Genomic DNA, 57,671 nt, shown 5'->3' on the forward strand with positions numbered 1-57,671 from the left:
AAAGGTAAAAGTAAAAAGTAAAAAGAAAAGAATTAAGAATTAAATTTCAAGACTTCATCAGTTCTCTTTTGCCTTTTGCCTTTTTACTTTTGACTTCATCTTGGGGAGGCAGGGGAGGCAGAGGAAGCAGAGGAAGCAGGGGAAGAATTCCTAACTCTTAACTATTTATTAGCTTTGGGAGGGAATAAATTCGCCTTCTGGCGGTTGCTGCAAACGATCAATTTTTGGTATCGACGCTTCTTGATACATTTCCCATTCCTGCCACAGTAAAGCAGATAAATGAACTATGGCAAGAATTAGCGTCGCCACCGAAATCAGATAACTATGGATTGTGTAAAGGTGTTCGACGGTAATTGTGTTAATGGCTCCACCACCAGTCAGGATGTCGCGCAGTTGCCCACCAATCAAAGGAATGGCTTCGATTGTTCCTAGCTCAATGCTAAAACGCCAGTATCCTTCCTGAGTCCAATCTAAAATCATCGCTGTCCAATCCAGCCCGATCGCACTTAGGGTCAACAAAATCCCACTAATCCAAGCAGCCAGCCAACTCTTGCGAAATTGCCGACCTAAAAACATCACCACAATTTGAATGAGAGCGATCGCAATTACCGCGTTACCAGCAATATCATGCGCTCTCCAAAACAACCAGCCGTATGGCAGTTGTGTATTAATCATCTTTAATGAGTTATAAGCTCCGCCTGCTGTCGGTTCATAGTAAAAAGACAGCAAGACCCCGGTAGAGACATAAATTAAGCACAAAGTCAGAATCACGACCGATAATATCGTCGCTACTCGTCGCAAAATCCTATCGAACTGGGTGCTTTGCATAGCTCACCCCTCCTGTTCTTAACTAGGTATTTATTCTTATTACAATTTTAGCTAAGAAATATTAATAAATATTGTATTTCTCAGAGAAAAATAAAGTTTTTTAAATCAAATATTCTACCCAAGCTTTTAAAGGTTCTGGTGAACCATACCAAATCCCAGGACTTCTCGGAGAATGCCTCACACCTTCAATCACCAGATTTTCTGCCCCTTCCAAATGAGCAGCTTCAATGGGTGTGATTCCATCTCCCCAAGTGTTACCCTTACCACAGGTTAATTGATAACTACTGTAAGCTAACCAACTACCAGGCCGCCTTTCCCCAAAGATAGTTTTGCCAGCCACACAAACGTAACGAACGTTTTTGTAAAAGGCTCCTGGGTAGTTATTGGTGACAAAATCCAAATTAGAGCGAGTCCAGCGTTCTTGACTAATATGGGGTGTACCCAAGGTGATGAGAGTAGCAATCAGGGGATGCGCTTCCCAGAGAGATGGTTTAACGTTACCTCTTGCCAAGTAAGGCTTTTCTCCCATATAGATGCGGGATATCCAACCTCCGGCTGAGTGACCAATCAAGTTAACTTGAGTAGCATTATGTTGCTGCAATGTATGCTTAATCGTAAGATCGAGTTGTTGCAGAATTGGCGTTATAGGTCTTCCTCCGATAGTGGGTAGCCAGTCACGCCGTCGCAGTGGTACTGTAACTGTGGGAAAATCTAACTGCTGTAGTGATTGTTCTAGTTGGCGGTAAGCGATCGCGCTTTCTAGATATCCAGGTACAATAACTATCGGTAACGGCATTTTAAATTTTGGATGCAATAATTGTTGAAGATTTGAACTTTTTTGACGAAGAAGTAGTCAGAAGTCAAAGTTAGAATTGCGATCGCATGACTGGCTCCTTTTATAAAAACCCAAATAGCTTTGGTGGGGTTTAGGGCTAGAATGTCAATAAAATTGTACAATTTGCAACAGTTTTAGGGACTGCTAATGTGGTAGTATTTTCACATAGGGACTAGTTTCGGACAAGCAAGTGTGCCATCTGTTACAGAAGCGTAGTTGACTGAAAAACAGTCGAAAAAACAAGGCAACTTCAGCAGATGTTGTGATGTACTCAAACTTGTGCGTTCACTGAAACTTTATAAATATCCCAGATATTAATTTTAATTGTGTGCGTCATAACAATAAGAAATCAAAAGTAGTAATTTTTCAAATATCTCTTTAGGAAGCTCAAATTGGAATACATGATACAGCGTCATTGATCAATTAAAAACTGAAATAAGCGGCAATTTTGGCGTTTTGATTGCCAGCAGAGGAAGTTATTATTTCCTTAGAGGGACGCATATATTGCAAGATATTGCAATATAGTCAAAAAGAGAAAATCGCTAGTCAACTGCAACTGAGCCGAGTGAACGATAACAGCTATGTCTTACGTCTCCCTGTTTAAAAATATACCAGAACTCTTAAGCCAGCCAATTGGGATAGCAGCTATAGCTTCTCTTGGTATCCACGGTGCGATCGCAATGATTGTGCCCTTGATGCCTATGGATTCTAGCAAACCCAAAGATACAGCATCATCCAAAACAGTCGGACTTTTGGAATTGAGCCAAGCCGATCAAAGCCGTTTGCCGCAAAGCACGCCCCAACTTGGTTTACAACAACTTCCTCCAGTAGCGCCACTTTCGGCTCCCAACTTTAGCGCCCAAACTGTATTGCCCCCATTGGCACCAGCGCCATCCAGTCAACTAGTACTGCCTCCGCTACCTCCATCATCAAATAACTATCGGGTCTCATCCTTGCCTACAAGGCAGTCTTTGCGGATGATTACCAGTGATAATTTGCGATTTGATGCCTCTAAATTTGACAGTTCTAAATTCAATACCAGGGCCAGATTCACTCCATCAGTCCCTCGTGTGAATGTCAATGACACCAAATACGAAGCACCTAAGCCGCTGGCTGTAAATAGATTGCCAGAATTGCAGTCGCAGCAAATACCTGATGATATTTTGCGGACTGCTCAACCGCCGAATCTATCTGACACTAGCCCCATTACAACAGCACAGGGAAATACGACACCACAGATGACGCCATCGGTTAATGATGCGTCTAGAATTGCTCAAAACCCGCTGATAAATTCTCTAAAACAACCTCCAAGAACTGGGGATAGCTTAACCCTAATTAGTGACACCACGCCCAAGACACCCGATTTATCTGCTAAAGGAACTGAATTAGCGATTGCCCAGCTCGACTCCTACGCAAACCTGAGAAAAGAAGTCCAGCAACAATACCCCAACGCTGAACAAAAACCAGTCATCCGTCAAACATTACCCACGGATAAGCCGAATCTTGAAGGCTCTGTTTTGGGTGTATTAGTCGTAGATCCTGATGGTAAGGTCTTAGATATCAAGTTTCAAGACAAGTTAGTTTCCCGTGAATTGCAATCAGAAGCAAGGGAATACTTTAACAAGCAATCCCCTAAGGGAGATAAACAGATTAGTTCCTATCCATTTAACCTACGTTTCCAAAACAACACTAGCAACACCACTGGAACTACTCAATTATCTACACCGGGAATCAATAACAATCAGCTTAACCCTTCACCAGCAGCTACTTCTAAACCATTTCCTGAACTGCGAATCAGAAATAACCAGCCTACGCCTTCATCGACAGGTACTCTAAAACCATTAGCTGCACCAGGAGTCAATGGCAATCAGCTTAAGTTCTCACCGACAGCTACTCCCAAACCATTATCTGAACAGCGAATCAGAAATAACCAACCTGCGTCCTTACCGACAGGTACTCTAAAACCATTATCTACACCGGGAGTCAATAGCAATCTACCTACGTCCTCACCAGCAGTTACTTCTAAACCATTGCCTGAACTGCGAATCAGAAATAACCAGCTTACACCTTCATCGGCAGCTACTACTTCTAAACCATTATTGCTGCAAAGAGTCAATAAGAGTCAGCCTACAGCCTCTGCGGAATCGGATGAAAAATTAGTAGAGCGTTTGCGCGAAGTAAAGGAAAACAGACAAAAGTCTAATCCAGAAAAATAATTACCCGCTGGTTATTTTGGATTAAGAATAGACTAAAAGCTATGAATGATAAAAACTCTGAATTTATCATTCATATTTAAAATATACTTTTTAGAAGTTGACGAGCTGGCGATCGCTAGTTCGTCATATTTATATATAACTAACTTTGAACTTCGTTAGAAGGTTATACCTAATAAATACACTTAGGTATTTCCAACAAATAAATTCTCCGATGTTGTGAAGTGGGCGTCTCACCCGCCTTTAATTACTGGCGAGATGCTTATTCCACAATAAGTACACGGTACAGCTACTTTACCAGCCTTGTTCTGCATTCTGAAAAACGTAAGCAGCTACCTCGAGAATCTCCTCAGGACTTAACTTGCCTTTAAAGGCAGGCATGGCATTTTTCCCATTTTGGACTTGGTGGATAATCGCCTCGATTGAGTCGCTATTATAATTTTCTAGATACTTTGACAATGCTTCCTTTTTCAAGGTTTTCTGGCTAATAAGGATGTTACCGCCACCTATATGGCAAGAAGCGCAGTTAGCCTCAAAAATTTTAGCCCCATTGGATATTTCGGCAGCTAGTGCTGGACTAATGAATGTCAATTTGAATAAAGCGATCGCCGACAGTAAGATTAATAAAAGTATTCTCAACAGAATTTCCTCGCAACAAGCCTCCAGCAAGAGTATAAACGCGATTAATCCCCGATTAAGTCAAATTTGATCAAAATTGGCGGTAACCAGTTCACTCCTCCATCGCCACAGATTGTTTAGCGTCTTAGGGAAGGATAGGACTCGTTACCGCCATTTGTGTATTTTGTGCGTTGCTCTAGGAGTGTAGCGTGTGGCGATGAGCTAATTTCACTGAGTAATCATCTCGTGTCAAACGCTGGTGTTTCTAGCTATTGGACAGTGATTGTACCAATCATGCCAGCACCACGATGAGGTTCACAGTAGAAGGTGTAGTCACCAGCAGGTGCGTCTGCTGCAAAGGTGGTTGTTTCCTTTTGACCAGGACTCATGAGCAACTTCTTATGAGACAGAGATTTTGCTAAATCAGCGCTCTTAGCGGGGTTTTTGGCAGGATCAAACACAACATTATGGGGAGGAACTTTATTGTTCACCCATTCAACCGTATCGCCTGGTTTGATGGTCAACTTTTTCGGTTCAAATGCCAGCATTCCTTTATCACTACCCAATTTCACCTGGTAGGTTTCAGCCGAAGCACTGGGAGTAAAAACAGCAAAGCTGCTAACAACTAAAAGGATAGTCAACACAGCTAAACCAAGGCGTCGCCAGCTTGCTGAAATCAATTTCATGGCTCTCTCCTAACAAATAATTTTTTTCCTTTTCTCATTTTAAATAAAATCAACACCAAATATGACAATCTGTCATAGATACAATTTTTTTTTTAAGAATGGCGAGTAATTTATTGCAAAAAGCTGTGTAATCAGTAATAAATACTATACTGCTATAGCCCAAAAAGCCTGTGAATAAAGGTAAACAGGAAAATAAGAGATTTTTATTTTTTCTTTAGAAATATTGTGGTTTTTCAAAAAGTTTTTGTGCTTAAACAGGAACATTTTGTGCTGCGGTAAGAACGGAAGCAGCTAAACTTTGCTGAAAATTAGGGATTGGGCACTAGAGACTAGGGACTGAATTTTTTTCAATCCCCAATCCCCAGTACCCATTATCCAGTACCCAATACTAATTCCGGGATTTAGTAATAGATTTTTCCGCCTCCCCACTTAGTGCCAACGATTTTGGGTTGTAAGAGAATATGACCGGCGATCGCCTCCAAGTCATCATCCGTCAGATTTCGCATTGCTGTGAAAATATCTGCGCTTTTGATACTGGGGTGTATTTCGGAAATTTCTTCTTCCCCATCGTAAGTAGTGGGATTTTTTAGGTAGTCCACCAAGCCTTCAACATTATTACGGTTGGGTGTTGCCAGTGCCAGGTCGTCTGGAGTGAGTCCCACGTTCTGGTTTGTCTTGGTAACTCCTCCAGCATGACATTGGGCGCAAGCGTAATTGAATAAGCGTTTGCCTTCTTTGACTTGTTTAAGGCTGAGTACGGTAGTCTCACCTTGAGCATTTAATGGCACTGTCCGGGTAGCTTTATCCAGTTCCACTGCTGTCGCGCTACCAACAATCAACTGAAACGAGAGAAAAACAGTAACCACAACAACGCCAATTAGTCTTCTAAACATGTTTCCCCTTAAAAATTTATGACGCTCAACACAGCTAAAAAAGCGATTCTCAATCTCCAAGCTGCTAATTGCTAATGACTCATTGTTTTTTATCATTAGCTATCAGTGATTAGCCAAAGCTCCGAGATAACCCTTCAGGTAACTTCGTGATCACCCACTAAGTCCCTAGTCCCTTTTGGGCGTATTTCAGACGATATTTGGGAAATAATTGCCTTTGCATCTTCTAACGCCAAACGGGTCTTTTGGTGTTTGTAGGCGATTCCCAGTTGGTTGCACAGAGAAAACACTTTTTCTACAGGAATGCTGTAGTCGGCTGCTATCTCTGCGATCGATAGGTCTGCAAAACCCATAATGCTTGTTTACTGATAGAGATTGAGTCGCTGTAATACCAATATCACGTTAGGAGTGCAATTTGTTGCCCAAAATATGGTTTGGGATCGGGAGGGGGAGCCGGGGAAGAATTTTTAACTCTTGACTAATGACTAATGACTATTAACCCTTTCCCCCGGTAAATGTAACGCTTTGAATAAAGTAACGGTTAAAAAAGGCGTAAATACCTAAAGCTGGTAGGGTAAAGACCATAGAAGCTGCCATAATGTAGTTCCAGTAGCTGATATATTGACCTTTGAAGGTGTTCAGCCCTAAGGGGAGGGTAAACATTTCTGGATCAAATAGGATAACTACAGGCAGTAAAAAATTATTCCAACTCCCCATGAATACAAAAACTGCCTGCGCTGCTAGTGCTGGTTTTGCTAAAGGTAAGACAATATGTCGAAAAATTCCAAAGGTATTTAAGCCATCGAGTTGTGCTGCTTCTTCTAGTTCTTTAGGAAAATTAACGAAAAACTGCCGCATCATGAAGATAAAAGTGGCATTGACCATGCTAGGAATAATCATGCCTTGGTAAGAATTCAGCCAGCCGATCGCTTTTAAAATCAAAAATGTGGGAATTAGGGTGATTTGCGTCGGTACTGCCAGCACAGCCAAAATTAGGAAGAACCAAAAGCGCTTGCCCACAAAGCGCAGTCTTGCCAAGGCATAACCAGCCATTGAATTTAACAATAAGTTTAAAAGCGTGACACTGACAGCGATCGCCACACTATTGAACAACCAGCGCCAAAACAGCGGTTCTTGGAGAAAGATTTGCCTGTAGTTATCGAGAGTAAAATTCTTGGGGAGAAAATTGGGTTCACCGCCGACAATCTCTGTTAGCGGCTTAAATGATGCTGAAAGTGCCCAGAGAAAGGGAATTAAGGTAATGATGGCATAGAGTGTCAGCAAGAGATATAACAAGACTTTGAGCCAGGATAAGCCAAAGATGTTAGTCAAATCCGTTCGCCTCCGAAAAGTCGCCGCTGAATCAAAGTGATGGCAATGATGACTGCTGCTAACAGAAATGCGATCGCAGCTGCATATCCCATTTGTAAATTCCGAAACACAGCTTGGTAAATTAGCAGCACCACAGTTAAGGTAGCGTTGTTTGGTCCGCCAGTACCGCCAGAGAAGATGTAAGACTGGTCAAAAAGTTGAAAAGTGCCAATTACCCCTACTGTCGCCACAAAGAAGGTTACAGGCTTAAGCAAGGGAAGAGTAATGCGGATAAATTGCTGCCACCCATTTGCACCATCGAGTTCCGCGGCCTCGTAAAGTGTTTGGGGTATATCTTGCAACGCCGCCAGATAAATCACCATAAAAAACGGCGCAGTTGACCAAATGTTCATGATCATAATGCCTTTGAGCGCAACTGCTGGATCGCCCAACCAGTTATAAGTAGGTAGCCCCACAAAAGCGAGAAAATCGTTTAGTAGCCCATCAGTGTTATAAATCCACATGAAGATGAGCGTTAGCACTGCTGAAGAAGTGACTGTGGGCAAAAAGTAGAGGATGCGCCACCAGTTTTTACCGCGAATTCCAGAGTTCAGAGTTACCGCCAAAATTAAAGCTAGGGTAGTTTGAGTTGGCACAACAATAGCTACATATTCTGCGGTGTTTTTCAAAGCAATCCAAACGCGTTCATCCTCAACCAATCGCGTGAAGTTCCGAAAACCGATGAATTCGTACTCAATACCGCCAAGAAGTTGAACTTTTTGCAAGGAAAGAAAAACGGCGTAGAGAATGGGTAAAACTACAAAAGTCCCCAAAACTAGAATGGTGGGCATGATAAACATATACCCAGCCAAGTCTTCGGTGATGTTCCACCTGGGATTACTCCGTCGCCTGTTGATTTCAAACACTACTGAACCTCCGCTTAATCCCGCACTAACCCGACTGTAGCGATGAGTTGTGCATGATTATTTATCGTACTCCTGTAAAAAAATATTTAACCTTATTAAATGAGTCTCTATCTTTGGAAAGCGTAGCTCAAAGCAGCGAGTTAAAAGATATCGCTTGTGTGAGTTAGCTGGATATGTAACTTAGGGAACTATATATTTAGTGTTTAGTTTCCTTGGGGATGCTAATTAACTCAACTCAAGCAATAGGAGACAAAATGTCATATACAGCCTACTTACGTTCGATTAAAAGTAAACTCCAGAGAACTGGTAAAACTCAAAAAAGCCTACGGGTTAAAACTATCATAGAACAGTTTGGCTACCAGCGTAGAAGTCAATCATTCATAGATAATTTTAATACTGCTCTTGATGAAATTGGCCTTTGTGCAAATCCTCGATTGGATTTGTATATTCCGTTAGATACAAAAATAGCTATTTCTATTAAAGGTGTAGAACCAATAAATCAAGTCGCTGAATCTCAATCAATTTCAGCCCAATTAAGAGAGGCAATTTCAGTCAAGCATGATTTTTTCTACTACTTGTTTGATTTTGGCTCTGAACAAGAATATGAACGATTCCAAGCATGTTTAGATTCTCATCAGCCAGTAGGGATTTTTTTGATTCCACAAGTAGAAGATTTCTTCTCTGATATTGTTGTCAAAATCTTTAATTATGAATTAATTAGAAAATATCAGTATGGAGGTTATAATAGTATACCTAAAGCTGCCACTAGGAAAATTCCTACAAGTATTGCCTCAGATCAAGATTGTGAAGATGAACAAGAAAATCCTATCTCTGATGCGAGTATTTTTCAGTTTTATCGCTCAACGATGGCCAGTATTATACTTGGCAACACTGGTTTAGAGTTGCTTGATTCTGAAAAATTCGATCAGCAATTTGAACAGATATCTCTATATGCCAATAAATATAATTCTGAACAGTTTTTTATTTTATTTCATTGTCCATCGGTATTAGAAATTCAAGCTCATCAGCAAGAAGATGCTTTAGGATATTTGGTAGATAGAGTTGCCAGTAAAATTCCTTTTACTTTTACTCTCAGGTGTAAATATCCAAACGAAGCCTCTATTCAAGATAAAGAGGAAGTATACGCCCATTTCCGTCTACTGCTGGAACTTCCATATTATGAAATAGAGGAAGATGATGCATCTTTGCAAGATTACTTTCTAGAATTGCAAAAGGCTCAAATCCAGGCTGAATCACAGTTATTGCTGAAGATGAAAGCTGAACTTTTTTACACTCTGAAGTGGCAGCAGGAAAGTAAAGAATATATATACCTCAAGTATTTCGCTATTAAAATGTTGGAAAGTCTAGGATATGGATTGTCTAATATCGGCTGTGAAGTTGAGTTAACTACCAGAGATGAGGAAACAACAGATGAAGATACATCAGATGATGATGAAGAGTACCAAAGTGAAATCATAGAAGTCTATGTAAAAAATCAGGTCGTGGTTGAGATAGAAACTCTAAAATACCAAGAATTTCAGGATAATAATCTCTTTTTAGATTCAATTAAAAGAGTTTTGAGAAAATCAAAAGTATGGCCAAATCAACTAGAAAGTCTTTGGTTGGTAATTCCCGGTTTTGAGATAGCACGTAACTATTACCAACTGAAAAAAGCTAAGGAAATATTAGAATATAAGTTTTCTGGATATTATGGCGATCGCTTCCAGGTTGTAATCATGGTTCCTGATTATGAAAAACACCAATTAATTCCAGTATCGTTTGACTCTATCAACTATCCATCTTTTGAGTATGTGGCTAAAAAACCTAATTTAGTACAAGTATATCCAATTACTAACCGCATCAAGGAAGTTAAACTTGACTTTAGCCAAGTAAAAGGGCTAAATGAAGAAAAAGAAAAACTAACTAGACTCCTGAAGCTGCAATCTAAAGGACATAAGGGTTCAATTGGTGGAATTCTTTTCTACGGTTTACCGGGATGCGGTAAAACTCTATTGGCAAATGCCTTTGCTAATGAGTCTGGGAGATATTTCTTTAAGTTCTCTCCTGCTGATATTGTCAGTGTTTGGATAGGGCAAAGTCAAAAAAATATTCGAGATATCTTTGCTCAAGCTAAGAAAAAATCTCCTTCGCTTTTATTCATTGATGAGTTAGACAGTATTGGGTTTAATCGTAATGAAGACAACGCACACACAGACCAAAAAGCAACCATCAACCAATTACTCATAGAACTAAACAATCTTCAAAATAGTGATGTAATTGTCATTGCTGCTACTAATTATTTGAGTGGTATTGATAGTGCTTTGAAACGTTCTGGTAGATTAGATTGGAAGATTCCTGTTTTTCCACCTGCTCAAGCAGAGAGAATAGATTTATTCAAGCACTACCTGTCAAAAATTGATATGAATCAGCTAGTCAACTTTGAAATTCTAGCAGATAAAAGTGGGAGATTTACTTCATCAGATATTGAGTTGGTTTGTCGAGAAGTTAGAAATGCTATTCTTCTAGAAGAAATAAGTTCGGCTTTAACAACTTCAGATGTTATTACTTACATCAATAATCTACAAGATGGTGGTTTAAGCCTTAACGAAGAACAAGTCAAAGATTTTTTGGAAGAATGTAGGAGAATGAGTGTGAAAAATCCTAAGTTAGAAACTCTGAAATTAGAATGGGGATTGTATTAGCAATGGGCTAATAAAAATGGCGTAGGCGTAGCCTGTCGTAGACATCGCACCTTTTAGCAGTGTTGGAAAAATAACTTTAGGAACATGCGATATTTTCATCCTCGAAAACTCTTGCTAACAAGCATAGGAGTAATAGCGATCGCCTACATTTCAACTTGTCTATTTTTGTTTATTCGGCAGCGTTATTTAATATTTCGCCCTATTCCACAAATCTTAACGCTACCTAGTTCACCCGACTTTCTTCTTCCTTACAAAGATGTGCGTTTACCTATTACTAAGTCTAATGAATATATACATGGCTGGTGGATTCCAGCACCATTACCAAAAGAGAAAGTTTCTTTAATTCCAAATGAACCTGTAAAAATTTTAAAATCACCTAAAACATTTTTATACTTTTGTGGTGCTGCTAATAATAAAGGTTATTACAATTATATAGGCAGACTTCAAGCAATGCGACAGCTGGGGTTTTCTGTGTTAGTGATTGACTACCGAGGTTTTGGTAGTAGTAATGGGAATTTTCCCAGTGAGTCTCAGCTTTATCAAGATAGTCAAATAGCCTGGAATTATTTAGTAAAAATCCAACAAATACCTCCTGATAAAATTGTTATTTACGGCGAATCAATGGGGGGAGCAGTTGCTATAGATTTGGCAGTAAAACATCCAGAAGCTAGTGGATTAATTGTGCAAAGCTCCTTTACATCAATGGCAGAGCAAATCAAATATAGAGATTGGTTACGGATATTTCCCATCGATTTGCTGCTAACACAAAAGTTTGATTCTCTTTCTAAAGTTCGTTCTCTACGTCTTCCCGTTTTATTTATTCATGGAACTGATGACAGCATTGTTCCATCCTACATGAGTCAGCAGTTATATAATGCTGCCCTTGAACCCAAACAACTTTTATTAATTCCAAAAGGAAAACATGTCCAAATTTATCAACCTGGAAGTAACTCGTATTTACAAGCAATTCAGAAGTTTATCCAAAAGATAGAGTCTCAAGAGTAAGAACTAGATCCATCGGGATGGGCTTCGACACGATTCAAAAATAGAGTTCTTCTTGGAACAAATCTATGGAATATAAGTTGGGGTCTGTGGAGCGATCGCTATTACCACACCCTAATTGATCGTAAAAAATCACCCTGCGTCCGGTTGTGGCGAAGCCAACGCTTCTAATGGTTCTAAGTAGTCGTGGGGTACTCCTGGACCTCCGTGAAGACACAGCAGCGGTAGCTTACCAGAATCTTCTCGATCTGGTTTGACAATGCTATACCATACCTGATGACCACGGAATGAAATAAAGTTTTCAATGGCAGAAATTGTACTCATAGGGTTAATATTTTTACCTTTTAAACAAGTATACGTAGTCATAGCCAGTAAATATTGAGTAATAGTTCATGCTATGTCCTATTAGAATATGACTATAGTCATGACTACGGTTATTATGAAATCAATTTCCAAAAGTAAACTCAAATCTCAACTTCTTGAGTTCTTACGACTTGTAGAGTCAGAAGGAGAAGAAATTGTAGTTACCGATCGCGGTAAGCCAGTTGTAAAAATTTCCAAATACGCACAAGCACCTTCAACAGAGGAGTTATTTGGGGAAATACGCGGTAAAGTGAAGTATTTTGAGGATTTAACTACACCAACTACTGAGGAATGGACACAATTGTGAAGATAGTCCTCGACACTTGTGCCCTAATCTGGTGGAGTTTAGATCCAGCCAGACTTTCTGAACAAGCCAAAGAAGCGTGCAACTACATGGAAAGGGATAAAAATGGTCTTGTCCCTTCCATAGCTATATGGGAAATTGCGATAAAAATCAAAAATAAAAAACTAGATTTAGGAGTCAATCTTAACGAGTACGTAGTAAGACTGAAAAAGTCTAGTACCGTTCAGATTGTACCCATTGATGAAAATATTTGGATGGAAAGTGTCAATTTAGAATGGGGTCATCGAGATCCGGTAGATCGAGTTGTCGTCGCACTAGCCAGAAATAATCAAGCTGGAATAATTACATCTGATAAAGAGATAGGAAATTTCTACTCAGAAGTGATTTGGTAGAGGTAAGAAAGATTACTCACTCCATCGCCTTAATTTGCTGATTAGCTTCATTCTCTGCCTTCAGCATTGCTTGTTTTAATGGTTGTTGTCCCAACAAGGCGCTGACAAACTGGTTATCAAAATTATTGACGATCGCACTTGGATACTGACCTACCTGCCACGGTGTAGCATAATTAACTCCCGACACTAATGGCGATCGCAGTGGGTCTTGGTCATAACCCAAATTCTTTGCTACTGATTTACGTGTTGGCAAAGCAAACCCTGTTCCTGTCCACTTTTGCATTCCTTCTTTACCTGTGAGATAAGAAATCAACTCCCAGGCTTCGGCTTTGTGTTGTGCTTGCTTATTCATTACGTAGGCAACTGTAAATACCATCGTGCCTTTTTTGTCATTAATAGTAGGCACTGGTGCGGTAGCAAACTCTACTTGAGGAAAGGTTTCAGTTAAGTAAGGAATTGCCCAGTTACCTTCAATTACCATTGCTACTTTACTCTGACCAAACATTTCACTACCTGAGTTTGTCCCCACATCAGATTTTTGGGCAGAGGAACGGTCTTTTTGATACTGGTCTATCACCAACTCTAAACCCTGTAAACCTGCTTCACTGGCAAAGGTAGCATAACCATTTCGATCTACGAGTTGTCCATCAAAGGCTTTAATTTTATAAGCTTGACGCGCCAATTCAGGAATTTCTCCAAAGCCGTATTTGTTAAGTTTGCCTGTCAATTGTTTCGAGTAGTTACGTAATTCATCCCAAGTTGCTGGCGGACTACTCAAGCCTGCGGCAGCGAAGGCTTTTTTGTTATAAAACAGGGCAAGGGTGGAATAGTCTTTGGGAAGACCGTAAATCTGATTTTGGTATTTGAAACTGTCAAGTAAGGTATCCTCGAAGTCCGCAAGGTCAAATTCGGGGGTGATGTAACTTTCTAACGGTTCTAGGACATTCTGACTCATCAAGAAAGGAGCTTCCAGCGCATCCAGATAAAAAACATCGGGCGCGGCTTCCCCCACTAAACGAGTTTTGATTACATCCATGTATTGGTCGGAAATTACCTCATATTTGACCTTAATAGTTGGATATTGTGCCTCAAAATCTTGCAATACTTGTCTCAAGAGTTTTTGCTCAACGGGAGAGCCTCCCCATCCACTAAGTTTGATGGTGACTGCGGTAGATGCTAACGGTTTGCTTGGCAATTGTAGGCTTCGACAAGCAATAATAGCGATCGCGATCGCCATCACCAATCCCAAAAAATTAAATAATACTTTATTGATCACAGATAAATAATAGTCTCTCTATTCTTACTTTTACCTTGTGTTATTAATGAGTGAGATTTTACTTATTTGAAATTTTGGTTGAAAATTGCAAGCTAAAATAACGAAAAATTATCAGGAATGCTAATTAAAGCATACTGAGTTCCTTTACAACCGGATTTCTCCCAGGATACTTCACCCATAAACATAGATTATGGATTCTGTTCAGGTTGAAACAACTGCGCCACTGACTCTGGAATTTACCCAGATTGCCTCATCACTCACAACAATTTCTCCAAACTCTCGAATTCCTAAGGATACTATTCGCACTAGTTTAAAAGCTTCGACTGCGGATTCTGTCTTAGCAGCGGTTTACTCTCTTGGAACTGGCGGGATTTTACTCAGCAATTTCTTGGTGGAATTGGGTGCTAGTCCAGTGGTATTTGGGATGCTGTCTTCTATCCCAATGTTGGTCAATCTCATTCAGCCGTTGGGTGCTTACTTGTCTGAACGCAGCACCAGCCGCTTTCAATATTCTCTTCGGACACACGGAATTGGTCGGTTGCTATGGCTGGTTTTAGTAATAGGTATTGCAAGCGTCAGCTGGGGAGTGTTTAATACTCACCAGTTAGTGATATTGACACTCTTGATTGTTCTATTCAGCAATCTTTTGGGAGGACTAGGAACCGCATCGTGGCTAAGTTGGGTGGCAATGATTGTTCCCCGACGATTGCGAGGCAGGTATTTTGGAACACGCAATAGTGCCGCTAGTCTAACTAATTTGGTTTGTGTACCAATGGCCGGTCTAGTTGTATCACATTGGTATGGGGGATCTCTACAAGGTTATGGGGTAGTTCTACTGATAGGCATTGTGTTTGGGATTGTGGGATTAGGGTGTCAATATTTCCAGGTAGATATGAATCCGCGATCGCAAAACACTTGTTCTGGCAAATTACCTCAAACAGGTGAGATTCAGGCAGAGGTTGCAAAAGATGAAGTAAATACTCTACCTGAATCAAATTGTCAACCATATATACCTACTCCACAAAACCAATCAGATAACAGCATCTGGAAAAACTCTAACTTTTTGAGATTTCTGCTGTATTTCAGCTTCTGGACGCTTGCTGTTAACCTCAGCAGTCCTTTTTTTAACCTCTATATGCTCGACACGCTGGATTTAGACGTGAGCTACGTGACTATCTACAACAGCCTTCAGGCGGGGGCGACTTTGCTGATGCTCATCCTGTGGGGAAAATTAGCAGACAAGATAGGCAATCGTCCCATCCTCATCTGTGTTGGAATTTTGGTTGCAGCCACACCACTGCTTTGGCTGGGGATTGGTGTTAATCACCTTGACATCTGGTTGTGGTTACCCCTGTTACACATCTTGCTTGGAAGTACTTGGGCGGCGATTGACTTGTGCAACAACAATATACAATTGGCGATCGCACCAATTAAAAATCAGTCTATCTATTTTGCGATCGCAGCTGCCGTTGCTGGAGCGAGTGGTGCTTTAGGCGCAACTATAGGCAGCTTCATCGTGCAATTTGCTCAGTTTGGAGGCTTATTGGGCTTGTTCGCCCTCTCTAGTCTATTTCGACTAGCAGCACTTGTTCCACTCATGTTTCTCCAAGAGCCACGCAGAGGATGAGAAAGATAGGGGGATGAAGTAGTTTTTCTCCTTTATCTCCCCCTGCTCCACGGCAGTTGCTCTACTTGGGGAAACCCCAAGACCGCACTGCCTCCCCTGCTTCCCCTGCTCCCTCTGCTCCACGGCAGTTGCTCTATTCTGCGGCGCTAGAAGTCAAGGACATTGTTTCCCACAACACCATGTGAGGTGTTGTTAATACAGGCTGGTGTAGGGCAATCAGCTGGGCTAGGGTGTTCTTTAATTGGGTACGGGGTACGATATCATCAACAAAACCGTGCTGGAGCAAATCTTCAGCAGTCTGGAAATTCTCGGGTAGTTTTTCCCGTAGAGTTTGCTCAATCACTCGCCGACCTGCAAAACCAATGGTTGCCTTGGGTTCTGCCAAAATGAGATCGCCCAACATTGCAAAACTAGCGGTAACGCCGCCCGTGGTGGGATTGGTCAAAACGGGAATATATAATAGTCGGGCGTCTTTATGGCGCTGTAGGGCTGCGGAAATTTTCGCCATCTGCATCAGGGAGAGCATTCCTTCTTGCATTCTCGCGCCACCGGAGGTGCAGACGATAACTACAGGATACCGCCGTTGAGTGGCTTGCTCAATCATTCGGGTGAGTCTTTCTCCCACGACCGAACCCATACTACCACCCATAAAACGGAAGTCCATAACCCCAAGGGCAATGGGCAAACCATTGATTTGACCTAAACCAGTTCTAACCGCGTCTATTAAGCCAATTTTATCTTGTGTTTCCCGCAAGCGATCGCTGTAGAGTTTGCGATCGCGAAATTCCAGCGGATCGGTTGGACGCAAATGCTCGTCTAGCGGTTTCCAGGTATTATGATCTATCAATTGACGGATGCGCTCATCGCTGTCTACCCGATTGTGATGGCCACATTCGACACAAACCATTTGATTTGCTTTCAGGTCTTTGGTATATGCCAACACGCCACACTTAGAACATTTATGCCACAGACCATCGGCAATTTCCCGTTCTTGGCGTTCGAGGCTGGTAGATCCTGATTTCCGCCGATTTGCAAACCAATCAAATAGAGACTTTAAACCACGTGATTCTTCGTTGTTAGCCATTTTTTATTTTATTTTAAGTGGGTATGAGGTCGAAAACATGTCAAACCGTATTGGGTTGTCCTTAGTCATGAGCCATTTATCTTTACTAATGATTCATCACTACATCGTTAAACTACGCTTTTAAGCAATTCAGACCTTAATTTTCATCTTTGGTTGCCAGCTTAACGAAAATACTTATGCCAATACAAGTCTCTTGCTCTTTTTTTCAGCAGACTTAATTATATGGACGTACTGACAACGCTATGAGAATACCTACCTCCAAATAAGATGCTCTCTCCCTCCTACCCAAATCAATTATTCGTATTGCTAGGTTACAAGCAATCAGCATTTGTTCCACAAGTTGTACTTGCCAACGGTTAATCGTCGTTAAGAGGGTAATACAAGTCACAAGCTGAATATTATCAAAATGTGAAGGGGAGATGGGGTAATGTTGGTTACAGTCACGAATTATAAATATTTTTTATGAATTGGCATGGGGCATGGCAAAGAGGCAGGGGAGCAGGGGGGAGAATAAAAAATTATCTTTTTCTCCTCTGCTCCCTGCCCCTGTGCCACTTCGCCACTCCAATTCAAGACGCTGGAAAGAATAACCGCAGGTAGCTAGACAAAATGGCTTCGCCACTAAATAGGGTAATCACAGATCCTAAAGCCAGAAAAGGGCCAAAAGGCATCTTTTGTCCTAAACTTTGTCGCGATGTCTTTTGACTGACGGCTTCTCTACGTTCGCGCAGCGTGTCGCAGACAGACGCTCCGCTAATGCGTCTACGCATAATAACACCACTGCCAATTAACGCTCCCAGCGCACAGGCAATAAAACTAGCCAAGAGCAAATATTTCCAGCCTAACCAGGCTCCCATCATGGCTGCTAACTTGGCGTCACCCGCACCCATTGCAGTTTTACCAAAGGCAATTGAACCCAGTAAGGCGATCGCATCAAACAGCCATAAGCCTAATACTGCACCAACTATAGCCATTATCAGGTGATTTACCAATGCCACAAAACTACCCTCTGGTAGAAAACCAACTACCATTTGAAACAAAATCCCCACCACTAAACCCGACTGAGTAAGTGGATTGGGTAGGGTCATTGTATCTAAGTCGATGAGTGATAGCGCCAATAACCAACTGCAAAAAGCCCAATAGCCTATTGTTAAAGTCGAAACTTGAAATACCAAAAAAATTAGTAAAAAAATTATGCCCGTTACCCCTTCTACCACAGGATAACGGACAGAAATTTTGCTTTTGCAATATCGACACCGCCCTTTTAAGGAAATCCAGCCGAACACTGGTACATTGTCGTAAGCTTTTAGCTGGTTTAAGCATTTAGGACAACGAGAGGGCGGCCAAAGAATTGACAACCCAGCAGGTAGGCGATAAACAATAACATTGAGAAAACTACCAATAGATGCACCCAAAGCAAAGACCATTACACTCGCCGGGATGGCGAACAAAATGTCCATACAGTCATTTGTCCTTTGTCATTAGTCATTTGTTCTGTGTCATTTGTCGTTTATCTTTTGTCCTTTGTCGAGAGTTAATTAATATTGACTCTTAACCAATGACCAATGACTAATGACCAATGACCAATGACTAATACATGTGTGATTCAATTTGACTTAAGGGTACAAAACACTCTTGAGGTAAAAGAACTGGTTGGTTAGTAAAAATAACCTTACCTCGATGAGTCACACGATTAATTGCTACACCGGAAGGTTGCCCAGCTATTTCGGGATGAACTTCACAGTGAGTATAGTATATCTGCCCAGCAGCTCTGATTACAGAGGGATCAATCAAAGGGGATTGGTTCTTTGGGGCGGTAAAATTTACTTGACCTTGTCGTAATGCGTACACTATCGACTGTTATTTGATTGCTAGATTTCCCTTTAGTCTACCCGAAACTTATAGCAAAGGTTGCCAAATTGCCCAGGTTGCTATACAAAATTATTTTTGTTCGATAGCTTTGATGAGTGAGTCTCCCATAGCGCGGCAACCCAGAAGGTTTTTTCCTGGAGAAATTATATCTCCGGTGCGATCGCCTTGTTCTAAAACTTGCAATACGGCTTGTTCGATATGATCTGCTGCTTTTGGCTGGTCTAAACCGTAACGTAACATCATCGCCGCACTCAAAACCTGTGCTAGAGGATTTGCTTTATCCTGTCCGGCGATATCTGGGGCGGAACCATGAACTGGTTCAAACACACCAGGCCCAGAAGCACCCAAACTAGCGGAAGGTAACATCCCAATACTACCCGTGAGCATGGCAGCAGCATCAGAGAGAATATCACCGAACAAATTGCCTGTAACTATGGTGTCGAACTGCTTGGGAGCGCGTACCAACTGCATAGCAGCATTATCCACATATAAATGAGAGAGTTCGATATCTGGATATTCCTCAGAAAGTTGGGTGATGCGATCGCGCCACAACTGAGATACTTCTAATACGTTCGCCTTATCCACCGAACAAAGTTTTCCACCGCGTTTTTTTGCCGCTTCAAACGCCACTCGTCCAATACGTTCAATTTCCGACTCGGTGTAAACCATTGTATTTACACCGCGTTTTTCACCAGTTTCTGTGGCAAAAATTCCTTTGGGTTTACCGAAGTAAATCCCGCCAGTGAGTTCGCGCACCACCATAATATCCACGCCTTCGACAATTTCGCGTTTCAAAGTCGAGGCATCGATTAGCTGGGGCAAAATTTTCGCTGGGCGCAAATTAGCAAATAATCCTAAACCTGCACGTAGTCCTAACAAACCTGCTTCTGGGCGTAAATTGGATGGTAATGAATCCCACTTATAGCCACCAATGGCAGCGAGTAACACAGCATCACTGTTACGGCAAGCCTCTAGAGTGGCAGATGGTAAGGGTTCGCCTGTGGCATCAATTGCTGCACCACCGATCAGGGCTTCTTGGAATTCAAACTTCAGATCAAATTGCTTCCCTACGACTTTCAGCACATCTACCGCCACTGCCATAATTTCAGGGCCAATGCCATCGCCGGGGAGTAGAGTAATGCGGTAGTTCTGGGTCATAGCTGATTCTTACTAGGTAAATGCTTACAGATCAAATATCATACCTAGCAAAATGTACCGTTGGAGTTTTTAATTTATTTATATGATGCCCCTTGAACTTTTAGGGCAGGTAAGATGCCTACCCCACCAGAAACCATTTATATTCGTCCAAAAATTTCCAGACATTCTTTGATAACACTTTGCTTTTTACTGCGTAGCACACCAAAAATTAAAAAAAAGTATTCATAGGAGATTTTTATTTAATTTATTGTATGTTTATTGTGTTTAATAATTCACAAACAAAAAAGTTATGGATTTCAGACAAATTAGCGTAGTTGCTAGTCAACTTTTAACTCAGTTTGGGCTGAAAGTTTTAGGTGCAATCGCTCTGTGGCTGATTGCTCAACGCTTGATTGATTTTGGATTGAAGCTAGCCCGACGTGCTTTCCGAAGCCAACACGTTGATCCGACACTCATTAACTATCTTCTGAATATCATTGGCGTTACGTTGAGAATTGTTCTAGTTGTAGCAATTCTCGGCTTCTTTGGGGTTGAAACAACTTCCTTTGCTGCATTGCTAGCAGGAGCCGGCATTGCTATTGGTGCAGCATGGGGGGGACTACTGGCCAACTTTGCAGCCGGAGCATTTTTAATCGTTTTTCGACCATTCAAAGTTGGTGATTTCATCACGACAGCAGGTGTCACAGGCACTGTTACAGAAATTGGGCTGTTCACAACTAGTATTAATACACCTGATAACGTATTGACGATTGTTGCCAATAATAAAATCTTTGCTGATAATATCCAGAATTATTCTGCCAACCCTTACCGTCGGGTTGATTTGGTAGCTCAACTCCATCATGATGTAAAACATAACGAAGCGATCGCACTTTTGAAAGCGAAAATTAGCCAAATTCCTAATGTTCTCCAAAATCCAGCACCGGATGTAGAAATTCAGAATTTTAACTTTGCAGGACCTGTACTAGCAGTACGTCCTTATTGCAATAATGACCATTACTGGCAGGTTTACTTCGACGCTAATAAAGCTATCCGTGAAACCTTTAGCGAAGCTGGGTATCCAGTTCCCGAATACCGTTATGCAATTAGCGGTTCATCTGGTAATGGGATTAATAACGCCATCCCACCACTATCAGAAATAACTTGATACTAGAGCAAAAAGTCAAGGTTTCATTTGCAAAGTTTTCCTAAATAGCAGAATAAGAATTAATAAGTAGGTAGGGCGTATGTCTTACCTACTTTTGCTAAATTATGACCTATTCCAAATCTTGATGAAGGCAATTACTGAATGTCCACAAGCATTCATCATTACTCCATTTACTGTACCACCGATCGCAGACCCGATAAAAGGCATCATTGTTGCTACGTTGACTAAAGTTTTCTCGCCTGCTTTGGAGATTAACTTAATTCCCAAAGCTTTGTTTATCTCAGCAAAAGTTTTACCAGGAATGGACATTAAAGTTTTTTGAATAGCTTGTGATCCTACTTGTGTTCCTAATTGATTAGCCAGTTCAGATACACTCACTCCAGCCGCAGCAGCTAAGACTGGTAGTCGTGCAGATTCGCTTCTTGTATCAATGCCATAAAGAGCAAAAAGAGCTGATGCTAGTTTTATATTGGAATACAATGTAATCGTAATCTCAGTGGGTATTCCGGCTAGTCCGATGAATCCGCTGAAAATACCATTGCCCACTGACCAAGCGGTTGACTCTAATATCATTAAGTTTGCAATATTATCTCTATTACCTACCCAATAAAAATTGTTGGCAAAAGATAGTCCCCATTGCCTACCATCTTTAATAGCATAAGCAATAGCTTGCCCGATAGCAGGCATATTTATAATTGATTCAAAATCCATACAGCTTTTACCTGATTAACTGAGAAAACCTAGAGATTTCTAACTTTAGTATTCCCCTGTAGCAAAACTTAATAATTGGTATTGTTTAAAACTTTAGTGAAGATAGTGGTAAATAATGCCCATGACTAAAAGCAGCTTTATATAAAGTCAGTTTCAATTTCCGAAACCAGCCTGACAGAAGTTGTAGAAAGAGGTTAGGTTAAGTGTTAATCACAAGCCGCACCCCAGCAGCGATGGTAAAAGAATTAGCAATTTGCACCCGTGGACTAACTAAGCAATTTGACCGACATGTTGCTGTCAATGATGTTGATTTAGAAATCCAGGCGGGTGAAGTATATGGACTGATTGGGCCGAATGGCGCGGGTAAAACAACTCTCATCCGCATGTTGGCAACTGCTGAGGAACCAACTACGGGTGAGATTTATATTAATGGCGATCGCCTACTTCGTGACAAGAGTAATCCCAAACTTAAGCGTCGTCTAGGCTACTTACCTGATGACTACCCACTATATGAGGATTTGACAGTCTGGGACTACCTAGATTATTTTGCGCGTCTGTATCGTTTACGAGAACCACGCCGCACTCAACGCCTGCATGAAGTTTTAGAATTAATCCAACTTGGAAATAAACGTAATAGCCAGATTTCTACTCTGTCGCGGGGAATGAAACAGCGCTTAAGTTTAGCGCGAACGATTATCCACGAACCGATTTTACTACTACTAGATGAGCCTGTTTCTGGGCTTGACCCCATCGCCAGGATGCACTTTCGCGAAATTATCAAGGCTTTGCAAGAAGCTGGGATGACTGTAATTATTTCCTCCCACGTTCTTAGTGATTTAGCGGAACTCTGTACTTCTGTGGGAATTATGGAACTTGGCTTTTTGGTAGAAAGTACTTCCCTACAGCAACTTTACCAACGTCTTGCTCATCAGCAAATTGTGATATCAACTCTGGGGAACTTAGAGACACTTTTGAGTGAACTAAAACATCATTCTTTGGTAGAAGAGTGGGAGGTGATACCAGGAAAAAACAGTGTCCGGGTGAATTTTTCGGGCAAAGATGAAGATAGTGCTGAGTTGTTGCGATCGCTCATCAAAGCAGGCATTCCTCTGACTGATTTTCACTGCACGCAAGAAGACTTAGAAAGTATTTTCTTAAAATTAGGTCACAAACAAGCATCTTGATACGTCAATAAATATCACTCCCCATTTTTGGAGAAGTTTTTACTATGATGCCCAATTTGATAGACAGAATCGGCGATTGGAATCCGCAACTATTACGGGAACTCAAAGGACGCCTGAAGTTTTTTAATGTAGCGATCGCAGTTGCAACATCTTTACTACTTCAACTGGTGGTTTTTTTATATCAGTTACGAGAATTTCCCGGTGATGAATACTCTTTAACTGGCGAATACTGTAATTTGCGTCAAGTATATGAACCGCAACAAAACCAGGCATTTCGGGAATCAGATCAATCTAGAATTACTAATTTAAATGATTTCCTATCAAATAATTTTTGTCCCCAAAACCAAATTGATTGGCAGTTGTGGTGGCGAGACCATTGGGAATATATATTCCTCTCTATGAGTGTAATTTTTATATTTACCCTCTTAGTCGCAGGAACTTATTTGCTAATCAATGATTTATCTAAAGAAGAAACTCGCGGCACGCTGAATTTCATCCGTCTGAGTCCTCAATCAGAAACAAGTATATTGACTGGGAAGTTGCTAGGAGTTCCGAGTTTAATTTATCTGATCGTCTTAGTAGCAATTCCTTTACATTTGTGGGCTGGGCATTCTGCAAAAATTGCATCTAGTTACATTTTTAGCTATTACGCGATTCTTGCTACTAGTTGTATTTTTTTCTACAATGCTGCACTACTATTTGGCTTAGTTAGTCGTTGGTTTAGCAGTTTTCAACCTTGGTTAGGTAGTGGCGCAGTTTTACTTTTTTTGTTTACAACGATGGTACTGGCATCGTCTTATAGCAATACTTTAAATAATCCAACTGCTTGGTTTAGACTCTTTAGCCCTTGGGATACAACAAATTATCTATTTCCTAATTTGTTCCATCTGTCCAAGGCTTCCCCCCTGGAAAATTTGGAGTTTTTCTATTTACCATTAGGGAAAAATATTGTTAGTGTTCTTGGCTTTCATTTATTGAACTTGGGATTATGCAGTTACGGAATTTTGCAAGCTCTTAAACGTTGCTTCCGTAACCCTCAAGCCTCAATAATCAACAAAAAACAAAGTTATTTACTAGTAGCATTTTGCCAGTTGATGATGTGGGGATTTGCTCGATGGGTTGAACAGGTTGGAGAAAATTACATTTTGCTGGCACTGTACAGCTTGGTGTTGATGTTAAGTTTGATTGCGGTTCTTTCCCCTCACCGTCAAGATATACAAGATTGGGCAAGATATCGACATCAGGGAGTTTCTAGGCATAAGAGTGTTTGGCAGGATCTAATTTGGGCTGAAAAAAGCCCTGCACTCGTGGCGATCGCAATTAATCTTACAATTGCTACTATCCCCTGGCTAGTTTGGATTTCATTTACATCTGTTGTTGATGCGAACTATGGTCAAAATGATATTTACAAGTTGAAAGTACTTTTAGCTATAGCTTTGTCTATCAGCTTAATAATGATTTACGCTACCATCGCCCAATTGATACTTTTGCTCAAAACTCCCAAACGTTCTTTTTGGGCAATAGGTACTATAAGTGCAGTAACGTTTCTACCACCGATGATTCTAGGAATTCTCGGCGTCTCCTCGTCGAAATATCCTAGTGTATGGCTGTTTTCAACTTTTCCTTGGGCAGGTATAGAATACTCTGGAGTAACAACAATTTTTATGTCACTCCTCGCTGAGTTGAGTGTTTTAGCGTTGTTAAACTTCCAGTTGACAAGGCAGGTTAGGTTAGCAGGCGAGTCTGCTACGAAAGCATTATTGGCAGGACGTTAGGTAAGTAGTTATCGATAAGGTTATAACCCCGATTTCTTTGAGAAGTCGGGGTTATTGTTTCTCATGGATGATTTAAGATTGCTATATTATCTATTATTTACCTGTATCGGCTAGTAAATTTTTAATCGACACAAGTATCAAAAGAATCTGAAAATCATGTTAAATATCCCTACTCAAAACCTACGCTATACAGCTATCCAGTTTTTAGAACAAAGTCCCCCACAGCGTCTACAAATTCTTAAGCAATTGGGTATAGCTCGTTATGAGTTTTTAATCAAAATCCAACTAAATGAAGCAAATATCATCTGTATGATCCGGTTTTTTAAATATCCAAGTCAGCTAAAGTTTCCTAATCTTATAGGAGCAGATTTATCTGGTTTAATTTTAGATGGGGTAAATTTCATTCGAGGAAACTTATCAGGAGCAAATCTACAAGGTAGTAGTTTAGTCAATGCAGACCTTTTATTTGCAAATTTTACGAAAGCCGATTTGAGAAATGCAAATTTACGAGGTGCAACTCTGAATGAGACTATTTGGTTAGAGACTCTAGTAGACAAGTGTCAGCTTGGCGTAGGTACTGGTTTAAATCATCTGCAACGTCAAGATTTACAACTACGCGGAGCTAAATTTAATTCTTGAGAAGTTGGTAATTAAAACACAAAAAATTATAAAATTATGGAATTAAAATTTTCTTGGATAAGTTAATGAGTATTAAGTTGCCCCAAAAATTGATGTTGCTGGGTTCGGGAGAACTAGGCAAAGAATTTGCGATTGCTGCTCAACGTCTTGGTAATTATGTGATTGCCGTTGATCGATATGCCAATGCTCCGGCGATGCAAGTCGCTGATGCTTATGAAGTTATTTCTATGCTTAGTGCTGATGATTTAGAAGCTGTAGTGACTAAACATCAGCCAGATATTATTATACCAGAAATTGAAGCAATCAGAACAGAAAAACTTTTAGAATTTGAACAGCGAGGGATTACAGTTATACCAACTGCGGCTGCTACTAACTATACAATGAACCGCGATAGAATTCGGGAACTGGCACATCAAAAATTAGGCATAAGAACGGCTAAATATGGTTATGCAACAACTTTAGAAGAATTGATTGCAGTTTCCGATGGAATTGGCTTTCCTAATGTTGTTAAACCTGTGATGTCATCGTCTGGGAAGGGTCAGTCTGTAGTGCAAAATAAGACTGAAATTGAGAAAGCTTGGAATTATGCGATCGCTAATTCTAGAGGTGACAGTCAAAAGGTCATCGTAGAAGAATTTATTAACTTTGAAATTGAGATAACTTTACTGACAATTAAACAGTGCAATGCACCCACTATTTTCTGTTCTCCTATTGGTCATCGTCAAGAACGAGGCGATTATCAAGAGTCGTGGCAACCCGCACTAATTTCTGAAGACAAGATATTAAAAGCGCAAGAAATAGCCATACAAGTCACCGATGCTTTAGGAGGAGCCGGAATTTTTGGTGTTGAATTTTTCATTACCAAAGATGAAGTAATTTTTTCCGAACTTTCTCCCAGACCTCACGATACGGGAATGGTGACATTAATCTCACAAAATCTCAATGAATTTGAACTCCATTTGCGAGCTATTTTAGACTTACCAATTCCTCATATAGAACAGCTAGGGGCATCAGCCAGTGCGGTAATTTTAGCCTCAGAAAAATCTGATTCTATTGCTTTTGGTGGTGTCGCCGACGCTTTGTCAGAAAAAGATGTAGATATTAAATTATTTGGTAAACCTAGTGCCCATCCATATCGGCGAATGGGCGTAGCTTTAGCGAAAGGTATTAATGTCCAAGAGGCTAGAGAAAAGGCTACTAGAGCTGCAAGTAAAATCACAATTATCTAATTACCATAGGGGCACACTGTGCGCCCCTAGCAACATCTATTTTGAACCCAATTGAGAACTGCTATCTTGTAGCACTGTTAGGCAAATTAATCGCAGCGACTGGGTTCGGCTGATTCAGGTAATTGTAAACAAGCTGGGAAACTTGACGAATAAAGTCTCTCCCTCTACTGTCCTTATACGGACGGGTGACGAAGATGGCAGCCAAGTAGCGCTTACCATTGGGCATAGTAATAAATCCAGCGTCGCCAATCAGAAAGCCGATATCTCCAGTTTTGTTGGCGATGACTGCACCTTTTCCTAAACCGGCGGGAAGCAGTGTGCGAATTGTAGTGTGACGCAGAATATCTAAGACTTGCTCCCGACTCTGCGAGGATACTAACTTATTATTGACTAACAAAGCTAACACCCGTGTCATGTCTTGAGAACTTGTGGTGTTGGTTCCCTTCAAATCAGCTAAAAGACGGCGAATTACTGTATCTTTCAACCCCCAAGTACGAAAACGCTGATTTAGTTTCGCCGCTCCACCTAAGCGATCAATAATCATGTTGGTGGCGGTATTGTCACTGATAGTTACCATCTTGGTGACGGTTTCCAAAGCTGAATATTTCTTACCAACTCGTTCATACTGCATAGTTCCAGAACCATTGGTCACTAAGTCACGCCGCATCGTCAGTATTTCATTTAGGGTGACTTTACCAGCATCTAAATCCTGGAAAAAGGCGATGAGAATTGGCAGTTTGATTGTACTAGCAGCAGGGAAAACGCGATCGCCTCCAATATCTAAATAATCCCCAGTATCCAAATCCAGGAAAAACATTCCTGTTTTCAGAAAACTGTAGCGATTCATCAAGGCTTTAATTTGAGGTTCCAGCGCTTTCATCGATGAATGCATCGGAACCACACCAGCAAACAGAGTGCTATTATCACTCACTATTGGAGAAATACTCGGAGTTATTTCTAGATATTTTGGCTGGGTTGCAGTCAGGGGTACTGGGTTGGGTAACTGCACAGACCAATGATTAGGGGATTCCTCTTGCAGTTTTACCTGTGCTAAGTCAAAGGTGTAACCAGGTGCTAAGGTAACTATCATACGGGTAGTCTCTGCGTTAAACTGCCCGATGCGAATGTCTTGAATTACTGGCCCTACTCTTTGACTAGTCTGTGGATATCCTAGTGTAACTCCCGGCAAATCAATTACCAGACGAGTAGGGTTAGTAAGTAGTTGTACTTTCGGTTGAACATTCTCATCTGTGGTGAAGTCCAGATGATTGCGATCGCTATCAAAATGCCAATTAGCGATCGCAGTAGCTTTGACAGTGGAACCAAACAGGAACAAGCTTAAAAAACTGGGTAAAAACCAGCTAAATTTTAGAATGTTTTCTTTGTGTGTGAGGAGCATTGATAATCGCTTTGTGTGTGAGGAAGATTTTTGGAAAACAAAAACCGCTCACCATTAAAGCACAATTATGAAAAGTTTTGTAAATTATGCGCTTATACGAGAGAACATCTGGTATAAGTATTTAATTTAACCAGTATATGAGCATCCCGTGCTCCTCTACGCTTAGTAAGTAGCATTTCTGAAAATCCCAGGTTATAGGAAAAAAGATTTAATTCGGACACAATTAGCTTTTTAATTATTTCCATACTGAATTGTTGAACAGCGATCAATAAGTATTAACTATATCTGGACACAGCTAAGTATGTCGATGAGAGTTTTCCATATCCAGAAATTCAGCTTATGGAAATTTTGTATAGTAGCCTGTACTATTAGTTTCACCATCAGCGGTTGTACGCCTCAAAAAAGAGCAATACTGCGAGTAACTGCCGAGAATTTTCGCGATCGCGCGGCTAATGCTATTACATCGGTGAAGAAAATCTATCAACTTGACGATCTGCCTAGAGATGATAATTTAGTTATTGAAAGATTACTAAATGATACCAGTATTAAATTTGGAATTCCTAGAGAAGTAAATCGAATTATTACAGGAGAAAGTCAGCAAAATATCCAACCATCAGATGTTGATCGAGTACTCGATGATTTGAAAGCAGAATATGACACAGCAGCAGAGGTATTTAACAAGCTTGAAACAATTGATTATGAAAGTGCAAAAATAGTTGCTAAAACTGCCCAGCCAGCACGATGTTTAACAGTAAAAATGCTACTTTTAGCCAAAAGAATTCAGGAAAGACCACCAAGACCAAGCGATCCACAACGGGTACTCATCAGCTTTGAATTAAAACGTCTCAGCGAACAGTATAGAAATTTAAGTATATCCTCACAACCAGAAGCAGAAGAAATTAAGCGCCAAGTTGCTAAACAGATAGATGAATGGCGAAAAGTTAATGCTGCTGAACAAGAAAGTTTAAATGAATCTATCTCTAAACTTTTGGTAGCAGCTGACACTGGAAGGCAACTTTCAGAACTGATTGATGACTACCCTAATCTTAACTTTGAAGTTATTGCTGCTAGAGTTACTCAGATTGTTGGGGTAGCTACCAGTTTCACTGGTAACGACTACGGTTCAATATTTACAAAGATTAACACTCTTGAAAAAGAAGTTGACCAAGATCGAGTTTTGAAGGGATTTATGAAAGAAATATCTCTCAGAAACAGACAGGTCATACCATCCAACTCTCAATTATGTCAATAATTTTTAGAGCGCAACTAGCCATGAAAACGTTCACAATTTAACTGAATATATAAATCATGGCAAACGTTAAAATCTTAGATAATTTTGCAGAAATAATTTCTCAGTTTCAAGGAACCCCTGGCAATCAAATCAACTTAGAACAACTCAATAATACAGAAGAAAAATTACGGGATATTCTGTCTCAGCTTCAATTTGAGCTTTTAAACGCGCAACAAAAAAGAAACTGGGAGGAAGTAAACAAGTTGGAGTTGGCACTTACAGAATGCCAACTCACTCTCAATAGGGTAACAGCAGCCATTATAAATGTGAGTATCATCGGAATTAATCAAAACAATTTAGCTGAGATGCAGAAAATCTTACAAGAAATCGATACTGCACGTAAAACTCAGGTAAACATAGATTTTGCTATCCGCTTACTAGGCTTTTTGCGTGGGCTGTTTTTGCGATCGCTTTAATTGATGTAGGTTAAAATCCTAAATCTACAGCAATACGGTGGGCGCAAGCAAACCCAGAAAAAGCCACTGCATTCAACCCTTGACCAGGAAAGGTACTATCCCCTACACAATAAAGTCCTGGAATAGCTGTGCGATTAAAGGGCATGTTCAATAAACCCCACAACTTGCGCCGGGGAATTGGCCCATAAGTGCCATCTTCACGACCTAAAAAGCGACGATGGGTGCGCGGTGTCCCCACTTCTAAATAATCCAATCCAGCATCTAAACCTGGAAAAATCTTCTCTAGGCGGTCAATAATTCGCCAAGCCGCCTCTTCTTTCTTCGCTTCGTACTCACTCGGAGAAAGTTCTTGCCAATCATCAATCCAGTGAGGCGTGAAGGCATGAATTATGTGATATCCATTTGGTGCTAAATCTGGGTCAAGCAATGTGGGAATCGAAACAAAAACTGTGCCTTCTGCTGTTGTCATCTTTTCCCAATCTTCCAGCAAAATATGGTGACACTCTGTCCCTGCTGGTAAAACGGACTCTTTTACTCCTATATGTAAACTCAAGAAGCTTGGAGATTTTTGATAAGTTTGTTGCCATTTTTTCTCATTATATGGCATTTCTTCTGCTGGTAGTAATTGCTCAAATGTATCCCAGCGTGTAGCATTAGAAACTATGCGTTTACCCCGATATACTTTACCATTAGCCAGTTGCACACCTACCGCTTTTCCCTGTTCTGTGAGAATTTTCGTAACCCTAGCTTGGTACTGAATCTTACCTCCAGCCTTTTCTAGACCTTCCACCAGTTTTTGGGCTATTTGTCCGACTCCGCCTTTAGGATAATTAACTCCGCCATAATGCCTGTCAGAAAAGACCATCCCAGCATTAATCATTGGTGTCATGTCCGATGGAACCACCGACCAGCAATAACATTCCATATCGATAAATTTCAATAATTGCGGGTCTTTGATGTAGCGCCGCGCCACGTCCCCGGCATTTTGGGGCAGATACTTAGCTAAACCGAGACACGCCAAAGGATGCTGGAAAAAGACTCGCAGTAGATACCGAGGTTCTTCTAGCGACAGCAAATCCATGCTGTTGAGACACTTGAATACTTTTTGGCATTCGTCATAAAAGCGACGAATCCCCTGTTCTTCATGGCGAAAATGAGCAATAAGATTTTGCAAAAATTTTTCATAAACCCGGTCAACCTTCAGGTCTAAACCTTGGGGTAGATGATAGTGAATCTGCACCGGATCTGCGATCGCTTCTTGGCTGACATTTACAGCGGATAATGCGCGTGTGAGTAAGTTGGTAGTACCGTTTTGTCCCAATCCAAAAATCATTGATGCGCCAACATCGAATCGATAGCCTTGGCGTTCAAAATAACCAGCGCTACCACCTGGAATCAAATAACGTTCCAGTACCAGCACTTTCGCTCCCTTCGCCGCTAACTGGGTCGCTGTTACTAATCCGCCAATCCCAGACCCAATCACGATCGCATCAATTGTCATTTGTCATTTGTCCTTTGTCATTTGTCCTTTGTTATTTGTCCCTTGTCCTTTGTCTAGAGTCAATCAATATTTACCAATGACCAATGACCAATGACCAATGCCTAATCACAAAAAAGAGGGACGAGCCTGCTACTGCTGGCTAATCCCGTCTGCCGATCCTTAAAAGAGAGGAGAACACTGTATAACAATATAGCTTTGATTGAGAATTCTTGTCAACTGTTAATGAAAAACTTTATCAATAAAATTGATGATGCTAATTTTTAGCTGTCAGCCGGATGCAGGAAAGAGTATTATGGTGTTTCAGTTCTTATACAATAAAAAGGCGCCTATTTCTGGCTATGACGCTACAATTGCGCGTTTATGTTCCACCCCATCCCCTGATCAAACACTGGCTGGCAGTTGCCCGTGATGCAGGCACACCTTCAGTATTATTTCGCAGTGCCATGACTGAGTTGGGAAGATGGCTGACTTATGAAGCTGCGCGAGACTGGTTGCCGACCCAAGAAACAGCGGTGCAGAGTCCCTTGGATACCTGTCCAGCAACCGTGATTGATCCGCAAGTACCAGTAGCAGTAGTGCCAATTCTGCGGGCTGGGCTAGGATTACTAGAGGGAGCGCAGACTTTATTACCTTTAGCATCGATTTACCACCTTGGCTTGGCGCGAGACGAAGAGACACTGCAACCTCATTGTTATCTGAACAAGTTACCAGAAAAATTTGACCCCCAAACACGAGTGTTAATTACCGATCCAATGTTGGCAACTGGAGGGTCAATCATGGCGGCAATGGCAGAATTGACACAACGGGGTGCCGATCCAGCCCTGACGCGGATTGTTTGTGTAGTGGCGGCTCCACCAGCTTTGCAAAAATTGAGTGAAGCTTATCCAGGTTTAATAATTTACACCGCTACTATTGATGAAAAACTGGATAGCAGGGGGTATATTGTACCGGGATTGGGAGATGCAGGCGATCGCATCTTTGGGACTTAAGCTAGTATGCAGCTAGGGCAGGAAAATAGCATAACTACTGTAAAAGTTGCAAGGTTTGTTGAAGGCGGTAAATATATGAGTCAGCGAGATGGTTTTGCCAGTGGTTTTGTAGCAGGGGCGTTTGTCGGTGGTGTATTTGGCGGTGTCATCGGGGCACTGATTGCTTCTCGACGCGATCCAGAATTGCTAGCAGAGGAAGAGACAGAACTGACAGATAGCCAAGCCGAAGCTAGGAAAATAGCAGCAAAGCGGCGTCAGATGAAAGCCTCAGAAACTGAAAGCATCGGTATAGAAACGGCCAGGCGATCGCTAGAAGATAAAATTGCCCAGCTAAATGCCACAATTGATGAAGTGCGAAAGCAACTGGGAAATGTTAATGGCGGTTCATCCCAAGCAACCAGCGACCGCTCCCTAACTAAAGACTCCTGAAGTTTGTTTAGGCGTGGTGTAAGTGTCAAGTGTGGTAAACGTGAAATCCGCAAACACCATGACATGGACTAAATTAAAATTAAAAGATAAGACCGCGTTTGACACTTAGTAGGAAACAAAGCTATCCATGAGTTTACTGATTACGACACTAATTACCTTTGTCAGCTTTTATAGCTATTTGCTAATTATCCGGGTTTTGCTAACCTGGTTCCCGACAATCAACTGGTATAACCAGCCATTTGCCGCTTTAGCCCAAATAACTGACCCTTATCTGAATCTATTCCGCTCAATTATTCCCCCATTGGGCGGTATGGATTTTTCGCCGATCTTAGCTTTCTTAGCACTCAATGTAGTTAGTGGGCTTCTGAGTGCCATTCCATCTAACCTGCCCTTATAGAAAGATTTTGATTATTATCTTGGTAAAAAATTGTGTAGAGACGTTAAGTATACAAGCGTCTCTACGGTTTTTTACAAATTACTAATTAACCCGAGTTGCTAGTTATCAAAAAACGCCTATTTTTAAGTACAAAACCATAAGTTTTAGTGTTTAGCAATACTAAAACTTATAGTTTTGTATCATTAAAGATACCATCATGCGACACTCACTAGCAACCTACGTTAATTACCTAGCCTCTTTCTCGCCTTTGGCGAGTACTACGAATTAAGAATTACCTACGCACTTGACCGCTAAACCCGGCAGCCTTGAACTGCTTTAGCTTCAACGGAGTAGGCTGATTCGCAGGTACAGAAATTCTTAATTCAAAATCGCTAATGCCTGGTGGCACCTCGGTAATAGAACCTAAGCGAGTGCGGTTTTGCATCACCGAGTCATTATTGGCATCATAGATGCGTCCAAAAATATCTGCGTCGTAAACTGTTTTATTAGTGCCATTTTCTGCTTTGCCAATGACAAGAAAACAATTGGCAGCAGCGCTACCACTACTGATAACAGCCCCTTGTGCTAGTTCTGGTGGACAATCTTTATAAGATACATCAAATAGTTTAATCTGTGTCAGGGCTACAGCTGGGGGAACAATCACCCACGACAAAAAGGTGATGAGACAGGAAATAAAAACGACCGTGAGTGAGCGCAACTGCATAAAAGACCCCGTGACTTAATTTAGTAAACAATATTTAACTTACAACCTCAGCTTACCTGAATTTAACTACAGGGTGATTGGAGACTTTAATTTAACATTTGTAATAATTAGGGAAACAACCCCTCAATTGCTATTAACTTATGACTCCAGATGAGATTGAAACAGCTATGCTTGCAGCCTTTAATAGTTGTGATGCCGCAAGCTGTCCTCTCACTGACACGCAGAAACAGATATTACTGCAAGTGGTCGAGCAAATTCAGGGAAATTCTACCTCTGGGAAGTCAAATATTGCTAATCCCTTAGATGAACTGACTCCTGAGGAATTAGAAGCATTTTTACAGTTTGTTAAGGATGAAGAACAACGCAACCGCACTTGGAAAGTGCAGTTACTCAACGACTGGTTGCTAGAAAATGACTCTGGAACAGTACAATTTATTCGCCAACGCTATGGTTTACAGTGGCTAAATCGTGTTGAGTCATGTCATTTTGATAAGTATTCTTATTTTGAGGATGCACTAAAGTTAAGAGTAGGCGATCGCATTGAAATTTCCAATGCACTGTGGGAATGGGTGCAAGAGGATGGGCCTTGTAAGCGCGAATGGTTTCCTTGTATGGTGATTAAGGTTGAGGAAATTAGCGATGTCTACGACGGGCTACGCCTACGCGATGATTCCTCTACTAATTGTGTCGTCCGCTTCTTCAACGGTGCCGAGTACGAAATTCAAGGAATCTACGAATGGAATCGCTACAATTGGCGCTGGCCTCATAAAGAGTGAGGAGTAGAGACGCAATTAATCGCGTCTCTACAGGAGTGAGGAGTGCTGAGTTTTTATCCTCTGACTGCTGCTGTACGTTGATAAAATTATTGCTTGAACAACGCCCAAGCCAAAAACCTTTCAGTATAATACAACGCTAATTGATTGCTCACACCGTTGAAAACGGCATCAAAAGCGTGTTCTGCCCAAGGAATTTCTAGAAAGACCGTAGTATTACCATAATACTGTAACCGTTCATACATCTGTCTGCCAAATCGCGCTTCTACCAAATGGTCGCGACTGCCGTAAATTAATAAAGTTGGCGGTAAAGGGTGCGTCAGGTAATTTATCGGTGAAGCAATTTGATACTGATTAGGTAATTCTTCTAGGGAACCACCAAGAAATGCTTTTAAAACAGCACGGGTATTGATAGGGTCAGGATTTGGCGGTGTTTTGTATCCTTCAGTTAAGTTAACAGGCCCGTAATAATTCACCACAGCACGGATGGGTGGTGCATCTAGTTGATAAGCTGCTAGCATTGCTAGGTGTGCTCCCGCAGAACGCCCTAAAAGTACCATACGTTCAGGATCGGCTTCATATTCAGCTGCATGTTTGCGAATAAAATTCAGGGCTGTACGCACATCATCTAACTGAGATGGAAACCGATATCTTGGTGCGTGTCGATAGTCAATCGCAAATACTGTATATCCATGATTAGCAATATATTGATTAAACTCGGAATTGGCATGAGAATTTCCATATTGCCAAGCTCCACCATAAATTACTACTACTGCTGGATATTTGCCTATTTCTGAGGGTTGGTAAACTTCCATTTTTAAAGGTACTCCCGCAGGAGAAGCAAAGAGAATATCTTTTTGATGACGCGTTTTACCTAATGCAATACCCCGAAAGAAATTAACTAAATTAAAGGGATGGGTTTGCATCTTAGCCCTTACTTGGACTGGAATTTGCTCTAGATAATTTGCTCCCAACCCTTGTTTCATTGCTTTAGCCATCTGCATTTGAGTTAGTGGGATATTCACTAGCACCCATCCACAAATTAGCAATCCGATTAAACTAAAAATGTAAGCTAAACGCTGTAATTTACGGCGACGGATATATAACAAAGAAAGCAATAAACAGAAAAAATTTAATAACAATAACCAAGGACTGACTTCTGGCGATCCCACTGCTAGCGTGAGTAAAAACATATTTGGAGCCGGAAGAATAATCCAAGAGCTAAGAAATAGGCTTGCAAAACTGAGTAATAATGCAAGCCATGATAAAAATATTTTGGGTTTAGCAAACATAAATTAAAGCGCGGTAATAACGACTCCAAGGAAGTACAATTTATCCGCTAATGCTAAGATTAGCAATAGTTCTATAATTTAGAATACTGATGACAGCATAAATCATTGCTATTGTATCTGCTTTTGTGCCCAAAGACGAAAAGCTTTGAGCGTTGCATTTCTGCCTGCTGTTGTACTTTGCATCAGATATTGGGGAATCACTTCAATTATTGGGAATAGAGGAAAATTTAGGCTTTTTTGAGATTCTACATAATGCCCGTCTCGCAGAATATTAATTTGGAGCTTCCCTCGATCAAAACGCCAAAGCTCAGGTACTTTTAAAGCTTCATAAATATTAGGATGAGTGCGAGAAGTAATATCAATTTCTAAAGCTAAATCTGGAGGAGGATCTACTGCTAAATCTAGCCGCTTCTTGCCGCGAATCTTAGATTCATTTTTTATATAGAAACACTGATCGGGTTCTATCCCTTGAGCCATCGCTTGGTTTTTGAAAGTGGTAGAACCAAGGCATCTAAACTCAATATCTAGTTCTTCCAAAAGCGCTTTGACTAAATCGCTAATAATTTCTTTATCGTCTTCATGTTCTGGCAGTGGTGCCATAATCTCCAGTATTCCCCTGTCATAAGCAATTCGGGCTGCCCGATGTTCCCCTAAATCCTCTAGAATTGCTTCTAATTCCTGCCAGGTTACATCTCGCAGTAGCACTCTTTGTCCTGGTGGAACATGGATGCGCTTTAATTCCAACAACATCATCTCCACTCCCAGTAGCTCAAACCTAAATTTAGCTTACTCCAGTTGACCTGACGGAGCGAGAATTTTTGCTACTTCATCGCTAGATTGTCAGATGCTTGGATACGCCGCAGCTTGTCGTTAGACATCGCCTGCTTAAAGAAACCCCTGATAGAAGTATATACGGGTGCGATCGCTCCTACAGAGAAAAGCGTAGTTTAAAGAAAAAACCTCTGGAGTTCCCAGAGGTTTTAGTTCCTGATTTAGTTTCTACTTCTTACTACAATTTGTCCTCAGTCATTTCCCGATAGCGAAGGAAATTATTTGATTTGAGTAGTTACTCAAGTACTCATGAGTGAACACCGATTACCAGGAAATCCAGAAAAGGATAGCTTGTTGATAGCACAATAGGGTTCAATTAAGACTTGATCTTCCCTAACAATCCTTAAAAAGGGAAGGTATTAAACTAAGAAACACTTAGTTTTTAGTATTACAATATACATATATAAATAATGCCAATGAATTACCAACTCAAGGTAGAGCTAATTCGTTGCAAATGCGTCTACACGTACAGGAATCCTATTTGATTTTTTAAATACACGTAGGTTAGGCAATTACCTTAAATCACATTTAACCATAGTTAAATTTTTAGACTTTAAGTTGAACAATGATTGGCAATCTTTTGCACCAAATTAGATTATTTTCATACTATAGATAGATATCGATATATCAAATATGGCAGATAGTAAGGAATGTAGTTTTCTTACTATGGACAGATGTAGACGTGCAATGAATTGATGAAAATACTATTTTTTTAGCAAAATAATAAGTTAGATGTTCTAAAACTTATTACGATAAGAAAATTTAAATTAGCAATTATGGTTTCAACAAAAAAATTAATAAATGAGCCATCATTTATTTTTTCAAAAATAAATTATAAAATTTTAATAAAGATATTAACAATGTTTGATGAGAATTTCTTATTTATTGTAAAAAGTATTGACTAAATGTAGGATTGTTCTTAAATAAAGAATAGTGGATTAAGGTAAAGATTAAGTAGCTGTCACTCTTTCATTGAACTTTTCTTCTAAATAGGTTCAATTTTATTACTATCTGCTGATGAGAGACTAGCTAGTTTTAGGATAGTCTAAGAAGTAGATTTACACTCATACCTGACCTTGACTGTTTTTAGATTCCAATTCATGGAACAAGATTCAATCTCTTGTTAGAAATCAAAACTCAACCTACCTAAATCTTAGGAGGTTGATCTATCAACCCGTATTGTAGAATTCAGTAAAATCATCAATATAAGGGCTACCCGAAGGCTCGAAAGTGTTTGCCTATTACCATCAACCAGGGGCAATGGTCTTAACCAATACCATTATTGCACCGGGCTTCAGGAAAGTCTGTCAAGTTTTAGCGGCTAGCCAGTGAGTAGTTTACTGGTTTTAAGTATTTTTATTCCAAGTGAGACCATTAAGGTCGAATTTTGATTTATTAAAATCTGACCGAATACAGTAAACCCCTAAATTATCAGAATACTAGGGGAATAATACCTAGCGTTCTTTGCACACCACGTCAATATTTAATCAACCTTCTAGGGCTAATTAATTTTGCAGTTGTATATCCTGACTTCTCCGGATTGAAAAAACAGTTGCAAAAGACACATTTGACCACATTTGACAGTTGGCGGCAACTGATAAAAATTATGTCAGAATACTCCAGTCAAGACAAAGCTTTTGAATGCTATGACATGCACGAGAGCAAGTTTTTAACGCCTTTTCAGCGGAAGGCACTGTTGAAAAATTTGCAAGCGAATTTACAGCCAGAATATCGTCGGCGAATTGAAATTATGTTGCTGGCGGATATGGGTAAATCTCAAAGCCAAATCTGTGAAATATTAAGTTGTTCCCAGGAGATGGCGCGGTATTGGATTGGTGTGGCAGAGGCGGGTCTGGCGCACAAATGGAATGAGCGACCAATAGGTAGACCCAAGACTGTTAACGATCAATACATTGAACGTTTGAAAGAATTAGTAAGTAATAGCCCGCGTGAATATGGCTATGCATTTAGCTACTGGACAGCCCAATGGTTAAGCAAGCATTTAGCAAATGAATTTGGTATTGCAATTACCGATCGCCATGTTAACCGTCTGCTCAAAAAAATGGGACTTTCCACTAAACCCAAAAACCTCTCCCGACAAGAAACTGACCCAAATAGGGATGCTGGCATTACGATCTGCGACTTGCAATCTAACTCTGAACCGAGTTTGCATTGGTCATTTAATCTAATTCAGACCAATAACTAATACTGTTTTGGAGGTCAGAAAATGCCATCAGCGTTTTCCCAGCAATATTTAGCTGAAAAACTCACCCAAAGCTTGGGTGAGTCGCTGTCAAACGGGGAACTTGACAGTTGTCTCAAAGGGCTGGAAATTGTTGAACCATCAGTAGCAAAGCAGTTTTGGCAAGCAACTACAGCCCAGCCAGGAATTTATATTGTCCTGAGTGGTAAAGTCAGATTGCTGGATAGCTCTAATAATTTAATAACTACTCTCTTTTCTGGAGCGTCATTTGGCGAGTTAACTTTATTTCCCAAAGAGGAATTCAGTCCTTATGTTGCTAGAGCTTCGGTAAACTTAAAGCTTTGCTATCTCAATCAAGAGACTTTACAAGAAGTAATTCGTACATCGCTGGGCATCCGCGATCGCCTTTTAAAACGCGCAGAAGTTTGGGATTTGCTGCTGTTATGTTGCCACAACTCGTTAATTGGGCGTAATGGATCTGTTGAGGAGCTGTTTAAAGCGCTATTTCTATTTGAGCGCCACAATCTGGAGAGTGGTTCCCTGAATGCTAACCTCAACAAAGATATCAAGCTTTGGTTACTGCATCGGGGAGAACTGCTGGATGCTAATGGGCGAAGATTGACGCCTGGAAACATCTACGTGAATCCAAAACAGGGAAGTTGGGAGGTCGCGCAACCAGCAGCGATCGCTTACAGTTTAAGCAATGCTGATTGGCAAACAGCACTACAACATTGGCCGCAATTGGCAGAGTTAATAGATTTCCAAGAGCGCCAAGCGGGGCTGGGAACAGGGGAAGAGGACACGGGGATACAAAGAGAAGTAGAAGTCCGAGCCTCGCCTTCTGGCGAACGGAACTTTGAAAGACGCAGGGATACGGAGAATTATTTCACCGCCTCTCCTAATGTCTTTCCAATTTCACAGCCAGAGACTGAGCCAAAACAAAAGCAAAAGAGACAACGGCCGTACTTTCCCAGCCCAACAGTGAGGGCCGGGCATTGGTTAGGACGCTTGACCAAACGGTATCCGTTTTTTGAACAACAAAGCGCCTCTGACTGTGGGGCATCTTGCTTAGTAATGATTAGCCGCTATTGGGGTAAGCGCTTTAATGTCAACCGCATACGGGATTTAACTAACATCAGCCGTAGTGGGGCATCAATGCGGGGTTTAACAGCAGCAGCAGAAAGTATCGGCTTTGCTACCCGTCCGGTGAAAGCTAGCTTTGATAAATTAGGACAACAACCCCTACCTGCGATCGCTCACTGGGAAGGTAAGCACTACGTTGTCGTCTATGAAGTCAATAAAAAGCGTGTGATTATTGGCGACCCCGCCATTGGTCAACGCACCCTTACCCCTAGCGAATTTAAAGCTGGCTGGACTGGTTATGCGTTGTTATTACAACCTACAGACCTACTCAGAGAAACCCAAGAAACCATTACACCATTTTGGCAGTTTTTTGGTTTAGTCAAACCTTACTCCAAAGTACTGCTAGAAGTGTTTATGGCTTCGGTGTTGATTCAGTTGTTTGGACTAATTACACCCCTATTCACCCAGCTCTTGTTAGATAGAGTAATTGTGCAAGGTAGTACTCTGACTTTAAACGCCGTTGGTTTAGGGTTGCTAATTTTTGGTTTTTTCCGCGTTGTTCTCAATGGACTGCGGCAATACCTACTAGATCACACGGCGAATCGCCTGTCAGTAACACTGCTGGTAGGTTTTATTAAACATACCTTTCGCTTGCCCCTAGCTTTTTTTGAGTCGCGATACGTTGGTGATATTGTGTCTCGCGTCCAAGAAAATCAAAAAATTCAGCGCTTTCTAACTGGAGAAGCACTATCTATTGGTTTAGATTTGCTGACAGTGTTTGTCTATGTGGGATTGATGTTTTGGTATAGCTGGCAAATGGCATTGTTCAGTTTAGCGATCGTTCCGCCTTTTGTCTTATTAGCGCTGATAGCTACACCTTTCTTGCGCCGCATCAGCCGCGAAGTTTTTAATGCTTCAGCGACAGAAAATAGTTATCTGATTCAATCCCTTACAGGTATTCGCTCAGTTCGCTCTATGGCAATTGAGCAGACAGTCAGATGGCATTGGGAAGAACTGCTGAATAAGGTCATTAAAAAGACCTTTAGCGGACAGATAATTAGTAACCAACTCCAAGTTTTCAGTTCTAGTATCGAAACACTAGTAACCACAGGATTACTTTGGTTTGGTGCATGGCAGGTGATTCAAAACCAACTGACAATTGGACAACTAATTGCATTCAATATGTTGTTAGGCAATGTCATTCGACCTTTCCAGCGGCTAGTTGTCCTGTGGAATCAATTACAAGAGGTGATCATTTCTACTGAGCGGATTAATGATGTCTTGGAAGCAGAACCAGAAGAAGATTTACAATATCAACCGCGCCAGTCTTTAAGTAGTTTACGTGGCCACGTTTTATTTGAAAATGTGACTTTTCGTTATCACCCAGAAAGCGAGACTAACGTGTTAGAAAATCTCAGTTTTGAAATCAAACCTGAGCAAACTATAGCGGTTGTGGGGCGTAGCGGTTCTGGCAAAACTACCCTTTCCAAGTTGATTTTAGGACTATATCCGCCGACAGATGGCAAAGTGTTGATTGATGCTCACGATGTGACTAATATTTCTCTGCGATCGCTCCGTTCCCAAATTGGTGTTGTAGACCAAGATACATTTTTGTTTGGCGGTACAATTCGCGAAAACATTAGCATTGCTCATCCAGAAGCTTCTCTAGAAGAAGTTATAGAAGCGGCGCGTCTAGCAGGAGCAGATGAGTTTATTAAGCAAATGCCAATGGGCTACGAAACCCAAATTGGTGAAGGTGGAGGAATGTTATCCGGTGGACAACGCCAACGCCTAGCGATCGCTCGTGCTTTGTTAGGAAATCCCTGCTTCTTGGTATTAGATGAAGCAACCAGTCACTTAGATGCTGAATCTGAGCGAATTATTCAGAACAACCTCAAAAAAATTCTCCAAGGACGCACAAGTCTAATTATTGCTCACCGCCTTTCCACCGTGCGTCATGCTGACTTAATTCTGGTTTTAGATCGGGGCATTTTGATCGAAAGCGGTACTCACGAGCAATTAATCGCCAAAAAAGGTCACTATTTCTATCTCAATCAGCAACAACTAGCGCAAACAGGTTGAAAGGGAATTGGGTATTGGGTATGGGGATTAAGAGATAAGGAGAATTAGAGACTCGTTTATCTCCCTCAAGTCTCATTAACGGAGTTCAAAGACTCGTTAACGGAGTTCAAAGACTCATTAACGGAGTTCAAAGACTCATTCACGAGTATCAAAGACTCGTTAACGGAGTTCAAAGACTCATTCACGAGTATCAAAGACTCATTAACGGAGTTCAAAGACTCATTCACGAGTATCAAAGACTCATTCACGAGTATCAAAGACTCGTTAACGGAGTTCAGAACTTCAATCCTAATGTCCAATACTTCTCTACCAGAGGCCGCGCCCTAAGCGTAGCTATGCCACAGGCTTTACGGCTTTGCTCAGTATAAGTGCCCAATCCCCAATCCCCAATGTCCAATGCCCAATATCCAATCCCCAATTCTTATGCCAAACCCATCTAATAATTCATCATCCGCCTTCGCCCTAGAAAAGCAGGCTGAATTTCACCTGGTTGAAGACGCAAGTGCCATTGTTCATCCTCAGACACAAAAGACATCTGAAGCAAATGATTGGTTTTACGGCACCGAGGAGCTGCTAGATGCCTTACCAAGGGTCTGGACACGCTCTATGTTGTATTTACTGGTAGGCTTTGCTGCGATCATTTTACCTTGGGCAATGCTTTCTAAAGTTGATGAGACAGGAAGTGCTAGAGGGCGAATGGAACCTGAAGGAGCAACCCAAAAATTGGATAGTCCAGTTAGTGGTAGCGTCACTGCTGTCAACGTCAAAGAAGGCGCAACCGTAAAAGCAGGACAAGTTTTGCTTGTATTAGAGTCTGATGTGCTAGGAAAGGATTTGCAGCAGGTACAGAGAAAACTAGAAGGTTTATTAAATCGGCGATCGCAACTGGATCTCCTCAAAAAACAAATTCTCTTGACGATTAACATTCAAGAGCAACAAAATAAATCTCAAGAATTGGAAAAAATTGCTCAAATTAGTCAAGCGCAGCAAAATCTTGATGCTAAACAGAGTACTTATAACTTACAACGACTGGAAAAACTGGCTCTAGTTGAACAGGCTAACCAGAATATCACTTCTACCCAAATTGCCCAGAAGTTAGCTAAGAGTCGTTTAATCCGAGATTTCACAGAAGTTGCGCGTTATCGCCAACTTTTACAGAGGGGTGCGATTCCCCAAACCAAAGTTGTGGAACTAGAAAAGATCGCAGAAGAAAGTCAACGCTTGCAAGAACAAACAAAATCTGATATTGTACAAGCCCAGCTGCGCTTAAAAGAAGAACTTAACAGCTATAAGTCGTTGATGAGTCAAGCCATCTCAGATATTCAGCTTTTCAAACTTCGCCTCCAAGAGCAGCAAAGCAGCTACCGCAGTGTGGTGCAAGCAGGTAGACTGGCGGTGCTGAGAAATCAGGAACAGCTTAAAGACTTACAAACACAAATTGCTAGCTTACAATCAGAAATTGCTCAAACCGGAAGCCAGATCGCATCCTTACAGCTACAGTTACAACAAAGAGTAGTGCGATCGCCTATTGATGGCACAATTTTTGAGTTGCCTATCCACAAACCAGGATCTGTAGTAGAGCCGGGACAGATGATTGCCCAAATTGCGCCCAACAATACTTCCTTAATTCTCAAAGCGCAAATGCCCAACCAACAAAGTGGTTTTTTGAAGGTGGGAATGCCAGTTAAAATCAAATTTGATGCTTATCCCTTCCAAGATTATGGGGTAGTACAAGGGCGCGTTAGCTGGATTTCACCTAACTCGAAAATTCAAACAACTAATCAAGGTAACATTGAAACCTATGAGTTGGACATCTCCCTAGCTCAACCCTATATCCAAACTGCCAACAAACGTATCCCTCTAACACCAGGTCAAACAGCAAGCGCAGAGGTGGTCATCCGCCAACGACGGGTGATGGACTTTATCTTAGATCCGTTTAAGAAGTTGCAAGAAGGTGGTTTGGAGCTTTAGCAATTAGTCAACTTACAGCAATTTCCAAATAATTACGCCATAGGGTAGGGGCGCACAGTTAACTGCGCGCCCCTACAAGGAATTGTGGAAATTTTAGAGTTATCCTTTGTCGCTGATCGTCTATGCGATCGCACCTTTTTTTATATTTAAAGTAAATCAACTATAGGACTACTTAATCATTTGTGAACAACGAGATCCCCAACTTTTATAGGAAGCAGGGTATCTAAGCTTTGCAATTATTAGTGTATAAAGTACTACTAATATTTTGTTCTATAAATATTCTATTTTAATGTTGATTTTTATCTATTTATATTCTCTAGCCATATCTATCTTTTGGTTCAAAAAATTAAACTATTAGTTTTATAAAAAACTTTTTATAATTACGCTAGATTAAATATTCGAGTTACTATTAGATAAGGGCAATAATCTTGTATCTAAAAAGTGACATAGATATACTAAATATTGTCTTAACAAAACTGACAAAGACCTATAAAATTAGGTTAACAATTGGAGGAATTGGATGATGTCAAATGTATTGACTGTTTCTCCTGAGGATATTCTTGACCACATAAAGCTTTCTTGCCAAATCCCTAGTGTATTGGAGGCGATCGCAACTCGAAAAATTGTTGAATATGAAGCGAAAAAGGCAGGTATTGAAATTGGTTTAGAAGAACTACAACAAGCAGCAGATAGCTTACGTTTAGCCAACCAACTTATCAAAGCAGAAGATACCTGGGCATGGTTAGAAAAATATCATCTTTCTTTAGATGACTTTGAAGCAATAGCCGAAACCAGCCTACTGTCTGCTAAGTTAGCAAATCATTTGTTTGCAGAAAAAGTTGAACCGTTTTTTTATGCACACCAACTCGATTATGTTGCGGCAGTAACTTATGAAGTTGTATTGGATGATGAAGATTTAGCTCTAGAACTATTTTATGCGCTGCAAGAAGGCGAAATTAGTTTTCAAGAAATCGCCCGCCAATATGTCCAAAATACCGAACTACGTCGGGCTGGAGGATATCAAGGAATACGTCTCCGCACCGATTTTAGACCGGAGATTGCAGCAGCCATCTTTGCCGCTAATCCCCCACAAATTCTCAAGCCAATAACTACTCCAAAAGGAGTACATCTAATTGCGGTTGAGGAAATCATTAAGCCTCAATTAGACGAACAGCGACGCCTGAAAATCGTCGGAGACTTGTTTACTAATTGGTTAAAGGCACAAATTGCCACTATGGAAATAGTGACAAAGCTTACAAGGAATGTAAGTTCTCAAGGATCTAAAGATGTGTTAATACAGGCTTAAGTCTACTTCTAAAAAATGGTTAACAGTCAGATGTCAGTTATTTTTATAAATATTACTGACATCTGACAACTTACTTTTATTACTAGCGATCGCACGCCAGGTGCTACCCTCCAGAAAGCTGCCATCCGCGCGTCTACAAGTTGGCATTGCTGACGCCAGTTGCTCATGAGGGTTTCCCCCATGAGCAACTGGTGTGCGATTTCTATGAAACTGGTATTATTCTTTTAATATTTAGTTTGAGCTACGTTTAGCGCTACTCCCTTGAATCCAGGTTGACTCTAGTTTAAAAAGTCCTAAAATCCCATAATCAGTTTGATGACGGTTTGCTTTGCGAAATAGGCAGTTGTTTTTGATTAATCGAATGTAGGTGCGGGCGGGTATATATTCGAGAGGATTGTAGCCACTAAAACGTAGGATTAGAACACAAGCCCAGGAATACTTGCCGGCAGAAACAGCTTTGACTATCTGTTTTAATTCTTCATGAGTAAAGTTGAATTTATGAGCTAATTTTTCATTAGACTCGGAAAATTCTTGAGTCATATAACTACCTCGTGAGTGAAAATATGATCTTCAATCAGGAATCAGGAGTATCACGTCCGACGGTTTAGAGATTCAAGGAAGTGTAGATATCATCAGAGTTAGCATTGAGGTAAGGACGTTGCAATTCAATTTCCCATAATGAGAAATGTCGCACAATTGCTGCCATCCTATCTTCTGGCGTATGATTCCCTAGATACCAAGCCTCAAGCAAACCATTAGCAACAATTTGACAACGGTTTGTACCAAAACTTTCTTGATCGCCAAATTTACGGTCTGGTTCTTCAGCGATCGCTAACCCTGGTGCTATGAATTTGGTAAATAAAGGTACTCGCTCCTGAAAATGCACTTGATTTTCTCTATATACCCTCTCTAAGACTGGACGAACAAGTTCATAGTCCTTTTTGTCAAAATAAAGCACTGCTGAGTCGTAACGCCCATAATCAGAAGGGTTGTACAATGCTTTAAATGAGAAAGCAATAGATATAGCATTGAGTTGGGTAGTCAAATCGTTCATGACTGCAACTGAGCCTTCTGGGGTCAAATTGAAGTAGACACGTACCAGAGTTTGATAATTTCGCGCCATAGCTGCATTAGCAATTGCCATATAAAATCCGTTTTGTACCAGATTATTAGGCATTTTGATTGCTACTGAGTCACCGATATTAGCAGCTTGTTGTAAGCTATCGGGTTCAATGTGCAGCCTCAAACCATTCTTATACACCACCAAAGTACCATCTATGTCTTCTTTTAGAACCAGCCAATCATGATTCCAGTAGCCTACACCTTTGTTGCTTTCATGTAAGCGATCGTAAAAAGCTATATCTACGCCGAATAATGTATTGTTTTCAAGATTTTCGTTCAAAGCCACATTCGTTGCTTTTGTATTGGATGACAAAAGACTTGGCGATGAGCCGTTGTAGTAGACGGCGTAAAGTAAACTACGTAGTTGATGACTCAAAAACTTATTTTGGAAATCTAGAGATAATTGCTGAAAGTGAGAGACTATTGACTCTGGTACTTCCACCGAACCAAAGTCTAGATGTGTAATACAATGGTGGGACTGGATTTCAACCTTATGAACGATATCTTGTAGTGATGTCTGCAATGACTCCGGAATATCTGGCAGTTGATTTGCCAGCGAATCTAATAGTTGCATAAAGACTTGCCTGTCAATGATGTAGGGAGATAGGGACAGACAAACTAAAGAATGTTGGCGTCCCCTTGTTGACTTTGAATTTACTTTGAAGCGGCAGATGAGTTAATGAGAGAGAGGCCTGATGCATCTACACCAAAAATTGTTGGTATTGATGCTTCTGGACGGCACAATAAACTCTTAGCAACCTGGAGTATGCAAATACCTTTATTACCAAAGGTTTTTTCGTGCTGGAGTTTCGCTTGAATAGCTTTAATCAAAGCGAAACCACAAAACTGCATAACCCTCTGCAAGAAATCAGGACGATGTTCTAAAATTTCGGGGAAAACATTGAGATAAGCAGTCACTAACTCTCTAATGGAAGGTTGGAGCAGATGTAGAGGAGTTGTTGCTAGGCGTAAAGACTCTTGAATCGCCATTGTTTTACTAGTAATCATGCTATGTAGCCAAAGTTGTAGGTAGCTGGCTATCAGTGTTCCTAAATCACTAGCAGGATCTCCCCAAGCACCACGTTCCCAATCAATCAATCGAATAATACTTTCATCTGAGGACAATTCATTAAAAGCAACTTCTTCCCAACTTAGAGAGAGGAGAATATTGTTCAGTTTCAGATCGTTATGGGTTAAACAACATGGAGTGAAAGCATTATTTAACTCTGCGATCGCCTGCCCTAGGCTATCATAACGTTGATAAAGAGACAAGAATTTCAGTCCATCGGTAGGCAACTTGCCAAAAACTGCCGGGGAAACTCTATCCATTCCAAGATTTAGGTTAGGAGTTCCTTGGCTGAATCCATTTTCTTTTTGGAAAAACTCCTGATAGTTTTGACGGTTAATAGATAGGCGATGGACTGATGCCAACGTAGTTCCAACTACCGTTGCAATCTCTATGGGAAAGAATTTCAAATTCTTTTCGACATAAAAATCCATTAAATCCCGATAGTTAGTTAGATAATTGAAAACCATGATGGAATTCTTAGCATCAAAATGTACTGCCTCCGAAAAATATGAGCGAATGTCGCTTAGTTCTGGGAAGGTTTGCAAAAACTTGTGAACTCGCCATTCTTTGAAAAACTCGCCAGCGGTCTTTCCCTCTCGTTTGTGAGGCTCTTGCTTAATTAGGAGTTTTCGCTCATCTGGTAAGCTGATTAATAAGTTAAAGTTTTTTGCAAGTTTTAGCTCGATTTTGCTTGATGACTTTTCATTTTGAGTACATAATCCCTGAAGAATCAGGTAATCAAAAGCATTTTGAGAACTCAATAAAAATGATGCCATATCTTCAGTTCAGTTTCAAGATTAACAACCAAAAGCTTTTGCATAGTCAGAAAAGATTTTTAATACATTAAAAATGCATTTTGTGTACACAACTATGCTTTTACTATTCATACAAAACCTATGATTATCTTAGGCATTGTATGAATAATCAAGAAAATGTTAAAACATGTCTAGAGGATTTAGCCTTTCCAATGAATGTATTATTGAGTATTGAATGATTTTGCTAACTCTGCAATTTCATGGATAGTCAATGCTAACAGCGCAAAATTAAGATTTTTCACACCATAGTTCAAAATCTGAGAAAAAGTCTCATCTGCACCAGCATATATAGATATATAATCCACGTTGTTCACATCTAAGAGAAAACTTTCTGAATTATCTATAAGCAGGTCAGAAATGGTAATTTTTGACATGGATTTTGATTCCCAAAAACATTGATCAATTAATGATGTTGAGCCGAATTAAGCATCAATGACTTAATAATATAGCTCGGTAGTCAGGAAAAAACTAATAAAATTGATCAACTGCTCTAATTGAGCTTGATAAAGCTGTAAATTGCTTGCTTAATCCGATCGGCTATCCTGATTTTTAGTAATCAAGGAAGACGATTATTGATCGGATTGATTTATTCAAAGCTATTTAGTTCAGCAGCAAGCCAAAACTCTTGTTGTCAGGTGTATTATCGCTGAAAGTAAGGCACCAAAACTTTTGTCTTCAGGTGTATTACGGTTTCCGTAACACACCCTACATATACTTAGATTTTTTCAAAAATCTAATTGGATTGCCATACTATAAAAAAGTATCAGTTTCACTGAATGACTTAACAATGTGTGCAGTCAAGCTAGCTCCAAACCCTAACAGTCCAAACTCTTGTGACTTAATTCCATACTGTAAGAGTGGCTCTATGCCATGAGAAACACTCGAAACATCAGCCTGACCACCATAAATAGTGATGGAATCCACATGGTTCAGATCATTGAGGAAGTTTTCAGAATCTTGGAACAGTTCAAAACCAATTGTATTTAGTTCCGAAAGAGCGATACTCGCCATAATTTTCTCCTAAAATTATCTTACGGTTCATCAAATTTGGTAGCGATTAAGCAATACATAGCTTAATCGCTAATTGAAAAAGTTCCAAAGAGCAATGTAGCTCAGTAATCAATTACAAGAAAGTATCAGCTTCACTGAATGACTTAACGATGTGTGCAGTCAAGCTAGCTCCAAAGCCTAACAATCCGAACTCTTGTCCCTTAATACCGTACCGTAAGAGTGGCTCTACGCCGTCGGCAACATCGGAAACATCAGCATCCTGACCACCATAAATAGTGATGGAATCTACATTGTTCAGGTCGTTGAGGAAGCTTTCAGAATCTTGGAACAGTTCAGAACCAGTGGTATTTAGTTGCGAAAGAGCGATACTCGCCATAATTTTCTCCTAAAATAATTGTCGCAGTTGAGCAGATTTGGCAGCGATTAAGCAATACACAGCTTAATCGCTAATTCAAACGATTCCAAAGAGCAATGTAGCTCAGTAGTCAATTACAAGAAAGTATCAGCTTCACTGAATGACTTAATGATGTGTGCAGTCAAGTTAGCTCCAAAGCCTAACAGTGCGAACTCTTGTCCCTTAACGCCGAACTGTAAGAGTGGCTCTACGCCGTCGGCAACATTGGAAACATCAGCATCCTGACCACCATAAATAGTGATGGAATCTACATTGTTCAGGTCGTTGAGGAAGCTTTCAGAATCTTGGAATAGTTCAGAACCAGTGGTATTTAGTTGCGAAAGAGCGATACTCGCCATGATTTTCTCCTAAAATAATTGTCGCAGTTCAATTGATTTGGCAGCGATTAAGCTGTGTATTGCTTAACTGCTGATTACATTTTTATTCATAAAATTTAGAAAAATCAAGCTTGTAAACCTCATAGATAAGACATAAATAAATTGGTTACGTCTTTATTTATAGATTTATTTTTATTTATAAAATCTTTTTTAAATAGTAATACTAAGTTAGATTTATACATCACAAATATAACGAATAATAGATTTATCAGTTTTCTAGCTTTTTGATAATTACGTGAGTTAAAACCTTTTTTAGCATCATAATTGATGCTAAAAAAGTGGTGTATTTAATTTGCAATACTTATAAATATTTTCAGTTTTATAGACTACGGCAAAGACTGGAATTAGTTTTAATAAAATTTGGTCAGATAAGCTCTTGAGGCCAGGGAGACAGGAGAGGCGAATAATTATTCTACTAACTCTTCCTTCTAGCTACTCCCGCTAAATAACAGTTTTTATAAATAATCTTCTTTAATTGAACCATGTTTGGAGTTATGTGTTCAATCAATTGCAAAAATATATAAATAAAAATCGTGCGTTCTTAATTAATCTAAGAACGCACGATCTGAATGTCTATAAAATTGTTATTTCTCAAAATTATTGTTAACCGCTAAGTTGCTGTCGTAGATCTACTATTTGTCCATCTACGCTAGTTAACCACTCATTAACAGTCTGTTTTACATTTTCTGTTGAAAGGACGCCAGAAGTATCTCCATCTTCATTGCTTGTTCTTCTTCTTCTCCTTCTTCTTCCACCCTCTACAGTGCTCATTTCCCAAGTGGTTAGTTCAGTGAGCAGATTTTCGTCACTATTAGGATGCAGGTCGGATATTACGATCATGACTATTGATGTACCTCACAAAATCCGGTGATGTTAATTGATCTAGCCTTAGATAAGATTAAGCGGCAAATCCAGACTCCATCATTTTTATTTTGCAATATAATCTTACATATTTAAATTTTTAAGGCTAATTTTCAAGACATAACTAAGGGAATTTCGTCTGTAAAAGAGATGATTTTATAATATTTATATTATATTTGTCTTTCTAAATGGCTAGAGACGCAATTTATCGCGTCTCTACTTATCGTTTTAATCGCAATTTGTGATTAATTCTTCGCCTGTGGCTGCGAACCAGGAATCGTTACATCTATTGGTGTCACCTGTGCTGCTAGCTGCGTCAATGGCGGTTGAATGGCGGTTTGATTCCCCACCACTAAAGTCACGATATTTTCTGGCTTGAGGTATTCTCGTGCTACCCGTTGCACATCAGCGGCGGTGGTGGCGGCGACGGCTTTTTGATAGCGAAAGAGGAAATCAGCAGGATAGCCGTAATATTCGTATCGCATCAACCGCGATAAGGTTTGGCTGGGGTCTTGAAAGTTGAACACAAAGGAGTTGAGTGTAGACTCTTTTGCAAAAGCGAGTTCTTTTGCGGTCACTCTTTGAGTTTGGGTGCGCTTGATTTCAGCTTGTAAGGCTTTGACAAACTGGACGGTAGCATCCGATCGCGTTTGGCCACCAGCAATAAACATGCCAGGATAATCGAAACGCGGACTCCACTGGCCATAGACAGAGTAAGCTAAACCTTGGCGCGATCGCAATTCATTAAATAAGCGTCCACCAAATCCATTTAACACCCCATTCAATACATCTAGCGCTGCATAATCGGGACTGTCAAACCGTCCACCTAAATGGCCGAGAAGCACACTACTTTGAGTTAGTTGTGGCTGATTGACAAAAAAGACTCCACCTGTATTAGCTGGCAAAACCTTTGGTAAAGTGGGTTTAGCAACACCTGGGTTGCGGTTCCAGTCGCCAAACTTAGCTTGAATGAGCGATCGCATTTTCTTCGCATCAAAATCCCCCACAATCCCCAAAATCATATTATTAGGGTGGAAATATTGCTGATAAAACTTGATCAAATCCTCACGCTCAACCCGATCCACCGTTGCATACTCTATCGTGCGACCATAGGGACTATCTTTCCCATAGATCAATTTCTTAAATTCTCGGCTAGCAATCCCATCTGGATTGTCATTGCGACGCGCAATGCCACCTTTAGCTTGTGTCTTAGCCAAGTCTAGCTTTTCTTGAGCAAATGCTGGCGATCGCAGTACCTCGGCAAACAGCCCAAATACCGTTTCTAAATCTTCACTGAGTGCATCAAAGCTTGCACTACCAGCAGCTTCACTAATACTAGTTTCCACCGAAGCTGCCCGTTGTTCCAATATCTCGTTGAGTTCATCAGCCGAATGTTGCTTAGTTCCCCCAGTTCGCATCACCGCGCCTGTAAAACCAGCTAAACCGACTTTCTCCAATGGTTCCAAGCGATTTCCTGTCCGCACAAACGCCGTCCCGTTCACCAACGGCAATTCGTGATCCTCCATCAAATAGACAACCAAGCCGTTTTGGAGCACAAACCGCTCATACTTGGGTAACTTAATCTCAGGTAGCGGTGGCAACTGCAACTCTGTGTAATGCTTTGCCTCAGCCGTCGCTGCCAGAGAAAAGTTACAAGTTAAAAGTAAACACGCAAATATACCAACCAAAGCATAAATAAGCCCCTTCCCATTTTGGATTTTGAACACCATCCGCCTTTTACCCTTCACCTTGTACCTTTGCATATCTCTCTACCTTTGCATCTATGTTTCTCTTAAGCTTCTTTCGACAACAACTTACCAATCGTGCGATTTTTCGGCGTAAACGTCTCCTTTGCCACCCGCTGGATATCAGTCGTCGTCACCGCCGAAATATCATCCAACTGCTTAAACAAATTCCGCCAAGAGCCAGTTTTCACCTCATATTCCAACAATTGTTGAGCCATTCCCATATTTGAATCGAGGGTACGTAACAAACCCGCCCGTGCTTGGGTTTTCACCCGTTCCAAATCAGCCGCCGCTACAGGCTCAGTTTTTAATTTGTCAATTTCTTGGCGCAAAGCTACCGCCAACTCATCAACTGTATGACCAGGAGCCGTGAGAGCATAGAAAAATATCAGGTTTGGGTATTTATCACCAGGAAATCCACTGTAACCTTGGGCACTTAGAGCTAAACGCTGCTTTTCTACCAAAGACTTATACAGCCGCGACGTGCGCCCATCACTTAATAAACTGCCAATGATTTCATAGACTGCATTATCTGGATGGGTAATTGCCGGACGATGATAACCTTCTAAATACCAGGGTTGAGAAGGTAGCTGTAAAGTAACTTCCCGTGTTTGTTGTTGTGGCGGTTCCACTGGGATTTGTTCAACAGCTTTGGTTTTGGCTTGATAGCGACCAAAATAAGTTTGCGCCAGTTTTTTCACCTCAGCCGGGTTAACATCTCCGACAATGGCAATGGTCAAATTACTTGGTACATAGTGAGTATCAAAAAACTTTTGGACATCTTCTGGTGTCAGATTGCGGATATCTTCGTCATAACCAATCACCGGACGCCTATATGGATGGGCTTTGTAAGCAGTATCAATAAACTTTTCCACCATCTGTCCAATGGGTGAATTATCTACCCGCATCCGTCGTTCTTCTAAAATTACATCTTTCTCCTTATAAAACTCACGACGAATTACAGGATCGAGAAATCGTTCCGACTCCAGCGACATCCAAAGTTCCAGCTTATTAGCAGGAAAGCTGTACAGATAACGAGTAGCTTCAGTTGAAGTATTGGCATTTAAACCCACACCTCCCGCTTGTTCGACAATTTGCCCCAATTCGTTTTGCTTGACAAGTTTGGCTGCTTGCGCTTCTACTTGCTTAAACTCAGTTTCTAACTGAGCAACCTCATCTTTTTTGCCATCGGCTTTCGCTGTTTTAATTTGGCCATCCAACCGTTCCAAGGTTTCAAGTAGAGGTTTTTCTTTTTTGTAGTCTTCTGTACCAATGCGCGTCGTGCCTTTAAACGCCAAATGTTCTAGAAAGTGAGCTACACCAGTTTTGCCATCTGGCTCATCCACACCACCAACATTTGCATAAGTAAGAAAAGAAACTACAGGCGCTTGATGTCGTTCTAAGACAATGAATTTCAGACCATTGTCGAGGCGAAACTCCGTTAACTGCTTGATTACCCGATCCAGATAAGGTTGGATTGAATTTTGAATTGGCGGGGTTTGAGTTTCGACTTTTTGAGGAGGAGGTGCCGTCTGAGTTTGAGCCAGAGCGACTTCTGGTAGTAATCCCCACCAGAGAACGATCAAAGCTAACAACGTGACAAACAACCGCCGCAATATGACAGATACTTGATCTGACCAATGAAAAAACTTCAATCTAAAATTCCAAATTGACCGACTCATCTGGTTCATAAGCGCAAATTAAGATAAAGTTACATTACCTAAATAACAGGACACTTAGCAAAAGAGCGTTAATCTTGTATTAAGCTTTCAGGGCTTTTTCTACTTGACGTTAGACAATAATGTTACAAATCCTGTTCCGGATATCTCACCATAACTGTTATGCGAGTTTTTAATTCTTCCCCACCCTCAGAGGCTCAGACGCGCACCCGGATTTTACAGGCAGCACAACGCTTGTTTGCCTCTCAGGGATTTGACGGTACTACCACCCGCGATTTAGCACAAGCCGCAGGTGTAGCTGAAGGTACTCTCTTTCGTCATTTTCCCAATAAAAAGGCAATTTTGGTGGAAGTAGCCACGAGTGGATGGGTGGAGATTCTCACAGATTTGCTGACAGAATTAAGTGAGATGGGCAGCTATAAAGCCGTAGCTCAGGTGATGCGTCGCCGGATGTGGAACTTCCAAAAAAATGCTGATTTGATGCGTGTTTGTTTTATGGAGGTGCAGTTTCACCCCGATTTGCGCGATCGCATTCAATCAGAAGTCATTACCAAAATGAGCGATGTCGGCGAAGCATTCTTTCAAACAGCGATGGATAAAGGCATTTATCGCCAAATGGACGCCAAGCTAGTCGCCAAAGTCTTCTTGGGAATGTTTGCGATCGCAGGTTTTTCCAACAACACCCTCATGGAACCTGACGCCTCCCCCCAACAAATGCAGGAAATGGCCGAAGGACTTGCTGATATCTTCCTTAATGGTGTTTTAGCCAAAGAGTAAATAGTGGGGCATTGGGCATTGGTTATTAATTCTTCTCCCCCTGCTCCCTGCCCCCTGCCCCCTGCTCCCTAATTCCCACTGCCCACTATTTTCGCTTGCTGACTCCACTGTTGTACTAGCTCAATTGCTGGACACAAATCTCGTCGCTGCATTGTTGCTACCTGCAAGCGCATAACTTGTCGGTGCAATCTGTGAGTGGGAGTTTGAGCCAACTGTGCCACAGAACCAATGCCCGCATGGAGCAATAAACCACAATATTGGGTTCCTACGCTGGGAATACGCGCCAAGTCAGCTAAAGCCATCCATTTATTTACATACTGAAGATGAATCTGGAGTTTATTTGCTAACGCTAGTCTTTCCTCTAGAGTCTTCCCTTGTTTGATTAGCGCTACTGTGCTAGGAATTCCACAATTTTGCAGTTGAGATTGTTCCTCGTGGCTCAGTCCAGGTAATTGCTCGATTGGCCAGTCACGAGATTGGATAGGGTTTCTACTATCTTTGTGTTTAGCAGACATTTTTGAAATTAAATATAGGCTTATTTAAAAATTGTGACAGTTGCTTCTATACAGAAGTACGCTGCAATTCAAAACTAAAATGATAAAACTTAATCGCCTATATAGCGTTTCCTAATCATACAAGGTATATCATATTCCCCTCATCGCTTGCGGGGAGGGGGCTGGGGGTGGGGTTCTTGTATCTCACTCAAGCGAGAACCGCTATATAGCAATCCTAAATCTTTGTGAACAACAAGATCGCCGATTTATTAAAGAATTCAAGGATCTGAGCCTTTCAATTTCGACGTTTTTTTCTGCTACCCTACAGGAACGCTTCACGAACAAATATCTAAACGCAACCTACTGCAATGCGATTGTATCGCCTGACAATGGCATTGTATCGTCTGACAATGGCATTGTATCGCCTGACAATTCGATTTTATCGACTTACAATGCCATTGCATCGGCTGATAACAATTAACTCACTCTTTCTTTTGGAAGTCCCTAAGCGGTAATTAACTCACCTCGCATAACAGTTACCGCTTGTCCGCTGAGAAAGACGCGATCGCCTCCGTCATAATATACCTTCACCACGCCACCGCGGCTGGATGCCTGATAAGCCAATAACTCATTTTTGTGCAAGCGATCGCGCCAGAAGGGAGCAAGACAGCAATGAGTCGCCCCAGTTACAGGATCTTCATCAATCCCTAAACCCGGTGCAAATAAGCGAGAGACGAAATCATATTGAGAATCAGGGTTAGTGAGGCTGGTGACAATGATCTCAGAAATCGGCAACGTTTTTAATATTTGGAAATTTGGCTGTACTTGCCGTACCAAATCTTCAGATTTCAATTCCACTAAATAGCCAAATGAATTCAAAAAAACAGATTTGTATGCTACACCCAAAGCAGCCTTAAGTTCTCGCGGGGCAACTGTTTCCTGTGAATGATTCACAGGAAAATCTAACTTAATCCACTCATCTTGCAACTTAGCAAGCAGCACTCCGCTTTTAGTGTAGAAACGCGCAACTTTATCCTGCGATAAATACCCTTCTGACCAAAGTACATGGGCACTAGCTAAAGTTGCATGACCACAAAGGGGTACTTCTACCGTAGGCGTAAACCAACGCAGATTAAAGCCATCATTCTGTCTAACTAGAAAAGCTGTCTCAGATAAATTCATCTCCTGCGCCACATTCTGCATCCAGCGATCGTCTTGGGGAGTAGACAAAACACAAACAGCAGCAGGATTTCCTGCGAAAGGTGTATTGGTAAAAGCATCAACCTGGGTAATGGTTTGTCCCATGAGAGTCACCTTGAAAATTAGACAGCACTATATTTATCAGCAGTGCGTTAAATAATTATGCCGATCGTTATCATTATTCTAAAGTGGCGTATTATTCGTAGGGGCGCACAGCCGTCAACTTCAGATAGAAATCTCGTTTTTAGTTAAAGGCTAGAAATGCTGCTCATTGGGCTGGTGCCGCGAGTTAGGAAGGTGGAGCCTCTTAGTAGGCATTCCCGAAGCTGGGAATGAGACAATCTTTAAAAGCTTTGTTTAGACTGGTTTTCACGTTAAGTTTACACTAATAACAGCCGTGCTACTAAAGCGCTACATCCAAACGAGAACCGCCATATACAGTACCTTATAAATTAGGAATACAATCTCCAAAAACTGGGGTCAATGTCAAAGCAAAACGGAAACATGAGGATAAAAATCTTCAGAAGCATCTTTGCTGCTGTCAATTTAGCGCTAATTTCTGGAGGATTAGTTAGTTGTGCTGTTGAAGTACCGCAGCCACTTGCTCCAACTGAGCAACAAAAACCAGTCCTACAACCTAACCAACAGCCTAAGCAGGTAAACCAGAACGA

Annotated in this window: 55 protein-coding genes (1 of these 55 running past the window's edge); 23 read left to right on the forward strand and 32 right to left on the reverse strand. The window is 40.9% G+C overall.

The window, feature by feature from the left end; genetic code table 11:
• Window positions 1-168: 168 nt before the first annotated feature.
• Both RM347_RS05145 and RM347_RS05150 read right to left on the reverse strand, forming a co-directional pair.
• Window positions 169-828, reverse strand: coding sequence for a cytochrome b N-terminal domain-containing protein (locus tag RM347_RS05145; RefSeq protein WP_322718259.1), 660 nt, complete (start codon window positions 826-828; stop codon window positions 169-171).
• Window positions 829-928: 100 nt separating this feature from the next.
• Entirely contained in the window at window positions 929-1,624 is a 696-nt protein-coding gene (locus RM347_RS05150; protein ID WP_322718258.1) for an esterase/lipase family protein, read from the reverse strand.
• Window positions 1,625-2,244: 620 nt separating this feature from the next.
• Here RM347_RS05150 and RM347_RS05155 point away from each other — a divergent pair.
• Window positions 2,245-3,879 carry a hypothetical protein gene (locus RM347_RS05155; protein WP_322718257.1) on the forward strand — a complete coding sequence of 545 codons (1,635 nt, stop codon included), beginning with the start codon at window positions 2,245-2,247 and terminating at the stop codon, window positions 3,877-3,879.
• A 291-nt stretch (window positions 3,880-4,170) separates the two neighbouring features.
• Here RM347_RS05155 and petJ read toward each other — a convergent pair whose 3' ends face one another.
• The 6 genes from petJ to RM347_RS05185 all read right to left on the reverse strand — a co-directional run bounded on the left by petJ (window position 4,171) and on the right by RM347_RS05185 (window position 8,307).
• Window positions 4,171-4,515 carry a cytochrome c6 PetJ gene (gene petJ, locus RM347_RS05160; protein ID WP_322718256.1) on the reverse strand — a complete coding sequence of 115 codons (345 nt, stop codon included), beginning with the start codon at window positions 4,513-4,515 and terminating at the stop codon, window positions 4,171-4,173.
• A gap of 248 nt (window positions 4,516-4,763) precedes the next feature.
• Window positions 4,764-5,180 (reverse strand): plastocyanin, encoded by a 417-nt coding sequence (gene petE / locus RM347_RS05165; protein WP_322718255.1) that lies wholly within the window; start codon window positions 5,178-5,180, stop codon window positions 4,764-4,766.
• 401 nt (window positions 5,181-5,581) lie between these two features.
• Complete coding sequence (gene psbV / locus RM347_RS05170) at window positions 5,582-6,073, reverse strand: photosystem II cytochrome c-550 (RefSeq protein WP_322718254.1); 492 nt, start codon at window positions 6,071-6,073, stop codon at window positions 5,582-5,584.
• A gap of 134 nt (window positions 6,074-6,207) precedes the next feature.
• Complete coding sequence (locus RM347_RS05175) at window positions 6,208-6,423, reverse strand: hypothetical protein (RefSeq protein WP_322718253.1); 216 nt, start codon at window positions 6,421-6,423, stop codon at window positions 6,208-6,210.
• Between the two features lie 142 nt (window positions 6,424-6,565).
• The gene (locus tag RM347_RS05180) at window positions 6,566-7,402 is read right to left on the reverse strand and encodes a carbohydrate ABC transporter permease (protein ID WP_322718252.1); all 837 of its coding nucleotides are present in this window, start codon (window positions 7,400-7,402) and stop codon (window positions 6,566-6,568) included.
• On the reverse strand, window positions 7,399-8,307 hold the full coding sequence (locus RM347_RS05185) for a carbohydrate ABC transporter permease (RefSeq protein WP_322718251.1): 909 nt from the start codon (window positions 8,305-8,307) through the stop codon (window positions 7,399-7,401). Before RM347_RS05185 ends, RM347_RS05180 begins: the two co-directional genes overlap by 4 nt.
• A gap of 254 nt (window positions 8,308-8,561) precedes the next feature.
• Here RM347_RS05185 and RM347_RS05190 point away from each other — a divergent pair, with 254 nt between their 5' ends.
• Together RM347_RS05190 and RM347_RS05195 are read left to right on the forward strand one after the other, a co-directional pair.
• Window positions 8,562-11,009, forward strand: a complete 2,448-nt coding sequence (locus tag RM347_RS05190) for an ATP-binding protein (protein WP_322718250.1) — start codon at window positions 8,562-8,564, stop codon at window positions 11,007-11,009.
• Window positions 11,010-11,093: 84 nt separating this feature from the next.
• Window positions 11,094-12,014, forward strand: a complete 921-nt coding sequence (locus RM347_RS05195) for an alpha/beta hydrolase (RefSeq protein ID WP_428850514.1) — start codon at window positions 11,094-11,096, stop codon at window positions 12,012-12,014.
• 129 nt (window positions 12,015-12,143) lie between these two features.
• Here RM347_RS05195 and RM347_RS05200 read toward each other — a convergent pair whose 3' ends face one another.
• Complete coding sequence (locus RM347_RS05200; RefSeq protein ID WP_322718248.1) at window positions 12,144-12,335, reverse strand: hypothetical protein; 192 nt, start codon at window positions 12,333-12,335, stop codon at window positions 12,144-12,146.
• A 115-nt stretch (window positions 12,336-12,450) separates the two neighbouring features.
• Between RM347_RS05200 and RM347_RS05205 the strand changes: the two genes are divergently transcribed.
• Window positions 12,451-12,681 carry a type II toxin-antitoxin system Phd/YefM family antitoxin gene (locus tag RM347_RS05205; protein WP_428850515.1) on the forward strand — a complete coding sequence of 77 codons (231 nt, stop codon included), beginning with the start codon at window positions 12,451-12,453 and terminating at the stop codon, window positions 12,679-12,681.
• A complete protein-coding gene (locus tag RM347_RS05210; protein ID WP_322718246.1) occupies window positions 12,678-13,070 on the forward strand; it encodes a type II toxin-antitoxin system VapC family toxin in 393 nt (130 codons plus the stop codon). Before RM347_RS05205 ends, RM347_RS05210 begins: the two co-directional genes overlap by 4 nt.
• 16 nt (window positions 13,071-13,086) lie before the next feature.
• On the opposite strand, the gene RM347_RS05215 is transcribed toward RM347_RS05210, so the two are convergent.
• Window positions 13,087-14,307 carry an ABC transporter substrate-binding protein gene (locus RM347_RS05215; RefSeq protein ID WP_416211893.1) on the reverse strand — a complete coding sequence of 407 codons (1,221 nt, stop codon included), beginning with the start codon at window positions 14,305-14,307 and terminating at the stop codon, window positions 13,087-13,089.
• A 229-nt stretch (window positions 14,308-14,536) separates the two neighbouring features.
• Between RM347_RS05215 and RM347_RS05220 the strand changes: the two genes are divergently transcribed.
• Window positions 14,537-15,973, forward strand: coding sequence for an MFS transporter (locus RM347_RS05220; protein WP_322718245.1), 1,437 nt, complete (start codon window positions 14,537-14,539; stop codon window positions 15,971-15,973).
• 133 nt (window positions 15,974-16,106) lie between these two features.
• Here RM347_RS05220 and accD read toward each other — a convergent pair whose 3' ends face one another.
• The 4 genes from accD to leuB form a co-directional block, all read right to left on the reverse strand.
• Window positions 16,107-17,057 carry an acetyl-CoA carboxylase, carboxyltransferase subunit beta gene (accD, locus tag RM347_RS05225; RefSeq protein WP_322718244.1) on the reverse strand — a complete coding sequence of 317 codons (951 nt, stop codon included), beginning with the start codon at window positions 17,055-17,057 and terminating at the stop codon, window positions 16,107-16,109.
• Window positions 17,058-17,626: 569 nt separating this feature from the next.
• Window positions 17,627-18,517 (reverse strand): prepilin peptidase, encoded by an 891-nt coding sequence (locus tag RM347_RS05230; protein ID WP_322718243.1) that lies wholly within the window; start codon window positions 18,515-18,517, stop codon window positions 17,627-17,629.
• Between the two features lie 130 nt (window positions 18,518-18,647).
• Window positions 18,648-18,908: a hypothetical protein gene (locus RM347_RS05235; protein WP_094347451.1), complete on the reverse strand. Its 261-nt coding sequence runs from the start codon at window positions 18,906-18,908 to the stop codon at window positions 18,648-18,650.
• Between the two features lie 90 nt (window positions 18,909-18,998).
• The gene (gene leuB / locus RM347_RS05240; protein WP_322718242.1) at window positions 18,999-20,087 is read right to left on the reverse strand and encodes a 3-isopropylmalate dehydrogenase; all 1,089 of its coding nucleotides are present in this window, start codon (window positions 20,085-20,087) and stop codon (window positions 18,999-19,001) included.
• Between the two features lie 289 nt (window positions 20,088-20,376).
• Here leuB and RM347_RS05245 point away from each other — a divergent pair, with 289 nt between their 5' ends.
• Complete coding sequence (locus RM347_RS05245; RefSeq protein ID WP_322718241.1) at window positions 20,377-21,231, forward strand: mechanosensitive ion channel family protein; 855 nt, start codon at window positions 20,377-20,379, stop codon at window positions 21,229-21,231.
• 102 nt (window positions 21,232-21,333) lie between these two features.
• Here RM347_RS05245 and RM347_RS05250 read toward each other — a convergent pair whose 3' ends face one another.
• Window positions 21,334-21,942: a hypothetical protein gene (locus RM347_RS05250; RefSeq protein WP_322718240.1), complete on the reverse strand. Its 609-nt coding sequence runs from the start codon at window positions 21,940-21,942 to the stop codon at window positions 21,334-21,336.
• A 233-nt stretch (window positions 21,943-22,175) separates the two neighbouring features.
• Between RM347_RS05250 and RM347_RS05255 the strand changes: the two genes are divergently transcribed.
• From RM347_RS05255 to purT, 4 genes are all read left to right on the forward strand, one after another.
• A complete protein-coding gene (locus tag RM347_RS05255) occupies window positions 22,176-23,126 on the forward strand; it encodes an ABC transporter ATP-binding protein (protein ID WP_322718273.1) in 951 nt (316 codons plus the stop codon).
• Window positions 23,127-23,170: 44 nt separating this feature from the next.
• Complete coding sequence (locus tag RM347_RS05260) at window positions 23,171-24,901, forward strand: ABC transporter permease subunit (protein WP_322718239.1); 1,731 nt, start codon at window positions 23,171-23,173, stop codon at window positions 24,899-24,901.
• A 156-nt stretch (window positions 24,902-25,057) separates the two neighbouring features.
• Window positions 25,058-25,540, forward strand: a complete 483-nt coding sequence (locus RM347_RS05265) for a pentapeptide repeat-containing protein (RefSeq protein ID WP_322718238.1) — start codon at window positions 25,058-25,060, stop codon at window positions 25,538-25,540.
• A gap of 65 nt (window positions 25,541-25,605) precedes the next feature.
• On the forward strand, window positions 25,606-26,769 hold the full coding sequence (gene purT, locus RM347_RS05270; RefSeq protein WP_322718237.1) for a formate-dependent phosphoribosylglycinamide formyltransferase: 1,164 nt from the start codon (window positions 25,606-25,608) through the stop codon (window positions 26,767-26,769).
• A 61-nt stretch (window positions 26,770-26,830) separates the two neighbouring features.
• On the opposite strand, the gene RM347_RS05275 is transcribed toward purT, so the two are convergent.
• Entirely contained in the window at window positions 26,831-28,168 is a 1,338-nt protein-coding gene (locus tag RM347_RS05275) for a serine hydrolase (RefSeq protein ID WP_322718236.1), read from the reverse strand.
• A 301-nt stretch (window positions 28,169-28,469) separates the two neighbouring features.
• On the opposite strand from RM347_RS05275, the gene RM347_RS05280 reads away from it, so the two are divergent.
• The gene (locus RM347_RS05280; protein WP_322718235.1) at window positions 28,470-29,420 is read left to right on the forward strand and encodes a hypothetical protein; all 951 of its coding nucleotides are present in this window, start codon (window positions 28,470-28,472) and stop codon (window positions 29,418-29,420) included.
• Window positions 29,421-29,476: 56 nt separating this feature from the next.
• Complete coding sequence (locus tag RM347_RS05285; RefSeq protein ID WP_322718234.1) at window positions 29,477-29,875, forward strand: hypothetical protein; 399 nt, start codon at window positions 29,477-29,479, stop codon at window positions 29,873-29,875.
• A 10-nt stretch (window positions 29,876-29,885) separates the two neighbouring features.
• Here RM347_RS05285 and crtH read toward each other — a convergent pair whose 3' ends face one another.
• Window positions 29,886-31,376 carry a carotenoid isomerase gene (gene crtH, locus RM347_RS05290; RefSeq protein ID WP_322718233.1) on the reverse strand — a complete coding sequence of 497 codons (1,491 nt, stop codon included), beginning with the start codon at window positions 31,374-31,376 and terminating at the stop codon, window positions 29,886-29,888.
• A 338-nt stretch (window positions 31,377-31,714) separates the two neighbouring features.
• On the opposite strand from crtH, the gene upp reads away from it, so the two are divergent.
• From upp to RM347_RS05305, 3 genes are all read left to right on the forward strand, one after another.
• Window positions 31,715-32,365, forward strand: coding sequence for a uracil phosphoribosyltransferase (gene upp, locus RM347_RS05295; RefSeq protein ID WP_322718232.1), 651 nt, complete (start codon window positions 31,715-31,717; stop codon window positions 32,363-32,365).
• 75 nt (window positions 32,366-32,440) lie between these two features.
• A complete protein-coding gene (locus tag RM347_RS05300; RefSeq protein WP_322718272.1) occupies window positions 32,441-32,794 on the forward strand; it encodes a hypothetical protein in 354 nt (117 codons plus the stop codon).
• Window positions 32,795-32,921: 127 nt separating this feature from the next.
• Complete coding sequence (locus tag RM347_RS05305) at window positions 32,922-33,191, forward strand: YggT family protein (protein WP_322718231.1); 270 nt, start codon at window positions 32,922-32,924, stop codon at window positions 33,189-33,191.
• Between the two features lie 271 nt (window positions 33,192-33,462).
• On the opposite strand, the gene RM347_RS05310 is transcribed toward RM347_RS05305, so the two are convergent.
• Complete coding sequence (locus RM347_RS05310) at window positions 33,463-33,894, reverse strand: biotin carboxylase (protein ID WP_322718230.1); 432 nt, start codon at window positions 33,892-33,894, stop codon at window positions 33,463-33,465.
• 140 nt (window positions 33,895-34,034) lie between these two features.
• On the opposite strand from RM347_RS05310, the gene RM347_RS05315 reads away from it, so the two are divergent.
• Window positions 34,035-34,670, forward strand: a complete 636-nt coding sequence (locus tag RM347_RS05315) for a hypothetical protein (protein ID WP_322718229.1) — start codon at window positions 34,035-34,037, stop codon at window positions 34,668-34,670.
• A gap of 86 nt (window positions 34,671-34,756) precedes the next feature.
• Here RM347_RS05315 and RM347_RS05320 read toward each other — a convergent pair whose 3' ends face one another.
• Both RM347_RS05320 and RM347_RS05325 read right to left on the reverse strand, forming a co-directional pair.
• Window positions 34,757-35,959, reverse strand: coding sequence for an alpha/beta hydrolase (locus RM347_RS05320; protein ID WP_322718228.1), 1,203 nt, complete (start codon window positions 35,957-35,959; stop codon window positions 34,757-34,759).
• Window positions 35,960-36,067: 108 nt separating this feature from the next.
• Window positions 36,068-36,709 (reverse strand): Uma2 family endonuclease, encoded by a 642-nt coding sequence (locus tag RM347_RS05325; protein ID WP_322718271.1) that lies wholly within the window; start codon window positions 36,707-36,709, stop codon window positions 36,068-36,070.
• A 1,687-nt stretch (window positions 36,710-38,396) separates the two neighbouring features.
• On the opposite strand from RM347_RS05325, the gene RM347_RS05330 reads away from it, so the two are divergent.
• From RM347_RS05330 to RM347_RS05345, 4 genes are all read left to right on the forward strand, one after another.
• Window positions 38,397-38,996 carry a helix-turn-helix domain-containing protein gene (locus RM347_RS05330; RefSeq protein ID WP_322718227.1) on the forward strand — a complete coding sequence of 200 codons (600 nt, stop codon included), beginning with the start codon at window positions 38,397-38,399 and terminating at the stop codon, window positions 38,994-38,996.
• Window positions 38,997-39,017: 21 nt separating this feature from the next.
• Window positions 39,018-42,158 (forward strand): peptidase domain-containing ABC transporter, encoded by a 3,141-nt coding sequence (locus RM347_RS05335; protein WP_322718226.1) that lies wholly within the window; start codon window positions 39,018-39,020, stop codon window positions 42,156-42,158.
• Between the two features lie 423 nt (window positions 42,159-42,581).
• Entirely contained in the window at window positions 42,582-44,129 is a 1,548-nt protein-coding gene (locus RM347_RS05340; RefSeq protein WP_322718225.1) for an HlyD family efflux transporter periplasmic adaptor subunit, read from the forward strand.
• Window positions 44,130-44,652: 523 nt separating this feature from the next.
• Complete coding sequence (locus tag RM347_RS05345) at window positions 44,653-45,435, forward strand: peptidylprolyl isomerase (protein WP_322718270.1); 783 nt, start codon at window positions 44,653-44,655, stop codon at window positions 45,433-45,435.
• A gap of 26 nt (window positions 45,436-45,461) precedes the next feature.
• Here the strand turns inward: RM347_RS05345 and RM347_RS05350 are convergent, their stop codons facing one another.
• The 10 genes from RM347_RS05350 to RM347_RS05395 form a co-directional block, all read right to left on the reverse strand.
• Window positions 45,462-45,602 carry a hypothetical protein gene (locus RM347_RS05350; RefSeq protein WP_322718224.1) on the reverse strand — a complete coding sequence of 47 codons (141 nt, stop codon included), beginning with the start codon at window positions 45,600-45,602 and terminating at the stop codon, window positions 45,462-45,464.
• A gap of 64 nt (window positions 45,603-45,666) precedes the next feature.
• Window positions 45,667-45,975 carry a HetP family heterocyst commitment protein gene (locus RM347_RS05355; RefSeq protein WP_322718223.1) on the reverse strand — a complete coding sequence of 103 codons (309 nt, stop codon included), beginning with the start codon at window positions 45,973-45,975 and terminating at the stop codon, window positions 45,667-45,669.
• Window positions 45,976-46,039: 64 nt separating this feature from the next.
• Entirely contained in the window at window positions 46,040-47,131 is a 1,092-nt protein-coding gene (locus RM347_RS05360) for a T3SS effector HopA1 family protein (protein WP_322718222.1), read from the reverse strand.
• Between the two features lie 80 nt (window positions 47,132-47,211).
• Window positions 47,212-48,402, reverse strand: coding sequence for a phosphotransferase family protein (locus tag RM347_RS05365; protein ID WP_322718221.1), 1,191 nt, complete (start codon window positions 48,400-48,402; stop codon window positions 47,212-47,214).
• Window positions 48,403-48,602: 200 nt separating this feature from the next.
• Window positions 48,603-48,815, reverse strand: a complete 213-nt coding sequence (locus RM347_RS05370; RefSeq protein WP_322718220.1) for a hypothetical protein — start codon at window positions 48,813-48,815, stop codon at window positions 48,603-48,605.
• Between the two features lie 376 nt (window positions 48,816-49,191).
• A complete protein-coding gene (locus RM347_RS05375) occupies window positions 49,192-49,452 on the reverse strand; it encodes a hypothetical protein (RefSeq protein ID WP_322718219.1) in 261 nt (86 codons plus the stop codon).
• Window positions 49,453-49,564: 112 nt separating this feature from the next.
• The gene (locus RM347_RS05380) at window positions 49,565-49,828 is read right to left on the reverse strand and encodes a hypothetical protein (protein ID WP_322718218.1); all 264 of its coding nucleotides are present in this window, start codon (window positions 49,826-49,828) and stop codon (window positions 49,565-49,567) included.
• A gap of 113 nt (window positions 49,829-49,941) precedes the next feature.
• Window positions 49,942-50,205 (reverse strand): hypothetical protein, encoded by a 264-nt coding sequence (locus RM347_RS05385; RefSeq protein WP_322718217.1) that lies wholly within the window; start codon window positions 50,203-50,205, stop codon window positions 49,942-49,944.
• A 1,145-nt stretch (window positions 50,206-51,350) separates the two neighbouring features.
• Window positions 51,351-52,868 (reverse strand): M16 family metallopeptidase, encoded by a 1,518-nt coding sequence (locus tag RM347_RS05390; protein WP_322718216.1) that lies wholly within the window; start codon window positions 52,866-52,868, stop codon window positions 51,351-51,353.
• A gap of 29 nt (window positions 52,869-52,897) precedes the next feature.
• On the reverse strand, window positions 52,898-54,541 hold the full coding sequence (locus tag RM347_RS05395) for a M16 family metallopeptidase (RefSeq protein WP_322718215.1): 1,644 nt from the start codon (window positions 54,539-54,541) through the stop codon (window positions 52,898-52,900).
• Window positions 54,542-54,691: 150 nt separating this feature from the next.
• On the opposite strand from RM347_RS05395, the gene RM347_RS05400 reads away from it, so the two are divergent.
• A complete protein-coding gene (locus tag RM347_RS05400) occupies window positions 54,692-55,306 on the forward strand; it encodes a TetR/AcrR family transcriptional regulator (RefSeq protein ID WP_322718214.1) in 615 nt (204 codons plus the stop codon).
• A gap of 68 nt (window positions 55,307-55,374) precedes the next feature.
• Here the strand turns inward: RM347_RS05400 and RM347_RS05405 are convergent, their stop codons facing one another.
• A complete protein-coding gene (locus RM347_RS05405) occupies window positions 55,375-55,821 on the reverse strand; it encodes a DUF4332 domain-containing protein (protein WP_322718213.1) in 447 nt (148 codons plus the stop codon).
• A 483-nt stretch (window positions 55,822-56,304) separates the two neighbouring features.
• Window positions 56,305-57,105 (reverse strand): PhzF family phenazine biosynthesis protein, encoded by an 801-nt coding sequence (locus RM347_RS05410; protein ID WP_322718212.1) that lies wholly within the window; start codon window positions 57,103-57,105, stop codon window positions 56,305-56,307.
• A gap of 399 nt (window positions 57,106-57,504) precedes the next feature.
• Here RM347_RS05410 and RM347_RS05415 point away from each other — a divergent pair, with 399 nt between their 5' ends.
• Window positions 57,505-57,671, forward strand: partial view of a hypothetical protein gene (locus tag RM347_RS05415; protein ID WP_428850516.1) — the 5' portion only. It continues 91 nt past the right edge of the window; the window shows 167 of its 258 coding nt (coding positions 1-167); its start codon is at window positions 57,505-57,507; the stop codon falls past the right edge of the window.

It is taken from the genome of Nostoc sp. ChiQUE02 (genome assembly GCF_034531305.2).
Lineage (GTDB): Bacteria > Cyanobacteriota > Cyanobacteriia > Cyanobacteriales > Nostocaceae > Nostoc.

Coding starts and splice junctions, on each gene's coding strand:
- RM347_RS05145 (WP_322718259.1), bottom strand. CDS start 828: ATGCAAAGCACCCAGTTCGATAGGATTTTGCGACGAGTAGCGACGATA.
- RM347_RS05150 (WP_322718258.1), bottom strand. CDS start 1,624: ATGCCGTTACCGATAGTTATTGTACCTGGATATCTAGAAAGCGCGATC.
- RM347_RS05155 (WP_322718257.1), top strand. CDS start 2,245: ATGTCTTACGTCTCCCTGTTTAAAAATATACCAGAACTCTTAAGCCAG.
- petE (WP_322718255.1), bottom strand. CDS start 5,180: ATGAAATTGATTTCAGCAAGCTGGCGACGCCTTGGTTTAGCTGTGTTG.
- psbV (WP_322718254.1), bottom strand. CDS start 6,073: ATGTTTAGAAGACTAATTGGCGTTGTTGTGGTTACTGTTTTTCTCTCG.
- RM347_RS05175 (WP_322718253.1), bottom strand. CDS start 6,423: ATGGGTTTTGCAGACCTATCGATCGCAGAGATAGCAGCCGACTACAGC.
- RM347_RS05190 (WP_322718250.1), top strand. CDS start 8,562: ATGTCATATACAGCCTACTTACGTTCGATTAAAAGTAAACTCCAGAGA.
- RM347_RS05195 (WP_428850514.1), top strand. CDS start 11,094: ATGCGATATTTTCATCCTCGAAAACTCTTGCTAACAAGCATAGGAGTA.
- RM347_RS05200 (WP_322718248.1), bottom strand. CDS start 12,335: ATGAGTACAATTTCTGCCATTGAAAACTTTATTTCATTCCGTGGTCAT.
- RM347_RS05205 (WP_428850515.1), top strand. CDS start 12,451: ATGAAATCAATTTCCAAAAGTAAACTCAAATCTCAACTTCTTGAGTTC.
- RM347_RS05215 (WP_416211893.1), bottom strand. CDS start 14,307: ATGGCGATCGCGATCGCTATTATTGCTTGTCGAAGCCTACAATTGCCA.
- RM347_RS05220 (WP_322718245.1), top strand. CDS start 14,537: ATGGATTCTGTTCAGGTTGAAACAACTGCGCCACTGACTCTGGAATTT.
- accD (WP_322718244.1), bottom strand. CDS start 17,057: ATGGCTAACAACGAAGAATCACGTGGTTTAAAGTCTCTATTTGATTGG.
- RM347_RS05230 (WP_322718243.1), bottom strand. CDS start 18,517: ATGGACATTTTGTTCGCCATCCCGGCGAGTGTAATGGTCTTTGCTTTG.
- leuB (WP_322718242.1), bottom strand. CDS start 20,087: ATGACCCAGAACTACCGCATTACTCTACTCCCCGGCGATGGCATTGGC.
- RM347_RS05245 (WP_322718241.1), top strand. CDS start 20,377: ATGGATTTCAGACAAATTAGCGTAGTTGCTAGTCAACTTTTAACTCAG.
- RM347_RS05250 (WP_322718240.1), bottom strand. CDS start 21,942: ATGGATTTTGAATCAATTATAAATATGCCTGCTATCGGGCAAGCTATT.
- RM347_RS05255 (WP_322718273.1), top strand. CDS start 22,176: ATGGTAAAAGAATTAGCAATTTGCACCCGTGGACTAACTAAGCAATTT.
- RM347_RS05260 (WP_322718239.1), top strand. CDS start 23,171: ATGATGCCCAATTTGATAGACAGAATCGGCGATTGGAATCCGCAACTA.
- RM347_RS05265 (WP_322718238.1), top strand. CDS start 25,058: ATGTTAAATATCCCTACTCAAAACCTACGCTATACAGCTATCCAGTTT.
- purT (WP_322718237.1), top strand. CDS start 25,606: ATGAGTATTAAGTTGCCCCAAAAATTGATGTTGCTGGGTTCGGGAGAA.
- RM347_RS05275 (WP_322718236.1), bottom strand. CDS start 28,168: ATGCTCCTCACACACAAAGAAAACATTCTAAAATTTAGCTGGTTTTTA.
- RM347_RS05280 (WP_322718235.1), top strand. CDS start 28,470: ATGTCGATGAGAGTTTTCCATATCCAGAAATTCAGCTTATGGAAATTT.
- RM347_RS05285 (WP_322718234.1), top strand. CDS start 29,477: ATGGCAAACGTTAAAATCTTAGATAATTTTGCAGAAATAATTTCTCAG.
- crtH (WP_322718233.1), bottom strand. CDS start 31,376: ATGACAATTGATGCGATCGTGATTGGGTCTGGGATTGGCGGATTAGTA.
- upp (WP_322718232.1), top strand. CDS start 31,715: ATGACGCTACAATTGCGCGTTTATGTTCCACCCCATCCCCTGATCAAA.
- RM347_RS05300 (WP_322718272.1), top strand. CDS start 32,441: ATGAGTCAGCGAGATGGTTTTGCCAGTGGTTTTGTAGCAGGGGCGTTT.
- RM347_RS05305 (WP_322718231.1), top strand. CDS start 32,922: ATGAGTTTACTGATTACGACACTAATTACCTTTGTCAGCTTTTATAGC.
- RM347_RS05310 (WP_322718230.1), bottom strand. CDS start 33,894: ATGCAGTTGCGCTCACTCACGGTCGTTTTTATTTCCTGTCTCATCACC.
- RM347_RS05315 (WP_322718229.1), top strand. CDS start 34,035: ATGACTCCAGATGAGATTGAAACAGCTATGCTTGCAGCCTTTAATAGT.
- RM347_RS05320 (WP_322718228.1), bottom strand. CDS start 35,959: ATGTTTGCTAAACCCAAAATATTTTTATCATGGCTTGCATTATTACTC.
- RM347_RS05325 (WP_322718271.1), bottom strand. CDS start 36,709: ATGTTGTTGGAATTAAAGCGCATCCATGTTCCACCAGGACAAAGAGTG.
- RM347_RS05330 (WP_322718227.1), top strand. CDS start 38,397: ATGTCAGAATACTCCAGTCAAGACAAAGCTTTTGAATGCTATGACATG.
- RM347_RS05335 (WP_322718226.1), top strand. CDS start 39,018: ATGCCATCAGCGTTTTCCCAGCAATATTTAGCTGAAAAACTCACCCAA.
- RM347_RS05340 (WP_322718225.1), top strand. CDS start 42,582: ATGCCAAACCCATCTAATAATTCATCATCCGCCTTCGCCCTAGAAAAG.
- RM347_RS05345 (WP_322718270.1), top strand. CDS start 44,653: ATGTCAAATGTATTGACTGTTTCTCCTGAGGATATTCTTGACCACATA.
- RM347_RS05350 (WP_322718224.1), bottom strand. CDS start 45,602: ATGAGCAACTGGCGTCAGCAATGCCAACTTGTAGACGCGCGGATGGCA.
- RM347_RS05355 (WP_322718223.1), bottom strand. CDS start 45,975: ATGACTCAAGAATTTTCCGAGTCTAATGAAAAATTAGCTCATAAATTC.
- RM347_RS05360 (WP_322718222.1), bottom strand. CDS start 47,131: ATGCAACTATTAGATTCGCTGGCAAATCAACTGCCAGATATTCCGGAG.
- RM347_RS05365 (WP_322718221.1), bottom strand. CDS start 48,402: ATGGCATCATTTTTATTGAGTTCTCAAAATGCTTTTGATTACCTGATT.
- RM347_RS05370 (WP_322718220.1), bottom strand. CDS start 48,815: ATGTCAAAAATTACCATTTCTGACCTGCTTATAGATAATTCAGAAAGT.
- RM347_RS05375 (WP_322718219.1), bottom strand. CDS start 49,452: ATGGCGAGTATCGCTCTTTCGGAACTAAATACAATTGGTTTTGAACTG.
- RM347_RS05380 (WP_322718218.1), bottom strand. CDS start 49,828: ATGGCGAGTATCGCTCTTTCGCAACTAAATACCACTGGTTCTGAACTG.
- RM347_RS05385 (WP_322718217.1), bottom strand. CDS start 50,205: ATGGCGAGTATCGCTCTTTCGCAACTAAATACCACTGGTTCTGAACTA.
- RM347_RS05390 (WP_322718216.1), bottom strand. CDS start 52,868: ATGCAAAGGTACAAGGTGAAGGGTAAAAGGCGGATGGTGTTCAAAATC.
- RM347_RS05395 (WP_322718215.1), bottom strand. CDS start 54,541: ATGAACCAGATGAGTCGGTCAATTTGGAATTTTAGATTGAAGTTTTTT.
- RM347_RS05400 (WP_322718214.1), top strand. CDS start 54,692: ATGCGAGTTTTTAATTCTTCCCCACCCTCAGAGGCTCAGACGCGCACC.
- RM347_RS05405 (WP_322718213.1), bottom strand. CDS start 55,821: ATGTCTGCTAAACACAAAGATAGTAGAAACCCTATCCAATCTCGTGAC.
- RM347_RS05410 (WP_322718212.1), bottom strand. CDS start 57,105: ATGGGACAAACCATTACCCAGGTTGATGCTTTTACCAATACACCTTTC.